Raw genomic sequence first — 41509 nt, forward strand, 5'->3', positions numbered from 1 at the left:
CGACCCGGGGCGGCGAGGCCGGTGCACGGGTGAGCGGTCGTGGGAGTCACCCGGCGGGTGCGTTCCGACGGGCGCGCAGTGCGATGGTCAGTGTGTGCGGGCCGAGTCCGCCGATGTAGACGCGGTTCCCGGTCGTCGCGTCGGTGCCGCCCACCACGGTGTAGTCCTGCCCCGGGTCGTACCGCAGTACCTCAGCCCGCTCGGGCCCGGCCAGCGGTTCGCCCGCCTCCACGTCGGCCTCGATCCGGATCTCGTCGTCACCGACGCGGTAGGTCATCGGCCCGGTCGTCAGGCACCAGCGGCCGTCGCCGAGCGGTACGGCGCCTTCCGGCACGCCGCCGGGCCGGAAGGTCAGTTCCAGGGACCAGGGCACCCGTGGCCCGCTGATGTCGATCCGCAGGTCGGCGCCGTCCTCCCTGAGGTCCGCCTCCACGCGGGTCGTGTGGGAGACCTCGTCGCGAGGCCGCTCCGCGAAGGCCATCGCGGCCGAGAAACGTCCCTCATCCGCCATGCGGTAGGCGCCGTCATCCCGGCGCCTGTCCGCCGGCAGCGGCCGGTAGTAGGCGGCCGTCAGGGTTTCGGTGAGCCGGTACCGGTGGTCGGCGAGCTGTTCCACGGTGGCGGCGCGGAACGGGCCCAGGTCGAAGAAGCCCCGGGAGAGGCGGACCGCGTCCAGGACCGCGCCCCCGGCGAACAGGCGCAGGAAGGTGGGGTTGCAGGCGAGGCCCGAGCGGATGCGCCGGTGCTCGGGCACGTCGGAGCCGCCGTACACCACCGTGTGCGCGGTGGCCGAGGCGCGCGCGGCGAGGCCCGCGGTGGTGAGGTACCGGTCACGCGGAAGGATCTGCGCGGCCGGTGCCGGCAGGACGCGGCACATGGCCGGGGTGAGGAGGGTCTCGGCGAGCAGGTCGGGGTCGTCGATGCCGCCGGCGGCGGCCAGCGTCGCCGCCCGGCTGAAGTCGCCGCGGCCGGTGCGGATCGCGAGCAGCCTGTAGTGCGGCAGGTAGGGCGCCAGCGGGAACGGGTGGTTCTGGTCCTGCCGGCGCGAGAGGAGGGTCTCCACCGTGCCGTCCGGCCTGATGAGGTCCAGGGTGGTGGTGAGGTTGCGTTCGACGGCGTCCAGCAGGTCGGTACGGCCGAGGACACCGGCCAGCAGCAACAGGGAAGGGTTGGACACGTGGGCCGCGTAGTTGGCGCTGCGTTCCGAGTACAGCCCCTCCGCGTCGATGTCGACACCTTCGGAGAGCCACTCCTCGATGCGGTCGAGCAGCCGGTCGTCGGGGAACGACCGGTGCAGCCGGGCCAGCGCCGCGCACAGCTCCCAGCGGTGGTTCGGGGTGTGCACCCCACCGGTCAGGAGGCTGCCGGAGGCGGCGCCGGCGATCTCGGCGAGCGCGGCAGTGACGTCACGCAGTTCCGGCCCCCCGTCGGCGGCGAGGACGTGCGCGTCGCATACGTCGTTGACGGTGAACGCGGAGTCCGGAGGTGACTGCACGTTGTCGCCGCCGGCGAAGAGGCCGGTGGCTGTCTGCACGGCCTGCAGGGCTCGCAGGTGGATCGTCGCGGCGGCGACGGCCCGCCCGCTGCCGTGCAGGGCCGAGTCCGGCGACCGGTACGCCGCGACCAGGGTCTTCACCCGGCGCGCCAGAGTGCGGTGGTCCGCACCGGCGGGTTCCTCGTCGGGGGCGGCCGCCAGCGGGGCGGCCAGCCGGTCTGCGGCGGCCGCCGCCGCACGGACGAATGCGTGGTCGAACGAGGTGGGCAAGGTCAGTCCTTCAGTCCGGCGTTGATGTCGGCGCCCATGACGTAGCGCTGGAAGACCAGGAAGATGGCGATCAGCGGGATCATGGAGATGACCGACGCGCCGAGCAGCACCGACCAGTTGATGTTCTGCGCGCCGACGATGCTCTGGATGCCGATCTGCACGGTGAACTTGTTGGGGTCGTTGAGCATCAGGAGCGGCCAGATGTAGTCGTTCCACCGCCACTGGAAGGACAGGATGGCGAGGGTCAGCATGATGGGACGGGAGAGCGGCACCATGATCCGCGCGAAGATGGCCAGTTCGCGGGCGCCGTCGATGCGCGCGGCCTCGACGAGTTCGTCGGGAACCGTCAGGAAGAACTGGCGGAACATGAAGCATCCGGTCGCGGTGAGCACGGCCGGGAGGATGACGCCGCCGAACGAGTTGTAGAGGCCCAGGTCGCGGACGACCAGGAACTCCGGGGCGAGCATGACCTCGGACGGCAGCATCGTGGTGGCGAGGATGCCGATGAAGAAGACCTTGAGCCACTTGTTGTCGTACTTGGCCAGCGCGTACCCGGTGCAGCAGCTGGCTCCCACCGTGAGGATCGTCGTGATCACGCACACGATGGCCGTGTTGATGAAGTACTGGGAGAAGTTGGCGCTGCGCCACGCCGTCAGGTAACCCGACAGGGTGGGGTCGTGCGGAAACAGCGTCAGCGGAGTGGAGAACAGCTCACCGGCCGGCTTGAGGGAGCTGAGGACGAACCACAGCACCGGCAACCCGTAGAGGCATGCCAGGATCCACAGCAGAGTCGTCGCGGGCACCGCCCGCCGGAGCCCACCGCCGGCACTGCGCGGCCGCTTCTTGGAAACGGCCCGTCCGGGACCGGCGTCGACCGGGCGTGGCATGTCTGTGGTTGTCATCGGTTCTCCACCCGCCGGTTGACGATCAGCTGGATGATCGCGACGGCCATCAGGATGAGCATGAGCACGAACGACGCGGCGCTCGCGTAGCCGATCTGGCCCCGTTTGAAGCCGGTCTCATAGATGTACTGGACCATGAGGTTGTTCGACGATCCGGGTCCGCCGTTGTTGAGGGAGACGAACAGCGGGTATTCCTTCATCGCGTTGATCGTGTTGAGCAGGATGACGATGAACGAGGTGGGCGCGATGCTCGGCAGCGTGATGTTGAAGAACTGGCGCCACGGGCCGGCGCCGTCCAGCGAGGCCGCCTCGTAGTACGACACCGGCACGTTCTTGATCGCCGCGATGAACAGCAGCATGGAGAAGCCCGTCCAGGCCCAGGACGCCGCCATCACCACCACCAGCAGCGACAGGTCCGCGTTCGACTGCCACGGTACGGCGGCCCCGCCGAGCTTCTCGATGACGTAGTTGACCAGTCCGAAGTTCTCACCAAACAGCCACCGCCACAGGACACCCACGACGATGGGCGACAGCAGCCATGGGATGAAGAAGAAGACGCGGGCGACCGACGCGCCCTTGGCGTGCCTGCTCACCACCGTGTTGGCGATCAGCAGCGAGAGTGCGAAGTTCAGCGGAACGAAGAGCACGGTGTACAGCAGCGCCCGGGTCAGCGCGGCGTAGAACGTGGAGTCACCGAACAGGTTCTGGTAATTGTCCAGTCCGACCCACTGGAACGCCCCCACGCCCGTGTAGTTCGTGAAGGAGTAGACGAGCCCGATCACCGCAGGCCAGACGAAGAACAGCGAGAAGAGTACGACATTGCCCGCGATGAGAACGAGCGGCGCAAGAGTGTACTTACTGCGTCTCCTGGGCGGGCTCGTGGACACGTCCGAGGCGCGTTTGGTCATCTTCCTGACTCCGTGCTGGTGGAATGGATTCCTGTGGGCTCACGCCATGAGCCCGGCATCACGTGGGCACTCGGGTCCGGGCGGCGGCGTCTCGACCCCGCCGCCCGGCCTTCCGGCTTACGATCAGCCGCCGACCTGCTGGTTGTAGATGTCCACGATGTTCTTCAGGGCCTTGTCGACCGACTGCTGGCCGTTGATCGCCTTGCCGAGCTCCGCCTTGGTCGGGTCCTCGGGGAGGCTCTTGCCCTTCAGCACCCACTTCGTCTGCGCGGAGTTGAAGTACCCCGAGATCGGCGCGTAGAGCGGGATCTCCTCGTTGTAGAGCTTGAACGCCGCCTGTGCCGCCTCGGAGGTGAAGGGGTACTTCGGGTTCAGGCCGCTCTCGACGGGCAGGAACCCGGAGGCCTCGCACAGCGTGCGGTAGTTGTCCGGCTTGTACAGCCAGGTCATGAACTTCTTGGCGGCGGTGGCCGCGGCCTCGTTGTTGTTGAAGCCCACCATCATGCCGCCGCTGTTGACATCGCTGGCCTGCACCGGCTCGGCGGGGGTCGGGACGCTGGCCCAGTCGAACTTCTTGATGCTCTCGGCGAAGGCGGGAACCTGCCACACGCCGGACCAGTAGGCGACCACGTCACCGCTCTGGAACATGGCCGACGGGTCGGCGCCGCTGGTCCACACCGACTTCGGCATGGTCTTGTCGTCGTTCATCCCGACGAAGCGCTTCACGGCCTTCTTGGTCGCGGCGTCCACCGAGAACTTGCCGGAGGAGTCCGCGTGGACGTACTTCCCGCCGAGCTCGTACACCATGGCGCGGAGCCGGGACGGCGACTGGTCGAACGTCAGGGAGTACTTGGCGCCGGTCTTCTCCCGGACCTTGTCCGCCGCCTTGATGAAGTCGGTCCAGGTCCAGGTCTTCTGGGGCGAGGTCGGGAAGGAGACGCCGGCCTTCTTGAACAGCGACTTGTTGATGAACAGACCGGACGCGGTGATGTCCGAGGGGATGGACAGCACCTTCCCGGACGAGTCCTTGGCGACGAAGTTGTTGTTGATCTTGTAGCTCTTGTTGCCGGCGATGGAGCTGAGGTCGATCAGCTTGTTCGACCAGATCGGGTCCAGCGCCGGCACGGCGGCGACGTCGGGCAGGGAGTTCGCCTGCGCGGCGTTGTGCAGCTTCGTCGGGTACCCGTCGTAGGGGATGTTGACGATGTTGACGGTGACGCCGGCTTCCTTCTTGTACTGCGCCACCAGCTTCTTCCAGCCCGCGTCCTGCCCCGGAACCGTGGAGATCCAGAAGGTCAGCGACTTGGCGTTCCCGCCCGAGTCGGACCCGGACCCGCAGGCGGAGAGCAGGAGGGCACCTGCCGTGGCCACGGCAGCGAGGGGAACCACGCGGCGTATACCGCCGCGGCCGAGTCGGCGGGAGCGCCGCACACCCACACTGATCATCTTCGATCCCTTTTCTTCGTAGCGGAAGAAGCACGGCGCCAGCCGAGGCGGCACGGGTGCATATTGCAGGAAATTTCGCTTTCCGGGGGCACGGCCTCGCCCGGCCGCGTCGCCTTGACGGGTGGGGTCCCCGGCCATGACGGCCGGCGTCGCACAAGCACGCCCTCGTGCGGCTGCCGTACTTCGCGTACGGGCGGGAGGCTCACCCGGAGTCGGCGTCCCGGCCGACTCAGAAAGCGCTTGTCCGGACATTGGCAGATCGATTCGAAGCCGTCAATCCTTCGCCCCCACGACCTGGGTCACGGTTTGGACTCCTCGGGAGACCGCGAGCCGGGCGGCACCCACGACGGTGCCGAGATCGCCCAGCGTGCTGCTGACGACTTCGGTGGGCCAGCTCAGCCGGGCGAGCTCGGCCCGCACGCCGTGCAGGAGCTGCGGGTACGCGCCGGTGCTGCCCCCCAGCACGACCAGCCCCGGGTCCAGCACCGCGGTCACGGCGGCGGCCAGCCGGCCCACGTCCACGGCATGGCGGTCGACGACGGCGCGGGCGGCGGCACGGCCCTGCCCGGCGAGGGCGAAGAGCTGCTCGGCGGTGCCGGGGCACGGCCCGTCGGAGTCCGGCCAGGCCTCGGCCGCCCGCCGCAGCAAGGAGCGTGCGCCGATGTACTCCTCCAGGGCCTCGTGGCGGGGTTCACGGCCCTCGTCCCACGGGTAGGGCAGCCGGGCCAGCTCACCGGCGGCGCCGTTCGCTCCGGGCAGCACCTGGCCGCCGACGACGATGCCGAGGCCGATACCGACGCCGATGCGCAGGTAGCCGAAGGTGTCCCGGCCCCGGGCGGCACCTTCGTGCAGCTCGGCGAGGGCTGCGCAGTTGACGTTGTTCTCGAGGTGGACGGGGACGCCCGGCGGCAGGGCGACGGCCACGGCGTCGTAGACGGGGCCGGCCTTGGCGGTCGCCGGACGCATACCGGCGCCCTCCTTGCGCGGCGCGGTGACGTCACCGACGGCGACGACGATGGTCCGCAGCGGGGCGTCGGCGGGCAGCGCGTCGAGCGCCTCGCGCACGACCTCGGCGGCGCCCTCCCGGGACCCGGTGGCCTCGGCGAGCAGCGTGCCGTCGAGGGCGCAGCCGCGGACCCGGGTGACCGCGGGGCCGAGATCGACGGCGAGCACGGCCCCCGCGGTCGGCCCGAGACGGTAGACGGCGGCGTTGCGTCCCGTGCCGCTGGAGGCCGTCCCGGAGTGGGCGGCGAGCCCGACCCCCTCCAGTTCGGCGACGGCGGACGAGACTGTCGGCTTGGACAGGCCCGCCAGGCTCGCGAGCTGCGGCCGGGTCGCCCGGCCGGCGCCGGCCAGCACGGCGAACACCGCTCCCGCGCTCTCGGTCAGGCGGGGGGCTCTTGCCACGTCAGGTTCCAACAGTTCCCCCACACGGGTAAAGGGCCGCGCTCCCGGGGCGACCGTCTCGGACCGTCTCGGGTCGTCTCGGACCGTCTCGGGTCCTCTCGGGTCGTCTCCACGGGACGCGGCGAAGGGATTGCTCTTGACGCACTGTACTTCGTTAGTTAACTTCCTAACGAAGTTCACGGTACTCGCCTGCCGTGCTCCGCCAGAAGCCCGTCCCGGGGCTTCCCTAGTCATTCAACTGCCCGCCCATCAGGCACGGTTCGCCCGCCGTCGCAGCACATCGCAACGACGAAAGAGGTTCCGTGCAGGACTTCGCGCCCCTTGTGGTCGGTATCGACGTGGGCGGCACCAAGACGCATCTCCGCGCGCTCGCGGGCGACGCCCTGGTGGCCGACCACGTCCGTGCGAGCAGCGGCTGGCGGCCGCACGACCCGGTGGCCGCCGCCCGGTGGCTGGCCGCGCTGGCCGCCGACGTGCTTCCGGCGGGCGTTCGCCCGTCCGGCGTGGCCGTGGGCGGGCATGCCTGCGAGACGCCCCGCCAGTGCGCGCAGATACGCGACGCGCTCCAGCTGCACTTCGGCGCGCCGGCGCTGGTGGTGGGCGACGCTCAGCTCCTCGTCCCCGCAGCCGGACTGGACAAAGGTGTCGGCCTGGTCGCCGGCACCGGTTCGGTGGCGGTGGGGCGGCTGCCCGACGGCACCGCCGTCCAGGTGGGCGGCTGGGGCGCGGTCCTCGGCGACGAGGGCGGGGCCGCCGGTCTCGTCCGGGAGGCGGCGCGGGCCGTGTGGGCGGCCCACGACCGCGGGGAGCGGCCCGACGCGCTCGCGCTCGGGCTCGTCGCCGCGCTCGAAGTGCCCGAGGTACCCGCGCTCGGCGCGGCCTTGGAGAAGGCCACGGACGTCTCCGCCGAGTGGGGCCGGCATGCCCCCGTCGTCTTCGCGGCGGCCGCCGACGGCTCCGTGCTCGCCCGCACCGTGATCGACGAGGCGGGTGGGGCGCTCGCCGCGCTGGTCACCCGGCTCGCCGCCCGCGGGGTCGCGGTCGACGACGTGGTCGTGGCCGGCGGCACGGTGCTGTCCCAGCCCGGGCTGTACGACGCCTTCACCGTCGCCCTGGCCGAGACGGTGCCCACGGCCCGCGCGAGGCCCCTGCGGGTGCCACCGGTGGAGGGCGCGGTGGCGCTGGCGCAGTCGCTCCTGTGAGCCGGGGTCGCGCGTTCACCCACGGGACACGTCCCGGCCGCCGAACCCCGGTCGACGGGACACCGCTCGGCCTTCGAATCAGGCAAGATCGCACGACCTCACCGGGCCGCACGGCCGCAGAACTGAAGAGAGGCACACCCATGCCGTCATCCGCCGGGCAGCACTCCCTCACCCTGAACCGGAGGGGGTTCCTCAGAACCTCCCTCGGCGGCTCGGCCGCGCTGGTCGCCGCGCCGGCCTTCGTCGGGTGGCTGGGCGCCGCGGACGCCAAGGCCGCCACCGCTCCCGCCGCGTTCGTCGACGACTACAGGACCAACGTCCTGCCGAACCTCACGCCCGAGACCAACGCGGTGGTACGGATCCTCGGCGGCATGGCCGAGGTGTGGAAGACGGGCGCCGACTGGAACACCGGCACGCCGCTGCGCCCCGAGGTGCTGCGCGCCAACATGCGCTACTGCGCCCGGGTCACCTCCTCACGGACCGAGGCTCAGGCGAGGGAGGCGTTCGTCTACGACCGGCAGCACCAGAGCTACGCCATGATCGCCGGACTGGGCCCGCTGGCCGACCTGTACAAGGCGGGCGCCAAGGCGGTCACGTCGATCACCTCCGCTCCGGACACCACGCCCCCGACCACGATCAGCGACTCCGTACCGGCCGACGCACCCGCCGGTTCCGCGCTGGGCGCCGGCTCGTACACCTCGGACCTGGGCCAGGTGGCCAAGCTCGTCGACACCGTGCGCGGCCCGTTCGCCTCGGGCAACCCCGGCAAGTACGCCTTCCAGTACCCGCGTCCGTGGCGCATGAACGAGGACAGCGAGGTCGTCGACACCGGCCGCACGGACGAGCTCGGTTACCCGGTGTACGACTCGGACGTGGTCGTGGTCAAGCAGCTGCTGCGTCAGCGCAGCACCTCCCCCGTCGACGACGGCGGCTTCCCCAGCGGCCACACCAACGCCTTCCATCTGGCCGGTCTGGCCTTCGCGTACGCGGTGCCCGAGCGGTTCCAGGAGCTGGTGACGCGGGCGTTCGAGCTCAGCCACACCCGGATCATGTCGGGCATGCACTCCACCGTCGACGTCATCGGCGGCCGGATCATGGCCACCGCCCTGGCGGCGGCGACCCTGGCCGACCCGGCGAACGCGGAGCTCAAGGCGGCTGCACGCGCCCAGGCACTCGCGTACTTCACGCGGCAGACGGGGACGACGGCGAACACGCTGTACGACTTCGCGCACGCGGACGCCGGTGACGCGTACGCCGACCGTGCGGCCAACGCCCGCGCCGTCGCGCCCAAGCTGACGTACGTGCTGGCCCGCCGCGGCCGCAAGGACCCGCTCACCGTGCCCAAGGGCGCGGAGGTGCTGCTGGAGACGCGGCTGCCGTACCTGAGCGCGGCCCAGCGCCGCGAGGTGCTGCGCACGACCGCGCTGCCTTCCGGATACGTCCTGCTGGACGGCTTCGAGCAGTGGGGCCGGCTGAACCTGTTCGCCGCGGCGGACGGGTACGGCGCCTTCGACGAGGACGTCACCGTGACGCTGGACGCGACGGCCGGGGGCTTCCACGCGGCCGACACCTGGCGCAACGACATCGAGGGCGACGGCGGACTCGCCAAGCGCGGCACCGGCACGCTCACCCTGACGGGCCACAACCGCTACCACGGCGGGACGGTCGTCGCGGAGGGCACGCTGGTCGCCGCCTCGCCCAGCGCTCTGGGCGAGGGCGACGTCCGGGTCTCGGGCGGCACGCTCCGCGCGGACAAGGTCCTGCGGGTGCGCGGCTCGTACGTACAGCAGGGCGAGTCGACGCTGGAGCTGACGTTGCGCGGCGACCACTTCCCGGCGCTGACGGTGCGCCGACGGGTCCTGCTGGAGCGGGGCAGTGTGCTGTCGCTGCGGCTCGACGCCGAGCGGCCGCCGGCCGCGGGGACGATACTCCCCGTCCTGTCGGCTCCGGCTCTGCGCGGCCGGTTCGACCACGTCGAGCTGGACTCCCCGACGCTGCGGGCCGTGCCCGTCCACACCCCTGACGGTCTGTCGGTGCGACTCGTGCGGCGGTGATGCCGTGAGCGGCGGGGGCTGATGCAGAGTGGGTCCATGAGGGACCTCTGGATCGCTCCCGCCCTCCCGCGGCCGGCCTCGCTCCCGCCCCCGTCACCGGCGGGGGCGATGGGTGCCGTCGTTCTACGGCATCGAGGCGAGCGATCCTCGTCGGGTGCCGGCCGGTGAGGTGCGGGGGTTGCTGGTGGTCTCGGATTCGGCTGCCGCGAAAGCGACGGGGCGGCTGGCCGAGTTGATCGGCGGCAGCCGCCCCGTCGACGACATCGGGCATTCGATCACGATCTATCGCCGTTGAGTGTCCGGCCATGTGTCGACTGCGGCGTGCGTCGTGGTTGTTCGCGCAGTTCCCCCGCCCCTGCGGGGCGCTTCAATGTGCCGCGTGGAAGAACCCGTCCACGCTCACGTGCTCCATGACGCGGCTGGCCACGCGGTAGCGGCCGTTGGGCACGTCGGGGCACCTAGCGACGTGCACGGCGAGCGGGCCCGCGAATTCGTAGCCCTTGCGTTCCGCGTGGCTGGACAGGCTGTCGGTCAGGGCCTGTCCCACGTCCGTGCCCTGGCGCGACAGTTGCTCGTGCACCTCGTCGGCGAGTTCCACGTCGTAGGCGTTGGGCACCATCACCCGGCCGGCCCGGCACACCACGGCGTTGTCGTCGCACTCGTGCCGCAGGGCGTCGAGGACCTCGACCGGCTCCTTGTCGAGGACCCGCGCCCAGAGGGCCTCCCATCGGTTCTCCAGGGTCTGTTCCAGCGCACTCAGTGCGCCCATGCTGTCTCACCTGCCGGAAGCGTCGTCGGTTCGGTCGGGACGGAGTGTGCTACTGCTCGTCGTAGTCGTCGGGCCGCACCTCGGCCTCCTCCAGGGCCTCGCGCATCGTGCGGCCGGTGGCGCCCGGCGGCCGGGGCTGGTTCTCGTCGTGCTGCTCCAGGACCTCGTCCGTGGTCTGCGTCTTCGGCCGGTTCTCCTCGGGGACGGTCATGACGGTGGCTCCTCGTCGGTGGTGTCGGGATCTTCTGCCGCGGCGGGTTCCCGCCCGGCGCTCGGGTATCCACCGGTCGGGGATCTCATGTGCCGTGCACAGAAGCCCTGGTCACCACGGTGCGTGAGCTATGTTGAACATCCGTGGGAGACGAAGGAGGCGCACCGGTGCCATCGCCGCAGCAGGCACGCGCACAGGCATCCGCGATCACCTCGGGGAAGGCCGCCCCGGAAGCGGAGGTCTCCCCGTCCGCCCAGCTCAGGACGCTCTTCGACCGGCCCCGGCTGTCCCCGGGGCAGCGTCGTATCGCCCAGTACCTGATCGAGAACATCACCGAGGCGGCCTTCCTGTCGATCACGGATCTCGCGGACCGGGTCGGCGTGAGTCAGCCCTCGGTGACGCGTTTCGCCTCGGCGGTCGGCTTCAGCGGCTATCCGGCCCTGCGGGAGAAACTCCAGTCGATCGCGCTGGGCACCCTCGCGGGCGGCCCCGCGGAGGAGATCGAGGGCAACGAGTTGCAGGCGGCGGTCGACGCCGAGATCGAGAACCTGGAGAACCTGCGGCGGGACTTCGCCGACCCGAACCGGGTGATCGACATAGGTCGCAAGCTGTCCTCGTCGACGCCTCTCACGGTCCTGGGCCTGCGTATCTCCGTCTCGCTGGCCGAGTACTTCGCCTACGCCTCCCGCCGGATCCACCCGGACGTGCGGCTGGTGACGCGGGGCGGCAGCGTCGCCTACGACGCGCTGCTCCAGTCGCGTGAGGCGGGAGGCACCTGGGTGCTGGCGTTCTCGATGCCCCGGCACGCCCAGGAGACCCTGACGGCGGTCCGGGTCGCACGGGGCGCCGGCCTCAAGGTCGCCCTGATCACCGACCTGGCGCTCGGGCCCCTCGCTGACGAGGCCGACGTCGTCTTCGCCACCGGCACCGGGTCGCGCCTGGTCTTCGACTCCTACGCCGCGCCGGGCGTGGTGTGCGCGGCGCTGCTCCAGGCCATGACGGACGCGGACCCGGAGCGCACACAGGCGCGGCTGGAAGAGTACGAACAGGTCGCCGACCAGCACCATTTCTTCCTCAGGGACTGAGCGGCCCGGACAACGGCCCCAGACCGGCGCCATCCACAACAAAGCGCGCATGAATGTTTTCATGCGCCTTGAAAACCGGATGGCATATATAAATACTGCTCACGGATCGCGACCCGGTCGTTCCGGATCCGTTCCGCACCCGAGGAGGCCGGGCCCTACCCGCTCCGGCGTCCCGGGTGTCCGTGGCGGCCCCGGTCATCCCCTAGGCCGGGGCCGCCCCGACCCGTCGTCCACCCTCACGACGCCGCACACCCGGAAGCGATGATCATGCCCCTGACGTCCACGCGCATCAGCCCGGACTGGCCCTGCCAGGTCAAGACTCCCGGGAGCTACGACTGGGAGCGCTCCGCGGCCAAGTGGCTGCGCGAGCTGGTGCCCGCGCGCTATGCCGGCTACCCGGTGTTCGTCCGTCACCCGGTCCTGCTCGCCCGGCACGCCCAGGTCCAGGTCCAGCACGAGATCCGGGTGGCCCGCACCGCCCTGCAGACCGCCCGCGCCGACCTGCCCGGGCTCGGCCTCCACGAGGGGGTCATCGAGCACACGATCAAGCTGTACGCGGCCGAGGTCATGCAGTTGCAGCACATCGCGCGCAGCGTCCGGGCCGTCACCCGGGCCCTGGTCGAGGCGAACCGCCCGTGACGGTCCGGGGAGGGCATGAGCCGCGCCAGGCGTGGCACACGTGAGGGAATGAGCACCACCGAAGTCCGCCGCGGCGAGCCGGTGACCACCGTCCTCACCTGGCAGGTGCGCCCTGGCCGGGAGCAGCAGTTCGAGGAGTGGACGCGCGGCATCAGCCGCTGCGCCAGACAGTTCCCCGGCAACGAGGGCGTCTCCTGGCTGACGCCCGAGGACGGCCACCGTTACCACGCGGTGCTGCGCTGGTCCGACCAGCACCGGCTGGCCGCCTGGCTTGAGTCGGAGGAGCGCGCGCACTGGCACCGGCGGATCGAGGACATCGCCACCGAGGTCAGCAGCGAACGCCAGTCCACGACCGGCATGGAGACGTGGTTCAGCCTGCCCGGCACCGCGGTGCAGGCACCGCCGCGGTGGAAGATGGTCCTCACCACCTTCCTCGGCGCCTACCCCTTCGTCCTGCTCATCCAGTGGCTGGTGACCCCGCAGACCACCGGCTGGCCGCTGCCGTTGCGGGCCGCCGTGTTTCCGCTGGTACTGCTGCCGGTGCTGACGTACCTGGTGATGCCGCGGCTCAGTCGGCTGTTTCGGCAGTGGCTGTATCCGCGTGACGGCCACTGACGATTTCCGCGATACGGATGTGACCGGTGGGGCTCGGGTGATGCGGCTGTGATCCGGGCGCACAAGGCGCTCTTCGAATCGGCGCGGGTGTGCAATGCTCGATGCGTGACGAGCGAGCCCGTGACACCGGCGGCGGAGCCCGGCGCCGCACCCGATCTGGTCGAACTGGCCAAGATCGTCGGGCGGCAGCGCGCCGAGCTGGACCGGCTTCGTGTCCAGGCGGCGACATCGGCTGTCGTCGAGCGTGCCAAGGGCGCGGTGATGGCGCTGACCGGGTGTCCCGCGGACGCGGCGGGAGAGCAACTGCTCCAGCGGGCCAAGGCGGCGCGGCGCACCCTGCTGGAGGAGTGCTGGATCACTCTCGGCGCGCTGGCCCCCACGGCGCCCGCCCCGGGCGAGGTTGCCGAGGGCGCCGGAACCGGCACACCGGGCTCCGGAACCGACGCTCCGGCGGAGACGACCGCGCCGGACGACGTCGCCGCCGCCCTCGCCCGTCTCGGCCAGGCCCTCGTTCGGGTGATGACACCGCAGGACCTCGCCCGGTGCCTGCTGGAGCATCTCGCCCCGGACCTGGCGGCGGACGCGGTCATGATCTACGCCCGCAGGCCCGACGGCGGCCTCGAACTGACCGGGCACGCCGGCATCGACGACAAGCTGGCCGCGCAGTGGAGTCAGGTGCCGCCGCTGAGCGGGATCGCGGCGCTGGACGCGCTGCGGTCGGGCGAGCCCCGCTGGCTGGAGGACTTCCCCGCGGACGAGGGGCGGTACCTGCTGATCGGGGATCCGCCCGAACGGTGGCGGTCGCGCGCCTGGCTGCCCGTGCTCGTCGCGGGCTCGGCCGAGGTCTGCATCGGCGTGCTGCGCGGCTGTGCCGAGCCGTTCACGCCACGCGACCGCGCTCACCTGCGGGGCGTGACCAGGCTGTGCGCCGGCCGGCTGCGCGCCTTCGACGCCCCCGCCGAGCGGCCCGCCGACGCCGGCACGGACGCGGTGCAGGCCTTGTTCGAGGCGCTGCCGGTGGCAGCGATGCTGCTCACGCCGCTGCGCTCCGCATCGGGCGCGGCAGAGGACTTCCGGGTGGAGGCCGCGACCGCACAGGTGGGTGACCTGCTGGGCCGGGCCGGCGAGGAACCGGCCGGACGGCGCCTGCTGGAGTTCCGGCCCGCGCTGGTGGCCGAGCCGCTGTGGCGCGGCTGTCTGCACGTGCTGGCCACCGGGGAGCAGTACGAGGGCGAGCCGTTCGCGCACGAGGAGGTCGTGGCGGGCGTCGCGGAGCTGTTCACGTACACGGCGCGGGTGGCGCCGCTGGGTGACTCCCTCGTCGTCTCCTGGATCCGGCACGGTTCCTCCGACCGGCAGGAGCAGCGGCTGGCGGACATCCAGCGGCTGGGCAACCTCGGCTGGGCGAACTGGAACCTGGCCACGCGGGAGGCCTCCTGGTCGACCCAGGTGTTCACCATCGTCGGCCGGGACTCCGCGCATGGGCCGGTGCCGCTCGACGAGATGCCGGAGCTCGCGCTGCCCGAGGACACCCCGGCGTTGACCCGCGCGGTCAACGAACTCGCCGAGGAGGGGCGGCCGTTCGACGTGCCGTTCCGGATCAGGACGAGTGGGGTGATCCGGCATCTGCGGCTCGTGGCCGAGGCGGTGTCCGACCGGCACGGCACGCCCGTCGAGGTGCACGGCTTCGTGCAGGACATGACCGCCCGGCGGCGGGCGGAGCTGGCCCTGGTGGAGAGCGAACGGGCGATCCTCACCCAGCACGACGTCCTCCAGGCCGAGCGGACCCTGGCCTCCCTGCTCCAGCACGCACTGCTCCCGCTGGCCAACCGGCCGGTGCACCTGGCCGGGCTGCGCGTGGAAGTCGCCTATCTGCCGGCCCAGGCGGGTGTGCATGTCGGCGGTGACTGGTTCAGTGCCATCGAACTGCCCGACGGGGACGCGCTGCTGGTGGTCGGTGACGTCGCCGGGCACGGTGTCGACGCCGTCGCCACGATGGCGCAGCTCCGGTTCACCGCGAAGGGCATGGTCATCACGGGCTCGTCGCTGACCGGCGCGCTCGCCCGGCTGAACACGCTGCTGCTGCACTCGCGCGACTCGCACACGACCGCCACCATGGTGCTGGCCCGCTACAGCCCCCGGCGGCGCCGTCTGGTGTGGGCCCAGGCGGGGCATCCTCCGCTCCTGTTGCTGCGGGACGGCGAGGCGCGGTATCTGGGCCGCCCCCGCGGGGTGCTGCTCGGGGCGACCACCACGCCGGTCTACGAGGAGGCGGAGTGCCGCCTCGAGCCGGGCGACCGGCTCATCCTCTTCACCGACGGCCTGGTGGAGCACCCTCCGGAGAGCATCGACCGGGGGCTGGAGCGTCTCGCCGAGGCGGTGGCGGCCCCGCCCAACGACGGGCCCCGGTCGCTGGGACCGCTGCTCACGCAGATGCTGCCGGAGGTGCGGCGGGACGACGTGTGTGTGGTGGACGTCCGGGTTCCCGGAGTCGAGGAGCGGTAGGGGCCGGCCGTCGCCGTTCACGAATCACCGCAGGTGCCACCCGTACCGCCACGGGCCCACGACCAGGGCCGCCACCGCCTCGGCCCAGGGTGACGCCGCGCGGTCCCGCCTTCTCCCGCTTTTTCCCAGCCGTTGCCCGGCGTTCGAGACGCGGAGCGCGGAAGTCAGTCGACCGGGTGGCCGGGCGTGATGTCGACGGCGTCGGACAGTCGCAGCAGGGGCCCGTCGTGCGACTTCCGTCCACCCCACTGGACCGGGTCGAGGACGAAGCCGACGTGATCGCCGCCGCCGGCGCGCGTCACGATCCGGCCGACGAACCAGGCGGGCGCGTCCTCCAGGACGAGGGCCCCGCCGTACGCCTCACGCAGCCGCACGCCCCGGAACTTGTCCGTGTCGTCGCCCGTGCGCCCGCCGAACAACTCGGCGAGGTGGTGCTGTTCGCGGCCGAGCAGGTGCACGGCGAGAACACCGGCGTTCCGGGCCACCCGGTAGGTGTGGTTGAGCTCGGACAGCCACACCACGAACCGCACGGGCCGGAGCGAGCACTGCGAGGCGAACCCGACCAGACAGCCCGCCCGTTCACCTGCCGCGACGGCCGTGACGAGGCACATGTCGGGGTTCAGCCGGTCGATGAACTCGTCCATACCCGCCATGTTCGCATCACTGCCGCATGCGCGCGGCCGGCGCGCACCGCGAGGGCGGCGCCGGGTGCGGCGCCGGTCAGCCGGCTACCGGTGCCGTGCGGGACTCCAGTGCGGCACGTGTGTCGTTGCCGTAGACGCCGGTCTCGTCGCCGCGGATGCCGTACCAGAGCTGGAAGCGGGCGACCGCCGCGGTCAGCGTGGGGTCGTAGCTGCCGCTGGTGGCGCCGTCGCGGTAGACGTCCGGGATGCGCAGAAGGCGTTCCTGGAGCTCGGTCACCTCGGGGCCGGTGGCTCCCTCGCGGAGCGTGCCGGCGCCGTCGGGGTCCACCGGCGCCGTCGCCGGCGGGGTGGGCGTGGGGGTCGGTGTCGGCGTGGGTGTGGTTGCCGGGGTGGGGGCGGACCGGGTCGGCCGGGGTGCCGGTGCGGCTTCGTCGCCCGTGTTGTCGCCGCGCAGCAGCAGCGCGCCGCCGAAGCCGATCACCGCAGCCGCGAGAACGGCCACCGCGACGGCGGTGCGGCGAAGTCCGGATCCGGCGCGTCCGACACGGCCGTCTCCGTATCGGCGCCTCTCGCGGGCGACGGGCGGGAGTTCCTGCGTCCGTTCCTCGGAGTCGGCCGGTGGTCCCGGCAGCTCGACGGGCTCGTAGCCGCCGGGCTCCCGGCCGGTCTCCCGCTGGGTCTGCTGTTGGGTCTGCTGCTGGAACTCCCGCATCAGCTCCGCGAGGGCGTCGGTGCGGCGTGGGCGCAGGACGCGGATGGGTTCGAGGGCCGGGCCGTCGTGCGGCTGCCCGGGCTCGGACGGTGTCGACACGCTGCTCTCCTTCCGTCCGGGCTCGGGGGGTGCCCGTCGTCGGGGATCGTCCTGTCGCTAGATACGCGGCTGCCGCGCCAGGTATTCAGAGGGAACTCGGTTCCTCTCCGAGAGAGCACTCAGTGCCATCGAGTGCCCTTCGGGTGCTACGTTCCAGACCATGAGCTCCGAGAAGGCGGACGCAGGCAACGGGAAGCCGCCCATGCGGGACGCTTTGGTGGCGGCGGCCTTCCATCTGTTCCTGGAGCGGGGGTACGAGCAGACCACCGTGGACGACATCGTGGCGCTCGCCGGGGTGGGACGGCGCTCGTTCTTCCGCTACTTCCCCTCCAAGGAGGACGTGGTCTTCCCGGACCACGAACGGTGTCTGGCCGACATGACGGCCTTCCTCGCGGCGGGCACCGGCGAGGAGGAGCCGGTGCGGCGGGTCTGCGACGCGGCCCGGCTCGTGCTGCGGATGTACGCCGAGAACCCGACGTTCTCCGTGCAGCGCTACCGCCTCACCAAGCAGGTCCCCGGGCTGCGCTCCTACGAGCTGTCGGTGGTGTGGCGCTACGAGCGGGCCCTCGCCGACTACCTGCGGCGGCGTTTCGCGGCCCGCCGGGACGGGACCCTGCAGGCCGACGTGATCGCGGCCGCGGTGGTCGCGGCCCACAACAACGCGCTGCGCTCCTGGCTGCGTTCGGACGGGCAGGGCGAGGCGAGCGCCGCGATGGACCACGCGCTGGCCTACGTGCAGTCCGCGTTCGGCGGGGCTCCGGCGCCTGTGGCCCAGGAGCAGCCGGACGACGTGGTGGTCGTCGTCTCACGGCGCGGAGCACCCCTGTGGCGGGTCGTCCAGGAGATCGAGTCGACGCTGGGGCGGGCCTGACCGGTCCGTACATTGAGGGTACGGAGTGCCTTTACGAGTGGCACTGAGTGCCATACTGTGTGGTGCGTGCACGGTGGCACGGCGAACCGGGCACGCGTGTGCGCGGGTCGCCGCGCACACGGGATTCCGGCCGAGTGCAGGGAGTTGACCAGCGTGTACCACCACTCAGGAAGCGTCGCTCAGCAGGCAGCCGGCTCCGCGACGGGGCTCCTCCCCCCGAAGGGACCCGACTCGGACGCCATCCTCTTCCAGCGCTGCACCTGGTGCGGCACCGCCATGTTCCACCGGCTGTTGTGTCCGGTCTGCCGGGGCAGCGAACTGCGCACGGAGCGCAGCGAGGGCACGGGCACGGTGCGCCATTCGACGGTGGTGCACCGCAACACGCCCGCGGCCCGAAACGTGTCCCTGATCGAGATGTCCGAGGGGTTCGTCGTGCGCGGCCGGGTGATGGGCCCGCCGATCGGCATCCACAGCGGGGACCGGGTGCGGCTGTCCACGGCCAAGGACCCGGTACGGGGCGAGCCGGTGTTCCAGCTGCTGGACGAGCCGTACCGGGCCTGGAGCTGACTTCCTCTCAGGTGGCCTGCCCACCCGCGATCAGTTCGTCGGTACGCACCGGCCGTCCCGTCTCGAAGCTCCGGTTGGCCGCGAGACCTACCGCCAGAGCCAGCGCTCCGTCGCGTTCGGTGGCTGTCGGATGGGCCGCGGCGGCGGTGTCCGCCGGGCGGGTGGGATCAGCGGGTCCGAACAGCGCGTCGAGCATGCGCGGGTCGCCGCCGCCGTGGGCCTCGCGGGCGACCGTGAGCGGTACGTCCACCGGGGGCCGCCACAGCGGGCGCAGGGTGAGGCGGGCGCCGCCCGCGTGCTCGGCGGCCGTGTCCCCGTGCAGGGCGCCGACGGTCGAGGTGACCCGGGTCAGGGGCGGCTGCCAGCGGCTCTCCTCCACCTCCAGTTCCAGCCGGCCCGCGCTGCCGTTGAACATCACCCGGTAGCCCTCCCAGGGGGAGTAGGCGGTCAGGTGGTACGTCATGGTGGCGCCGCGCGCATAGCGCACGAGGACGGACATGTCGTCCTCGATGGTGATCGGTCCGTCGAAGACGTTCCGGTCGCGCAGGTAGCCGTCGTCGTGCTCGGCGTCCAGGTAGAGGGCCCGCAGGGTGTCGTTGGCCGCGAGCTCCAGGGCGAAGGGGTCGTCCGCGGCCGGTTCGGCGCCGTGGGCGCGGTCGTACTCCCGGCGCAGTCCGTGCCGCTCCCCCGCCGCACGGCCGTAGAAGCCGAGCCGTCCGTAGCCGAACGCCTCCCGGGGCTCGTCGCCGAGCCACCAGTTCACCAGGTCGAAGTGGTGCGAGGACTTGTGCACCATCAGGCCGCCGCTGTGGTGCTTCTCGCGGTGCCAGCGGCGGAAGTAGTCGGCGCCGTGCCGTACGTCGAGCAGCCACTCGAAGTGGACCGACAGCACCTCACCGATCGCGCCGTCGGCGAGCAGGGCGCGGACCTTCTCGTGCACGGGGTTGAAGCGGTAGTTGAAGGCGACGGTCAGGGAGTTGCCGGTCTCGCGGACGGTGTCGAGGATGCGCGCGCAGCGTTCCCCGTCGACGGTCATCGGTTTCTCGGTGACGACCCGGCAGCCCGCCTTCAGGGCCGGGACGATGTAACGGTCGTGCTCGGCGTCGACGGTGGTGACGACGACCTCGTCGATGTTCTCCTTCGCCAGCAGGTCGGTGAAGCGGTCGGGCTCCCACGCGGTGGCGGCGGGCTGGCCGGCCTCGGCAAGCAGCCGGTTGTGGAAGGCCATCCGGGTCGGGCTGGGGTCGCACAGCGCGGCCACGAGGTGGCCGGGGCGTTCGGCGAGGCCGCGGGTGAACAGCTGGGCCCGGTGGCCGGTGCCGACGACGGCTGCGCGCAGGGCTGGAGTACGGGTCATGACGGGTGGTCTTTCCCGGGGACGGACCCTCCACTCCCAGGAGGGGAGGGCACTGGCAGAGGGCTGCCGACATCTCTCCCCTTGCGCGAAGCGGCATTTCGTGCCCTCTTCCACAGGCCCATACGGTCCGATTCATGGACTGGAATTTTCCGGCGGCCGAAGAACTCGCGGCTGCCTTGCGTGCCGGTGCGTCGAGTACCCGTACTTCGACCAGCTCGTCCGGGCCGGCCTGGCGACCATGCCCGGCCGGCCCGGCTGTCACGGCGTGGAGAAAAGGTCGGGCCCCGGAGGCGGAGGGCCGCCGACGCGGCCGCCGTTCGTGGCCCGCAGGAACTCCAGCTTTTCCGCATCGGCGGAACCCGCGGCCACCGTGTAGACGATGACGCGGATGTCGCACCCCGGGACGGTGAGCACGTCGCAGTCGCACGTCACCTCGCCGACCTGGGGGTGCACGACGGTCTTTCGGGCAGAGACGTGCGGACCGACCGCACCCTCGTCCCACAGCCGGGTGAACTCCGCACTGGTGGTACGCAGTTCCTCGACGAGGTCGGCGAGGCCACGGTCACGGGGGTGGTCGACGAGAGCCGTGCGCAGATCGGCGACGAGAGCGGGCTTCAAGGCGTCGCCTTCCTGGAGCACCGGCCAGGCGGCGAGCCCTGAGGACCCCGCGGCGAAGACCGCCCGCACCAGGTTCCGCTCGCGGGGTGTCCGTGCGCTGGGGTCGCCCAGCAGCACGGCCCATGCGGGACTCCAGGACAGCAGGGTCCAGTCGGCACTGAACACGCCTACCGGGAAATCCCCCAGGCGAGCCAGCATCCGCTGGACCCCCGCCGGCACATGCGTGGAGATCGTCCCCTCCTGGGGAGGGAGGAGACCGGCCAGCCGGTAGGCGTAGTCGCGCTCCATGGGCTGCAACTGCAGTGCTCTGGCCAGGCTCGCGACGACCTGCGCCGAAGGGCTCGTGGCGCGCCCCTGCTCCAGCCGCACCACATAGTCGACCGACAGCCCGGCGAGCTCGGCCAGCTCCTCGCGTCGCAACCCCACCGCACGTCGTCCGGGCCGCGAAGTCCGCCCGACGTCGACGGGGGAAAGCCGGTCGCGCCAGCGGCGCAGTGCCGTGCCGAGGGTCTCTTCCACTCGACCATTGTGTCCGCCGGACGATGGTTGTGCCTGGTACTGGCAGTCCTACCGTCGCGGGGGGCACTGGTTGTCCCCGCGTCGCAGGCCGAGAGTGAGGGCATGACGACAACATTCATCACAGGAGCCAACAAGTCCCTCGGGTACGAGACCGCCCGCCGCCTGATCGAGGCCGGACACACCGTCCTCGTCGGTGCTCGTGATCCGGAGCGCGGTCGGGCGGCCGCCGACGCACTCGGTGCCCGTTTCGTTCAGATCGACGTGACGGACGACGCGTCGGTGGCCGCGGCCGCCGCCGACATCGGGGACCGCGAGGGCGGCATCGACGTCCTGATCAACAACGCGGGTGTCCTCGGGACGCACAGCCCCGCCGACCAGATCACGGCTGCTGACGCCGGCGAGGTGTTCGAGGTCAACGTCATAGGGGTGGTCCGGGTGACGCACGCGTTCCTGCCTCTGCTGCGCAAGTCCGCGAGCCCGGTCATCGTCAATGTGTCGAGCGGCATGGGGTCGTTCGCGGCCACGCACGATGCCGGGCGCGTCGAGTCGAGGAACCTCGCGCCGCTCTACACGGCGTCGAAGGCTGCCGTGACCATGCTGACCACGCAGTACGCGAAGTCCTTGCCGGACGTGAAAGTGAACGCGGCCGACCCGGGATACACCGCCACCGACTTCAACGGACACAGCGGCCCGCAGACGGTGACCGAGGGTACCGATGCCATCGTCGCACTCGCCACCATCGGGGCGGACGGACCGACCGGAACCTTCCGTGACCGTCACGGTGAGATGCCCTGGTGAATCTCAGGGAGCGGGAACGATCCGTACCCCCACGGTGCCGTCCTGACCCCTGCGCAGCCGGCTGCCCAGGAGGGTGAGCCGGCCCGTGAGGCCGTACTTGCGGGCGATCAGCCGCCGGTAGCGGGCAGTGGTGGCCGGGTCGCAGATCTGCGCGGTCGCGGGAACCTGCTCGCCGGTCGGACGGCCCCGCAGGTCGCAGGGGCCGACCAGGACGTCGGCGCGGTTGCGGATCCGCTTCACCTTCCAGGATTCGGCGGCTGTCCAGACGCCGAGCGCGTCCCCGTCGTGCACCACCCAGACCGGGGTGGCGACCGGTGTGCCGTTCCTGCGGTAGCTGGTGAGCAGCAGGTACTTGCCCGCGCCCAGTTCGTTCAGCGCCCTGTCGTCCATGGCGGGCAGTGTACGAGCGTGTCCCGCGGGGCGGGCCCGGGGCTCCCGGTTCAGTCGAGCGCCGCCGCCATCCGGCGTACCGCCTCGGTGATCACCTCGGGCGAGGCCGCCAGGTTGAAGCGGGCGTGGCCCGCTCCGCCGGTGCCGAAGGGGAGGCCGGAGTTGAGGGCCACGCGACCGCGGTGCAGGAAGGCGCCCGCCGGGTCGTCGCCGAGGCCGAGGGCGCGGCAGTCGAGCCAGGCGAGGTAGGTGGCGTCGCCGGGGCGGTAGCGGACGCCGGGCAGATGCTCTGCGAGCAGGTCCACGAGCAGCCGCCGGTTGGCGTCGAGGCCGGTCAGCAGGGCGTCCAGCCAGGCGACCCCGTCGCGCAGGGCGGCGGTGTGGGCGATGATCCCGACGTGGCTCGGGCCGTGCCCGACCTCCTCGGGCATCCGGGCCAGGTCGGCGGCGGCGCCGGGCCCGGCGATCGCGAGGGCGGCCTTGAGCCCGGCCAGGTTCCAGCCCTTCGAGGCCGACATCAGCGACAGACCGCGCTCGGCGCCCGGCACGCTCAGGTACGGCACGAAGTCCGCCCCTCCGATCACCAGCGGCGCGTGGATCTCGTCGGCGACGACCCGCACGCCGTACTGTTCGGCGAGCGCGGCGACGGCGGACAGTTCCTCGGCCGTGTGCACGGTGCCGGTCGGGTTGTGCGGGCTGCACAGCAGGTGGGCTGCCCGCCGTCCGCCCGCGACGGCCTGCTGGAAGGTTTCCTCCAGGACACCGAGGTCGATGCGCCCGTCGGCGCCGAGCGGGGACTCCACCACGCGCCGGTCCATGTGCCCGACGAAGTCGTAGAAGGGCGGGTACACCGGCGGGTTCACCACCACCGCGTCCCCCGGCCCGGTGACCAGTTTCAGCATCTCGACGACGCCGAGCATCACGTCGGGCACGATCGCGGTGCGTTCCACGGCCAGTCCGTCCCAGCCCCACCGCTTCTCGGCGAAGGCGGCCAGTGCCTCCGCGTAGGCGGTGCCTGCGGGATAGCCGGTGTCGCCGAGGGCGAGTGCGTCGGTGACGGCGCGCACGACGGGCTCCGCGAGCGGTACGTCCATCTCCGCCACCCACACCGGCAACACGTCCGCGGGGTAGGTGCGCCACTTCATGCTGGTGCGGCGGCGGAGGCTGTCGAGCGTGAGGGCCTGCAGAGGATTCGGTTCACCGGACGTCTCGTGCGGGATCCTGGTCATGAGCACACGATAGGGGGCTGTGCAGTGAGCGGGAATCGTGCGGACGGGGAGCGGGGAGAGGCGGCGGGCCCGTTCCTGGAGATCGCCTGCGACGAGTCCGGGTCGGACGGCGAGAACCTCACCGGCGGGAACACGGACGTGTTCGCGCACGCCGGTGTGTCCCTGCCGGAGCCGACGGCGGCGGCGGTCGTCCGGGAGATCCGGGACCGGATCCGCTCGCCGGCCGAGGAGTACAAGGCGAACCATCTGCTGCGGGAGAAGCACCGGGCGGTGCTGGAGTGGCTGCTGTCGCCGGACGGGCCGGTCCACGGGCAGGCGCGGGTGCATCTCATGGAGAAGACGTACTTCGTGGTGGACCGGGCCATGGGTCTGCTGCTGGATGACCCGGCCGAGGCCGTCTCCCTGTTCCGCACGGGCCGCCGGACGTTCGGGGAGGACGGCTGGCGGGCGTTCCTGGCCGCGGCCAACCACCTGCTGCGGGTCCGCCACGACGGGGACCCCGTGGAGGCCTTCTACGGCACGGTCGACGCCCTGTGCCGCGCGCACCCGTCGACGGACGCGGCTCGGATCCTGGAGCGGCTGGCCGCGACCCGGCCCCGGGCGGAGTCCTACCGGGCGGGCTTCCTGGACGGTCCGCCCCTGGTCCCCGTGCTCAACCCGCTGCTCCCGGCGATCGTCCGCACGGCCGCGCTCTGGAGCGGCGACGGGCGGCCGGTCCGGCTGGTGCACGACCGGCAGAACATGCTGACGCCGGACCGCATCGCATGGATCGAGGAGACGGCCCGGCGGGCCGGAGCCCGCCTCGCCGGAGTGCGGCTCGTCGTCGCGCGGGACGACACTCGGGTGCAGGTGGCGGACTTCCTCGCCGGGATCGCCCGCAAGATCGCCTCGGAGGAGCTGAACGGCCGCGGCGATCCGGCGCTCACCGCCCTGTTGCGGCCCTACGTCGACCCGGGCTCGGTGTGGGGGGATGTGCGCAGCCGTGCCCTGCTCGCCGCCCCGGCGGCCGGCCGGTGGTGAAGAGATCACGCGCGCGCTGAACACGGCGGGGCTCCGGCCCGTATGGGAAGAGGGCACTCAACTCAAGGAGTGCCCCGTGGCGTTCACGCCACGATGTTCGGGTTCGGGAGCCATGCATGAAGCACGCACGACGACGGGTCGTCCGGCGAGTGACACGGCTGGCGGCCGTCGGCGGACTCCTCCTCGGAGGAGCGATGGTCACACAAGCGGTGGCGAGCGAGCCGCCGGACGCGACGATCGGCGTCCCGTACTCCGCCCGGTCCGCCACCAGCAAGGGCACCGACCTCGTGGCCGGCCTCGGCACCTCCCGTACGGCCGGCAACTGGGTGGACTCCGCCGGCAAGCCGGTCGTCGCCGTCACGGACGAGAAGGCCGCGGCCGAGGTCGAGCGCGCCGGCGCCCGGGCGAAGATGGTGCACCACAGCATGAGCGACCTCAAGTCCGCCACGGCGACGCTGCGTTCGGCACCCAGAGTCGCCGGAACGTCCTGGGCGCTGGACTACAAGAACAACGAGGTCGTCGTACGCGGCGACAGCACCGTGTCCGCCTCCGACTGGTCCCGGCTGACCGAAGTCGCGGAGGGCATCGGCGGTTTCGTGCGCATGGAGCGCACCGAGGGCACGTTCACCCCGCGGCTCAACGGCGCGCTGCCGATTCTGTCGACCGCGGGGCGCTGTTCGGCCGGCTTCAACGTGACCGACGGAAAGAGCGACTACATCCTCACGGCCGGGCACTGCGGACCGGACGGTTCCGTCTGGTTCGCCGACGACCGGGGCCGGGAGCAGGTCGGGACGTCGCTCAAGGGAAGCTTCCCCGGTGACGACTACTCGCTGGTGAAGTACGCCGGCGGCCGCGCGGGCAAGGGCGCGGAAGTGGTGTCGGTCGGTGACGGCGAGGGCGTGCGGATCACGGGCGTGGCCGACGCCGAGGTCGGTCAGAAGATCTTCCGCAGCGGCAGCACCAGCGGGCTGCGCGAGGGCGAGGTGACCGCGCTCAACGCGACGGTCAACTACCCGGAGGGCACGGTCACCGGCCTCATCGAGACGAACGTGTGCGCCGAACCCGGGGACAGCGGCGGCCCGATGTTCGCCGACGGCATCGCGCTGGGCGTGACGTCGGGTGGCAGCGGGGACTGCACCGCGGGCGGGACGACGTTCTTCCAGCCGGTGACGAAGGCGCTGACCGAGCTGAACGTCAAGCTGATCGTGTCCAAGCAGGCGGGTGGCGCGGGACCCGCGAGGTCGGCATCCCAGGGCACCGCGTCGCCCGGTTCGTCGGCGCCCGTGACGGGCGAGGGCGTGTCGAGTCTGCTGACCCGTCTCACCGATCCGCGCAACGTCGGCCCCGGGATGCTGGTCATCGCGGGCAGTCTCGTGGCCCTGGTGGCGACCCGGTGGATCCGAGCGGAGCAGGACCGCAAGGCGTATCGGCAGTACTACTCGGCCACTTGGGGATGATGCCCGGGGCGCACGGGGCCGGACGCCGCCGGGTGTCCCGTTCAGCCCAGCGTGAGCAGGACCGTCGCCACCGCCGCTCCCAGCAGTCCGGCCGTCTGACGGCGGCTGATCCGCTCGCGCAGCAGGGCGAGGCCGAGGACGACGGGAAGCGCCGGGTAGAGGGAGGCGATGACGACGGCGACGGCCAGCAACTGCCGCTGCACGGCGAGCAGGTACAGCACGAGTCCGAGGGCCGCCCCGGCCCCGATGAGGAGGGCCCGTACGCAGCGGCCGGGCGGCAGCTTCAGCCGGTGTGCGTGGCGTGCGGCGTCCGGCAGGAGGACGAGGACGGCCGCGACCCGGCCCGCGGCGACGGGCCACAGGCCGCTTCCGGGACCCGCCTGGCCGAGGGCGAGGTACTGCACGGCGACGCCCGCGCTGGCGAGCAGTCCGTCCGCCGTCCCCTTTCCCGCCCCGGTCCTGCCTCCGGCGACGAACCACAGAGCGGGCACCGTGACGGCGATGCCCAGCCAGGCCAGGGCGCCCGGACGGTCGCCGAGGACGAGCACCCCGCACAGCACCGACAGGGCGACGCCGGTGACGGCGCTCACGGGCACCACGACGCTCATCGCGCCGCGGCTCAACCCGCGGTTGAGGAACCGCATGGCGACACCGCTGCCGACGCCGGACAGCGCGCCCCACAACAGGTCGGTGAAGTGGACGGCGTCGGCGGGCAGCAGGAGCGCGGCGGCGCAGGCGAGCAGCAGCCCGCCGAGCTGACCGAAGAAGGTGACGGCGGTGTGGTGCACCCGCCGGGACAACAGGCCGCCGGTGAAATCGACGATGCCGTAGACGACGGCCGAGGAAAGTGCGAGGAGGGCACCCATTCGATCAGGGGTGCCCCGGGACGAGGGTCCGATGCGTCAGCGGACCTGCACGAGGCTCAGGCGGCAGGCGCCGACTGCGGCACCGCGGAGGCCCACTCCAGGACGAGCCGCTGGTACTCCTCACGCTGCTCGACGCTCAGTGTCCCGCCCGACCGGCGCCACAGGGCACGGATCTCCTCGTTGACCTCGTCAGCCGATCGCTCGGATGAGGATTCAACAGTGGTGGACATACTGTGAAGCATACGATCCCGGAAGTGAAGGCGATGTGAGTAATCACGAGCCAAAGGGGCATTCCGGACAGTGTTACTGATCACGTCCATCTCCCGGTAAACGTGAGACAGTTCACGCTTCGGCCGACCCCAGGACCAGCACCTTGATGGCCAGGACGGCCGCGCCGCGCGCCCAGTCGTGAAAATCGGACACCCTGGTCTCCATGTCGACGGGGGCGGCCAGCGGGTGCCTCTGGTCGCGGACGGTCTCCTCGACGGTCTTGCCGGCCACGTCCATCAGCCCGACCCCCTCCCCCGCGAGCAGGATCCTCTGCGGCATCACGAAGTTGCAGATCTGCCCGACGAGTATGCCCAGAGCACGAGCCGCCTCCTCGACGACTCGGACCGGCACGGGGTCTCCGGCGGCGGCCAGCGCGAGGATCTCCTCGTACGTGTGGTCACGGCCGGTGGCGGCCTGGACCTGGTAGCGGATGTTCGGGATGGTCAGCATCGAGACGGCGCTGCCACGCCGGCCGTCAGGGGTGAGCGGGCCGTTCGGATCGACGATCCAGTGGCGGCCGAAGCCGCGGTCCTCCTCCGCGAAGGGCACGCGCTTGCCACCCAGGACGAGCCCGTAGCCGAGGCCGGCGCCGATGGTGAGGACGACGAAGCGGTCCAGGCCACGCCCGGCGCCGAACCAGGTCTCGGCCTCGACCAGGGCGGCGACGTCGTTCTCGACGACCACGGGAAGCCCGGTGCGTTCCTGGACGAGTTCGGCCAGGGGCACGTCCCGCCACAGCAGAAAGGGGGACTCGCCGACGACGGCGCGGTCCTGGACGAGTCCGCCCACCCCGATGCCGATCCCGGCGAGCCGGGGGTGGTCGCGCGCCAGTTCGCCGGTCATCTCCCCCAGCAGGTCGGCGACTTCGGCGGGGTCGTGAGTGGTGAGCGGGCGGTCGTGGCGGGCGACGATGCGGCTTCTGAGCGTGGTGACGACGCCGTAGACCGTGACCCCGGTGATCTTGAAGCCGAGGAAGGACCGGGAGTCGGCGACGACGTCGAGCGGGGTCGAGGGACGGCCCTGGCGGGCCTCCGCCGGTCCTCCCGCCTCGGCCACCTCGACCAGCAGACCCGACTCGATCAGCGGCTTGGTCAGCCGGGTGAGACTGCCGGCCGACAGGCCCAGCCTGCGGGCGAGTTCGGTGCGCGACAGCGGGCCGTGGACCAGCACTTCGATGGCCACCGAGCGCTCCCCCGTGCTCAGTGGCAGCCAGCTGGCGGTGCCTGCGGTCATGTGCGTCCGACTCCCCTCGGCCTTTTTTTCGCACTGAAACCAACATGACCACTCTAAGACGGTGAAGGTTCTTGCGAAAAGATGTTTGCACCCCTCTTGACGCAGCAATTGTTTCGCGCCAAAAGTAAGTCCCGCCAGAGGACGAGCCGCCGCTTGCGAGGGAGTCTCCCGATGACCATCGCCTCCAGCAGTCCTCCGTCGCGTCTGCCCGCGGGCGGCGCAGCGGAGACACGCAGCAAACCCAGGACACGACGGACGGAGGTGGGCGAGGACCGGGGGGACGGGCGACTGGCCGCGGTCTTCATCGCACCGGCGCTGCTCGGCTTCGTGGTCTTCCTGCTCTGGCCGACGCTGCGGGGCATCTACCTGAGCTTCACCCGCTTCAACCTGCTGACGCCGGCGGAATGGGTGGGCCTGGACAACTACGTCCGCATGGTCAACGACCCCATCTTCTGGGACTCGATGAAGGTCACCGTCGAGTACGTCGTCATCAACATCGGCGTCCAGACGGTCTCCGCGCTCGCCATGGCCGTCCTCCTGCAGCGGCTGACCCAGTCGGCGACGCTGCGCGGGATCGTGCTCACGCCGTACCTGATGTCGAACGTCGTGGCCGGTCTCGTCTGGCTCTGGATCCTCGACACCCAGCTCGGCATCGGCAACGAGATCATCAGCGCCCTCGGCGCCGACCGCATCCCGTTCCTCGCCGACGAGACCTGGGCGATCCCGACGATCGCGCTCATCAACGTGTGGCGGCACGTCGGGTACACCGCGCTGCTGCTCTTCGCGGGGCTCCAGGCGATCCCCAACGACATGTACGAGGCGGCCCGGGTGGACGGCGCGAGCGAGTGGCGGATGTTCTGGCGGATCACCATGCCGCTGCTGCGGCCCGTGCTGGCGGTCGTGCTGATCATGACGGTGATCGGGTCGTTCCAGGTGTTCGACACCGTGGCCGTGACCACGGCCGGCGGTCCGGCGAACGCGACCAACGTGCTCCAGTACTACATCTACGGCTCCGCCTTCGGGCGCTTCCAGTTCGGCTACGCCTCGGCCATGTCCGTCGCCCTGCTGGTCGTGCTGAGCGCGATCACCGTCCTGCAGTACCGGCTCACCCGGGCCGGCCGGACCGACCTCGGCTGACGGAAGGGAGACACCGCCATGGCTGCCGTGACGACCACGACGACCGTACGACCGGTACGGCGCAGGTTCTCCTTCGGGCGGGCCGCCGCCTGGACCGTGATGGGACTGATCGTCCTCATCACCCTGCTGCCGTTCTACTGGATCCTGCGCACCGCGCTCTCCACCAACGCCGGTCTCAGCGCCGACCCCACCAACCCGCTGCCCGTGGACCTCACCACCAGCGGCTTCGAACGGGCCCTGGGCCTGCAGTCGGCCGAGGAGGCCGTCAAGCAGGGCGGCGCGGGAGGCGGGCTGGACTTCTGGCGCTATCTGCTCAACTCGGTGCTGGTCTCGACCCTGATCACCGGGTGCCAGCTCTTCTTCTCCGCGATGGCCGCGTACGCCTTCTCACGGTTGCGCTGGCGCGGGCGGGACAAGGTGTTCGGGCTGTTCCTGGCCGGGATGATGGTGCCGGCCATCTTCACCCTGCTGCCGAACTTCGTGCTCATCAAGCAACTGCACCTGATCGACACGCTCCTCGGTATCGCGTTGCCCACCATGTTCATGACGCCGTTCGCGGTGTTCTTCCTGCGGCAGTTCTTCATGAACGTCCCCCGCGAGGTCGAGGAGGCCGCCCTGCTGGACGGTGCCGGGAAGATCAAGATCTTCTTCCGGGTGGTACTGCCGATGGCGTCCACGCCGATCATCACCCTGGGCGTGCTGACGTACATCACCTCCTGGAACGACTACTTCTGGCCGCTGATGGTCTCCTACAGCGACAGCTCGCGCGTGCTGACCGTGGCACTGGCGGTCTTCCGGGCACAGACCCCGGCGACCGGCGTCGACTGGTCCGGGCTCATGGCGGCGACGCTGATCGCCGCGCTGCCGATGCTGGTGCTGTTCGCCTGTTTCGCCCGCCGCATCGTCAGCTCCATCGGCTTCACCGGGATCAAGTAAGGGGACTGGGATGCGAATTCGTACGCTCGTCGCGGCGACCGGAGCGCTGGCGCTGTCCCTGGTCAGCGGGTGCGCACAAGGCGGCGCGGCAGGATCCTCCGCCCACACGGTCACGTACTGGCTGTGGGACGCCAACCAGCTGCCCGCCTACCAGGCCTGCGCCAAGGGGTTCGAGAAGGAGAACCCCGGACTCGATGTCAAGATCACGCAGCTGGGCTGGAGCGACTACTGGACCAAGCTCACCGCCGGGTTCATCGCGGGCACCGCGCCGGACGTGTTCACCGATCACATCCAGAACTTCGGCCAGTTCGCCGATCTGAAGGTCCTCGAACCGCTCGACGACCTCGGTGTCGAGGACTCCGCTTACCAGCCGGGCCTCGCCGCCAACTGGATCGGCAAGGACGGCCACCGGTACGGCACTCCCAAGGACTGGGACACCGTCTCGCTGTTCTACAACTCGAAGATGACCGAGGAGGCGGGGCTCACCGCCGAACAGCTCAACAACCTGTCCTGGAACCCGAAGGACGGCGGCACCTTCGAGAAGGCCATCGCCCATCTCACGATCGACAGGAAGGGCAAGCGCGGCGACGAGCCGGGCTTCGACAAGAACAACGTCAAGGTGTACGGCATGGCCACGGGCGGCGGCGGCTTCGGCGACGGCCAGACACAGTGGAGCCCCTTCACCGGCTCCGCCGGCTGGAACTACCTCAACAAGGCGCGCTGGGGCACGAAGTACCAGTACGACAGCAAGACCTTCCAGTCGGTCGTCCAGTGGTACTTCGGCCTGGCGAAGAAGGGCTACATGCCGCCCCTGTCGGACTACAACATCCAGTCCAACCAGCAGAACACGCAGATCGCCGCGGGCAAGGCGGCCACCGCGTTCGACGGGGCCTGGATGATCTCCACCTACGCGGGCTTCAAGGGCCGGGACATGAAGACCGCCCGGACACCGGCCGGCCCGACCGGCAAACGCGCCACCATGATGAACGGCCTCGCCGACTCCGTCACCAAGGCCTCCAGGAACAAGGCGGGCGCCAAGAAGTGGGTGGCCTATCTGGCCTCCGACAAGTGCCAGACCGTCGTCGGCAGGTACGGCGTCGTCTTCCCCGCGACTCCGGCCGGGACCGAGGCCGCTGTCGCCGCGTACCGGAAGAAGGGCATCGACGTCTCGTCGTTCACGGAGCCCGTGGCCGACAAGAAGCACTTCCGGACGTTCTCGTACCCGATCGCCAGCTACTCGGCCGACATGACGGCGCTGATGCAGCCCGCGATGGAGGGCATCTACGGCAACGGCAAGCCGGTCAGCAGCCTCGACGAGACCAACGAACAGATCAACCTGATCCTCTCGCAGTGATCCAACGACCAGTGAAGGGCATGCCTTACATGACGTTCTCCATCGGCATCGTCGGCGCCGGACAGTTCTCGGGCCAGTTCGCCACGCTGTTCCAGGCCCACCCCGGCGTAGGCGACGTCTACGTCACCGACCTGCTGCCCGAGCGGGCCGAGCAACTCGCCTCCGCCCAGGGGCTGGCGGGCACCTTCCCGTCGTACCAGGCGATGCTGGAGTCGGAGGAGGTCGACGCGGTCGCGATCTTCACGCAGCGCTGGACCCACGGGCCGCTGGTGCTCCAGGGCCTCAACGCCGGCAAGCACGTGTACTCGGCGGTCCCCATGGCGATCAGCACGGAGGAGATCGCGGCGATCATCGACGCGGTCAAGGCCACCGGGCTGACCTACATGATGGGCGAGACCAGCGAGTACAACCCGGCCACCGTGCACGCCCGCAACCGGATCGCCGAGGGCGCCTTCGGGCGGCTGTTCTACGCCGAGGGCGACTACGTCCACGACATGGACTTGGGGTTCTACGAGGCGTACCAGTACAGCGGCGGCGAGAACTGGAAGGCGACCGCGAGCTATCCCCCGCTGCTGTACCCGACGCACGCGGTCGGCGGGGTGCTGGGCGCCTGGCAGACGCACGCGGTCAGTGTGTCGGCGATCGGTGTCGTCGACGACCGGGGCGACGGCGTCTTCGACAAGGACGTCAGCCAGTTCGGCAACGACGTCTCCAACGCCACCGCGCTGTTCGAGGTGGCGGGCGGCGGCTCGTTCCGTACGAACGAGTTCCGGCGCGTCGGCTACCCCTCGCACATACGGGAGTCACGTTTCCGCTTCTTCGGTACCGAGGCGAGCATGGAGCAGCTCGCCACGGTCGCCCTGTGGCAGGACAAGCAGGGCGTGAAGGACATCAGCGAACTGCTGGAGCCCAAGCCCACCATGGCTCCCGACGACCCGTCGCTGCAGCACATCGCGCCGGAGCTGCGGGCGGCCTTCACCTCGGGATCGGCGCCGGTGCATGACCGGGCACGGCTGCCGAGGGAGTTCGACCACCTGCACAACGGCCACGAGGGCAGCCACCACTTCCTGGTGGACGACTTCGTGACCGCCGTCAACACGCGCACCCTGCCGTCGGTGAACGCGTGGGTGGCCGCCCGCTACACCCTGCCGGGCATCATCGCGCACGAGTCGGCGCGGCAGGGCGGGGTGCGGCTGGAGATCCCGGACTTCGGGGACGCGCCCCAGTAGGAGGCGGTGTGCCGTCCCGCGAGCCGGGTGCCTGGGATCAGGTGCCCGGCTTGCGGCCGTACACGAAGACGTCGTCGCCCGTCTTCAGCAGCGACCAGTACTTCTTGGCGTCGGTCTTGGTCATGTTGACGCAGCCGTGCGAGCCCGGCGGGTTCCACACGCTGATGCCGACCGAGTGGAAGGCCTGGCCGCCGTCGAAGAACTGGCTGTAGGGCATCGGCACGTGGTAGATCGACGAGACGTGGTCGATGTGGCGCCAGTAGATCTTCTTCAGGCCCGTGCGGGTCTCGTGTCCGTCGCGGCCCGTGCGGACCGGGACAGGACCGTAGACGAGATTCTTGCCGTCCTGGATCCAGCTCAGCTGGAGGGTCAGGTTCACACAGGCGATCCGGCCCTTGTTCACCGGGCACTTGCCGTCCTTGTTGGGGTTCGTGCCGACGGCCTTCTGCTTCTGCATCAGGTCCATCACGCCCCAGGTGACGGGTCCGGCGTAGCCGGCGTTCGGGGAGATGCCGTGCTTGGTCTGGAAGGCGCGGATCGCCGTGCAGTCGGCGCTGGACTGCTTGCCGTCGACCGGACGGCCGAGGAACTTCTCCACCTGCTTCTGGTACGGGCCGGCCTGGGTGCTGCAGCTCGCGGCCTGCGCCGGCGTGGCGCCGAGCGCGAGGGTGAGCGGTGCCACCAGTCCGGTGATCCCGAGTGCGACGGCGCCCCGTCTGCGTACGTCCCCCATGGTGGGTCCTGCCCTTCCGCGGAAGTGGTCACATGGTCTGCGATCCCTGCCAGCTAGACGGGCGGAGGGCGTATTCGGTTGTGCGGAGTTCCCGCCTGGGACCAAACGGTGACATACCTCACCGGGCGGCCGGGGCTATGGGCGGAGGGCCTGGTGGAATCCCGTGTTGACGGAGGTGAGGCCGCCGTCGACGACCAGGGTGGTGCCGGTGATCCACGAGGCGTCCGGCGACGCGAGGAAGGCGACGGCCGCCGCGATGTCCTCCGGCTCCCCGACCCGGCCCAGGGGGTAGAGCCGGCGTACCGCTTCGAGGTCCTCGTCGCGGCCCTCCCACGCGGTGGTGCGTACGGTGCCCGGCGCCACGAGATTGACGCGGACGCCGCGGGCGGCGGCGTGGCCGGCGAGGGTGCGGGTCAGGGAGCCCAGGCCGGCCTTCGCCGCGCTGTAGGCGTGGTTGCCGAAGTCCTGGAGGCCGTTGACCGAGCCGATGGAGACGACGGCGCCGCGCCCGGAGGCCGCCAGGTGCGGCAGGGCGGCGCGGCAGCAGCGGTACGCGCCGGTCAGGGTGACGTCCAGGTCACGCGCCCACGACTCGTCCGGCTCGTCCTCGAAACGGGATGAATCGGGCGAGCAGTGGGCGGCGCCGTTGACCAGTACGTCGAGCGAGCCGAAGGTGTCCACCGCGTACGCGACGGCCGCCTCGACCGCCGCCCGGTCGGTCACGTCGCACCCGCGCCCCTCGACGGCGAGGCCCTGCTCCCGCAGAGCCTGTGCGGTCCGCGCGGCCTCGACGGGATCCCGGTCGGCGACCAGGACCCGCGCCCCCTCCTCGGCGAAGCGGCGGGCGGTCGCGGCGCCGATGCCGCGTGCCCCGCCGGTGATGAGAACCCCGTACCCCTCGAACCGCCTGGTGTCCGTCATGGCCCGACCGTACTGCCCCCGCGGTGGCTCAGCGGTAGCCGGTCGTGTCGGCCGGCCTGCCCGTGTCCTGGACCTCGACGAGGTAGCGCCAGGCGTCCGGGCGGCTGCCGTCGAGGTCGGTGAAGCCGTACTCCTGGGCGAGGCCGCCGCTGGAGAGGGACTGCCCGTTCCAGCGCGCCACGTCCGGGTCGCCGGCGAGCGCGGCCACGGCCCGGCCCACATACCGCGGGGTCTCCGAGATGGCGAAGTGCGGGACCTTCTCCAGGGCGTCGCGCCAGTTCTCCTCGCGTACGCCGAAGATCTCCAGCATCAGCTCCGAGCGGAGCCAGCCGGGGGTGAGGGCGACGGCGGTGGCGCCGCGCGGGCCGAGTTCATGGCCCAGCGCGAAGGCCATGCGCAGGACGGAGGCCTTGGCCAGGTCGTAGAAGAAGTTCACGCGGTAGTTGCGGCCGTTGTAGTCGGCGGTGCCGTCGGTGACCTCGACGACCAGTCCGCCGGGGTTGCGCAAGAGCAGGGGCAGGGCGTGGTGGCTGGTGACGGCGTGTGTCTCCACGGCGAGCCTGAGCAGGCGCAGTCCGTTGTCGAGGTCGTGCTCCCAGAGCGGAGCGTCCCAGTCGAAGAGCTTCTCGCCGCCCCAGATGTCGTTGACGAGGACGTCGAGGCGGCCCTGCTCGTCGTCGATGCGGCGCACGAGCGTACGGACCTGCGCCGGGTCGAGATGGTCGGTGGGTACGGCGATGCCCTGTCCGCCGGCCTCGGTGACCAGGTCGGCGGTGTCCTCGATGGTCTCGGGCCGGTCGTACTCCGAGCGGCGGGCGCGGGTGCTGCGTCCGGTGACGTAGACGGTGGCGCCGGCCGCGCCGAGTTCCACGGCGATCCCTCGTCCGGCGCCCCGGGTCGCCCCGGCGACCAGTGCGACCTTGCCCTTCAGTGGAGCTGACATGTCCGGCCTCCCGTTTCTCTGGCTGTTCATCGCCCCCAGGGTCGCGGGTAAGCCGGACATCTTCTGTCGCCTTTTACCGGCGACACGCGGTCAGTGGCCCCGGGTGATCCATTCCTGGAGCTGCGGCGCCTCCGCGCCGATGGTCGTGGCGTCCCCGTGGCCGGTGAGCACCTTCGTCTCGGGCGGCAGGGTGAGCAGCCGGTCGCGGATCGAGTCGATGATCGTCGGGAAGTGCGAGAAGGACCGGCCGGTGGCGCCGGGTCCGCCCTGGAAGAGGGTGTCCCCGGTGAAGACGGTCCCCAGACCGGGGTCGTAGAGGCACACCGCGCCGGGCGCGTGCCCCGGGGTGTGCAGGACCCGCAGGTCGGCGCCGCCCGCCTCGATCGTCTGGCCGTCGACCAGCCAGGCGTCGGGCTCACGGTCCGGGTGGGTCTGCTGCCACAGGGGCAGGTCGTCGTGGTGCAGCCAGATGGTGGCACCGGTGCGCTCGGCGAGGGCGGGCGCGGCGTCGATGTGGTCGTTGTGGGCGTGGGTGCACACGATGGCCGTCAGCCTGCGGTCGCCGACGGCCTGGGCGATGGCGTCGGCGTCGTGGGCGGCGTCGATGACGATCGCCTCGTGGTCGTCGCCGACGATCCAGACGTTGTTGTCGACGTCCCAGGTGCCGCCGTCGAGAGTGAACTGGCCTGCGGTGACGAGGTGTTCGATACGGGTGGCCATCAGAGCACCACCACCGAGCGCAGGACGTCACCGTGGTGCATCCGCTCGAACGCCTTCTCGACCTCGTCGAGCTGGATGGTCTCGGTGACGAACGCCCCCAGGTCCAGGCGCCCCTGCAGGTGCAGGTCGATCAGCATGGGGAAGTCGCGGGAGGGCAGACAGTCGCCGTACCAGCTCGACTTCAGGGAGCCGCCGCGGCCGAAGACGTCCAGCAGCGGCAGGTCGAGCTTCATCTCGGGGGTGGGCACGCCGACGAGGACGACGGTGCCGGCCAGGTCGCGGGCGTAGAAGGCCTGCTTGTAGGTCTCCGGGCGGCCGACGGCCTCGATGACGACATCGGCGCCGAATCCGCCGGTGAGCTCACGGATCGCCTCGACCGGGTCGGTCTCGCGCGAGTTCACGGTGTGGGTGGCGCCCATGGCCCGCGCCTTCTCGAGCTTGCGGTCGTCGATGTCGACGGCGATGATCCTCGCGGCTCCGGCCAGGTGTGACCCCGCGACGGCGGCGTCACCGACACCGCCGCAGCCGATGACGGCGACCGTGTCGCCGCGGCCGACGTTGCCGGTGTTGATCGCGGCGCCGATGCCGGCCATGACGCCGCAGCCGAGCAGCCCGGCCACCTGCGGGGCGACGGCCGGGTCCACCTTGGTGCACTGTCCGGCCGCCACCAGCGTCTTCTCGGCGAAGGCACCGATGCCGAGAGCCGGGGACAGCTCGGTGCCGTCGGTGAGGGTCATCTTCTGCTTCGCGTTGTGGGTGTCGAAGCAGTACCAGGGCCGCCCGCGCAGACAGGCGCGGCATTTCCCGCACACCGCACGCCAGTTGAGGATCACGAAGTCTCCGGGCTCGACCTCGGTGACGCCGTCGCCGACCGACTCGACCACGCCCGCGGCCTCGTGGCCGAGCAGGAAGGGGAACTCGTCGTTGATGCCACCCTGCTTGTAGTGCAGGTCCGTGTGGCACACTCCGCAGGCCTGGACGCGTACGACCGCCTCGCCCGGGCCGGGGTCGGGCACGACGATGGTCTCGATCCGCACCGCCTCGTCCTTGCCGGGTGCGATCACACCGCGTACTTCCTGGGCCATGGTGCTGACTCCTTCGTCGGCCGGGATCTCGTCCCTTCCGACCCTACGCGCGACTGATCGGCAAGGGGTGCGGATCGGCCACTCACCACTCCACGAAAGGGCAGGCCGGGCCGGTCGGCACCGACGTAGCCTGAACCGTCCGCCCGACGCCGAAGGAGCGACGTGAGCATCGCAGAGACCGAGACCGACACACCCCCCTGGCGACAGCTCCTCGGGTACGTACGACCCCACCGCGGGTCCCTGGCCGTCGGCGCCGTCCTCTCGCTGGTCACCGGGGCTACCGGGCTGCTGCTGCCGCTGGTGGCGCGCGGCCTGATCGACGATCTGTCGCACGACCGGGCGATCGCCGGAGCACTGCTGGCGATGTCGGCGCTGGTGGTGACCAACGCGGCGGTGGGCGCGCTGGGTTCGTACGTGCTGCAGCGCACCGCGGAGTCGGTGGTGCTCGGCGCGCGTCGCGCCCTGTCGTCGTATCTGCTGCGGCTGCGGATCACGGCCGTGGACCGCAGCGAACCCGGGGACCTGATGGCCCGCATCACCTCCGACACGACCCTGCTGCGGGAGGTCACCACCGACTCGCTGGTCGGCCTGGGCACGGGCGGGCTCACGCTGGTGGCGACGGTGGTGATGATGGGCCTGGTGGATCCCGTGCTGCTGGGCGTCACCCTGGCCGTGATCCTGGGCGCCGGCGTGGTCCTCGGGGTGATCGTGCCGCGGATCAACAAGGCGAGCCGGCAGGCGCAGGACGCGGTGGGTGTCATGGGTGCCTCACTGGAGCGGATCCTCGGCGCGCTGCGCACCGTGAAGGCGTCCGGTGCCGAGCACCGGGAGGAGACCACGCTGCACGAGGCGGCGCAGGAGTCGTGGCGGCAGAGCGTGCGGGCCGCCAAGTGGTCGGCGGCCGCGGGCAACACGGCGGGGCTGGCCATGCAGATCGCGTTCATCACGGTGCTCGCGGTGGGCGGCGCGCGCGTCGCCACGGGGGCCGTCGACGTGGGCACGCTGGTGGCGTTCCTGCTGTACGTCTTCTACCTGATGTCGCCGATACAGCAGGTCGTCGGCGCCATCACGCAGTACCAGACGGGTGCCGCGGCCCTCACCCGCATCCAGGAGGCGATGCGCCTGCCCGCCGAACCGGCTGCCGCGCCCGCCCCTCTTCCCTCCCCCGGCGCCCAGCCCGCCGCCGTCGCCTTCGACGACGTCCGCTTCCGCTACGCCGACGACCTGCCGTACGTCCACCACGGTGTGACGTTCGCCGTGCCGGCGCAGGGCATGACGGCGTTCGTGGGGCCGTCCGGCGCGGGCAAGACCACCGTCTTCTCGCTGATCGAGCGGTTCTACGATCCCGACTCCGGTGTGATCACGCTCGACGGGCGCGACCTGGCCGACTGGGAGCTGCCGCTGCTGCGCGCCGCGATCGGCTACGTGGAGCAGGACGCGCCGGTCCTGTCGGGCTCCCTGCGGGACAACCTGCTGCTGGGCAATCCGGAGGCGGACGAGGCCGCGGTGGAGCGCGTACTGAAGACGACCCGGCTGGACGGCCTGGTCGCCCGGCTGCCCGGCGGGATCGACACGCTGGTCGGGCATCGCGGTACCAAGCTGTCGGGCGGTGAGCGGCAGCGGGTCGCCATCGCCCGCGCCCTGCTGCGCCGGCCCCGGCTGCTGCTGCTCGACGAGGCGACCTCCCAGCTGGACGCGGTCAACGAGGCGGCGCTGCGCGACACCGTCGCGGACGTGGCCCGGACGACGACGGTCCTCGTCGTGGCGCACCGGCTGTCCACGGTGACGATGGCCGACCGGATCGTGGTGATGGACGCCGGCCGCGTCCGGGCGGTCGGCACCCATCGTGAGCTCGTGACCGGCGACCCGCTCTACGCGGAGCTGGCGGCGACCCAGTTCCTGGCCGCGGCGGACTGAGTTACGGGTGCGGCCCCGCGCCCCGGCTGCGCTTGCCGTGACCGCCGGGCGGGAGGAGGCTCGGGAGTGAGGCCCTCGCGGCCCGCTGCCGAGCGGGTCGCGGCCCTTCGAAGGAGGTCCATCATGGGAACCGCGGCAGACCCCGCCTTCGACGGAGAGACACTGCGCCGGGGCGTGGAAGGACAGCCGGACATCCTGCTCTCGCTCTACGCGGACGACGCGGAGTTCCGCATCGTCGACCACACCACCCAGCCCAGCCACCCCAAGGTCCTGCACGGCCGGGACGAGATCGGCCGGATGCTGGAGGACGTCTACAGCCGGGACATGACGCACAAGATGGAGCGGTGCATCGTCCAGGGTGACGAGGCCGCCTACAGCGAGAGCTGCCAGTACGCGGACGGCGTGCGCGTCCTGTCCGAGTCCATGATCACTCTGCGCGGCGGCAAGATCACCGAACAGACCCTGATCCAGGCCTGGGACGAGTAGGAGGCGCGACACCGTCGAGGCGGGGCCGGGGTGTGATCAGCGCGTCCACGCGCTGTACGACATGACGTCGCCCTTCTTGACGCCGTACTCGGGCTCGGCGGTGGTGAAGGTGGTCTCCAGGCCGAGGACGGCGCCGGTGACCGGGTCCAGGATCAGCATGTGGCGGACTCCGGAGCCGTCGTGCACGTACGCCTGGCCGCGCCGGCCGAGCCGGTCGGTCACCTGGCCGGCCGGCCGCAGCCCCTCGGCGCCGGCCAGGAGGCGGGCCAGTGTCGCCGTCTCCCGGGCACCGAGGGTCCAGTGGTCGAGCAGCACCGCGACGGCGTCCAGCAACTCGGACGTGGTCAGCGGCGCGTCGGTGTACTGAGCCTCCGTCAGGTAGGCCCGCAGGCGTGCGGGGTCGTCCGGCGGCGGGGACTGGGGTGGGGCGTCGCTCCAACTCGGCGGGTAGGTGCGGTCGCTGAGGACGTGCCCGTCGTCGACGAGGCGCGGCTCGCCGCCCTCGTCGGAGAGGACCGGGCGGCCCGGATGCCTCGGGTCGGTGGCCACGACGAGTTCCGTGTGGCTGCCGTCGGCCCGCCAGCGGACGATGCGTTCCTCGGGCAGAGTGACCGGCGGCTTGTCGTCGGACATGCCCATGCTCCAGGACAGCACGTGCGTGCCCTTGCGCAGGCGGGGCGAGCCGTCGGCCGCGGCCTGTTCGGCGCGGTCGGCCAGCCGGTCCAGGGGCACGGGAGTGGAGCCGGTCTGCACCACCAGCGGACGCGGAGCGGCGACCGCCGGGGTGGTGCTCGGGCCGCTCAGGACGAGTGTCACGGCCAGGGCCGCGACGACGGCCGTGGCGGCGAGCCCCCAGGCCAGCCGGGACCGGCCCGGAACGGGCAGCCGGGGCCGGCCCGGAACGGGCAGCATCCGGCGCGTGGGACGGCCGGAGGGCCGTTCCCGCAGCAGTCGTTCGAGTCGCCGCTCGGCTTCGCGGTCGAGCGGGCCGTCGCCGAAGCGGGAGCCGTGGGGCGGCACCGGGTCGGCGCCGCGCAGCAGTTCGAGTTCGTCAGCCATGGCCGACCCCTTTCGCGCAGTCAGTGTCCGCCGTGGCCTCGGGACACATGCGGTCGATCTCGGCCCTGAGACGGCGTCGGGCCCGGTGCAGTCGCATGGCGGCGGCCTGTCTGCCGCAGCCGAGGGCGACGGCGACCTCGTCGACGGCGAGTTCCTCCCAGGCCGTCAGACGCAGTACCTCCTGGTCGGCCGCGGAGAGCCGGGAGAGTGCCTCGTGCACCCAGGCGCCGGGGGTCTCGGCCTCCGGGCCCGCCGCGATGTGCCGTCCGTGGGCGGTGTCGTCATTGCCGAGCCGGTCGACGAGCCGGCGGCGGCGTCCGTGGCCGCGCACCGTGTTGGCCAGGCAGTTGCGTGCCACGCCGTACAGCCAGGGCAGTGGGGAGGGCGGCAGGTCGGCCCGGCGCCGCCAGGCGACCGTGAACACCTCCGCCACCACTTCCTCCACCTCGCCGGTCCGCCCGTCCAGTCGCCGCGCGACATAGCGGCTGACCGCCCAGTAGTGCTCGCGATAGGCAGCGGCGAAGATCTCGTCGTTGCTCATGTCCCGTTCGTGTCCGGCACCTTCTCGATCGTCACACCCGTTTTCGTGATGCTCGTCGCGTGGGTGAAGTGTGACGCCCCGGCGGGGCGCGGACACAGGCGGGGCATGAGGCACCTCAAGTGGCTGACGACCACGGATCACAAGACGATCGGCACGCTGTACCTGGTCACGTCGTTCGCGTTCTTCGTCATCGGTGGCGTGATGGCGCTGCTCATGCGCGCCGAGCTCGCCCGGCCCGGTCTGCAGATCATGTCGAACGAGCAGTTCAACCAGGCGTTCACGATGCACGG

The 41509-nt window shown here is 71.2% G+C and carries 41 protein-coding genes and 2 pseudogenes; 20 read left to right on the forward strand and 23 right to left on the reverse strand.

Going from position 1 to position 41509, the window contains the following annotated elements; translation table 11 throughout:
* Positions 1–46: 46 nt before the first annotated feature.
* The 5 genes from ABZ016_RS39700 to ABZ016_RS39720 form a co-directional block, all read right to left on the reverse strand.
* On the reverse strand, positions 47–1765 hold the full coding sequence (locus ABZ016_RS39700) for a hypothetical protein (RefSeq protein WP_356921630.1): 1719 nt from the start codon (positions 1763–1765) through the stop codon (positions 47–49).
* Positions 1766–1767: 2 nt separating this feature from the next.
* Positions 1768–2667, reverse strand: a complete 900-nt coding sequence (locus tag ABZ016_RS39705; protein WP_356921631.1) for a carbohydrate ABC transporter permease — start codon at positions 2665–2667, stop codon at positions 1768–1770.
* A complete protein-coding gene (locus ABZ016_RS39710; protein WP_356921632.1) occupies positions 2664–3575 on the reverse strand; it encodes a sugar ABC transporter permease in 912 nt (303 codons plus the stop codon). Before ABZ016_RS39710 ends, ABZ016_RS39705 begins: the two co-directional genes overlap by 4 nt.
* Positions 3576–3698: 123 nt before the next feature.
* A complete protein-coding gene (locus tag ABZ016_RS39715; RefSeq protein WP_356921633.1) occupies positions 3699–5021 on the reverse strand; it encodes an extracellular solute-binding protein in 1323 nt (440 codons plus the stop codon).
* 273 nt (positions 5022–5294) lie between these two features.
* Positions 5295–6428 (reverse strand): ROK family protein, encoded by a 1134-nt coding sequence (locus tag ABZ016_RS39720; RefSeq protein ID WP_356921634.1) that lies wholly within the window; start codon positions 6426–6428, stop codon positions 5295–5297.
* Positions 6429–6730: 302 nt separating this feature from the next.
* On the opposite strand from ABZ016_RS39720, the gene ABZ016_RS39725 reads away from it, so the two are divergent.
* The 3 genes and pseudogenes from ABZ016_RS39725 to ABZ016_RS39735 form a co-directional block, all read left to right on the forward strand.
* Positions 6731–7630 (forward strand): BadF/BadG/BcrA/BcrD ATPase family protein, encoded by a 900-nt coding sequence (locus tag ABZ016_RS39725; RefSeq protein ID WP_356921635.1) that lies wholly within the window; start codon positions 6731–6733, stop codon positions 7628–7630.
* 140 nt (positions 7631–7770) lie between these two features.
* On the forward strand, positions 7771–9684 hold the full coding sequence (locus ABZ016_RS39730; protein WP_356921636.1) for a phosphatase PAP2 family protein: 1914 nt from the start codon (positions 7771–7773) through the stop codon (positions 9682–9684).
* A 100-nt stretch (positions 9685–9784) separates the two neighbouring features.
* Positions 9785–9979, forward strand: a pseudogene (locus ABZ016_RS39735) (phospholipid carrier-dependent glycosyltransferase); the annotation flags it as partial.
* Between the two features lie 72 nt (positions 9980–10051).
* On the opposite strand, the gene ABZ016_RS39740 reads toward ABZ016_RS39735, so the two are convergent.
* On the reverse strand, positions 10052–10453 hold the full coding sequence (locus ABZ016_RS39740) for a DUF3662 domain-containing protein (RefSeq protein ID WP_356921637.1): 402 nt from the start codon (positions 10451–10453) through the stop codon (positions 10052–10054).
* Positions 10454–10502: 49 nt separating this feature from the next.
* Positions 10503–10664 carry a hypothetical protein gene (locus ABZ016_RS39745; RefSeq protein ID WP_356921638.1) on the reverse strand — a complete coding sequence of 54 codons (162 nt, stop codon included), beginning with the start codon at positions 10662–10664 and terminating at the stop codon, positions 10503–10505.
* Between the two features lie 167 nt (positions 10665–10831).
* Here ABZ016_RS39745 and ABZ016_RS39750 point away from each other — a divergent pair, with 167 nt between their 5' ends.
* The 4 genes from ABZ016_RS39750 to ABZ016_RS39765 all read left to right on the forward strand — a co-directional run bounded on the left by ABZ016_RS39750 (position 10832) and on the right by ABZ016_RS39765 (position 15508).
* On the forward strand, positions 10832–11749 hold the full coding sequence (locus ABZ016_RS39750; RefSeq protein WP_356921639.1) for a MurR/RpiR family transcriptional regulator: 918 nt from the start codon (positions 10832–10834) through the stop codon (positions 11747–11749).
* 267 nt (positions 11750–12016) lie between these two features.
* A complete protein-coding gene (locus tag ABZ016_RS39755) occupies positions 12017–12388 on the forward strand; it encodes a hypothetical protein (RefSeq protein ID WP_356921640.1) in 372 nt (123 codons plus the stop codon).
* 48 nt (positions 12389–12436) lie between these two features.
* A complete protein-coding gene (locus ABZ016_RS39760; protein ID WP_356921641.1) occupies positions 12437–13003 on the forward strand; it encodes an antibiotic biosynthesis monooxygenase in 567 nt (188 codons plus the stop codon).
* 105 nt (positions 13004–13108) lie between these two features.
* The gene (locus ABZ016_RS39765) at positions 13109–15508 is read left to right on the forward strand and encodes a SpoIIE family protein phosphatase (protein WP_356921642.1); all 2400 of its coding nucleotides are present in this window, start codon (positions 13109–13111) and stop codon (positions 15506–15508) included.
* A gap of 164 nt (positions 15509–15672) precedes the next feature.
* On the opposite strand, the gene ABZ016_RS39770 is transcribed toward ABZ016_RS39765, so the two are convergent.
* On the reverse strand, positions 15673–16161 hold the full coding sequence (locus tag ABZ016_RS39770; RefSeq protein ID WP_356921644.1) for a flavin reductase family protein: 489 nt from the start codon (positions 16159–16161) through the stop codon (positions 15673–15675).
* On the opposite strand from ABZ016_RS39770, the pseudogene ABZ016_RS39775 reads away from it, so the two are divergent.
* A pseudogene (locus tag ABZ016_RS39775) lies at positions 16139–16297 on the forward strand (hypothetical protein); the annotation flags it as partial. The gene ABZ016_RS39770 and the pseudogene ABZ016_RS39775 sit on opposite strands and share 23 nt — an antisense overlap.
* Here ABZ016_RS39775 and ABZ016_RS39780 read toward each other — a convergent pair.
* Complete coding sequence (locus ABZ016_RS39780) at positions 16229–16963, reverse strand: peptidoglycan-binding domain-containing protein (protein WP_356921645.1); 735 nt, start codon at positions 16961–16963, stop codon at positions 16229–16231. The pseudogene ABZ016_RS39775 and the gene ABZ016_RS39780 sit on opposite strands and share 69 nt — an antisense overlap.
* A gap of 202 nt (positions 16964–17165) precedes the next feature.
* Here ABZ016_RS39780 and ABZ016_RS39785 point away from each other — a divergent pair, with 202 nt between their 5' ends.
* Together ABZ016_RS39785 and ABZ016_RS39790 are read left to right on the forward strand one after the other, a co-directional pair.
* A complete protein-coding gene (locus tag ABZ016_RS39785) occupies positions 17166–17834 on the forward strand; it encodes a TetR family transcriptional regulator (protein ID WP_356921670.1) in 669 nt (222 codons plus the stop codon).
* 153 nt (positions 17835–17987) lie between these two features.
* Positions 17988–18401 carry a zinc ribbon domain-containing protein gene (locus tag ABZ016_RS39790; protein ID WP_356921646.1) on the forward strand — a complete coding sequence of 138 codons (414 nt, stop codon included), beginning with the start codon at positions 17988–17990 and terminating at the stop codon, positions 18399–18401.
* Positions 18402–18408: 7 nt separating this feature from the next.
* On the opposite strand, the gene ABZ016_RS39795 is transcribed toward ABZ016_RS39790, so the two are convergent.
* Both ABZ016_RS39795 and ABZ016_RS39800 read right to left on the reverse strand, forming a co-directional pair.
* Positions 18409–19758: a Gfo/Idh/MocA family oxidoreductase gene (locus tag ABZ016_RS39795; protein WP_356921647.1), complete on the reverse strand. Its 1350-nt coding sequence runs from the start codon at positions 19756–19758 to the stop codon at positions 18409–18411.
* Positions 19759–20016: 258 nt separating this feature from the next.
* Positions 20017–20895, reverse strand: coding sequence for a helix-turn-helix transcriptional regulator (locus ABZ016_RS39800; RefSeq protein WP_356921648.1), 879 nt, complete (start codon positions 20893–20895; stop codon positions 20017–20019).
* Positions 20896–20997: 102 nt separating this feature from the next.
* Between ABZ016_RS39800 and ABZ016_RS39805 the strand changes: the two genes are divergently transcribed.
* Positions 20998–21693 (forward strand): SDR family NAD(P)-dependent oxidoreductase, encoded by a 696-nt coding sequence (locus ABZ016_RS39805; RefSeq protein ID WP_356921649.1) that lies wholly within the window; start codon positions 20998–21000, stop codon positions 21691–21693.
* A 3-nt stretch (positions 21694–21696) separates the two neighbouring features.
* On the opposite strand, the gene ABZ016_RS39810 is transcribed toward ABZ016_RS39805, so the two are convergent.
* Together ABZ016_RS39810 and ABZ016_RS39815 are read right to left on the reverse strand one after the other, a co-directional pair.
* The gene (locus ABZ016_RS39810) at positions 21697–22083 is read right to left on the reverse strand and encodes a PPOX class F420-dependent oxidoreductase (protein ID WP_356921650.1); all 387 of its coding nucleotides are present in this window, start codon (positions 22081–22083) and stop codon (positions 21697–21699) included.
* 50 nt (positions 22084–22133) lie between these two features.
* Positions 22134–23312: an aminotransferase class I/II-fold pyridoxal phosphate-dependent enzyme gene (locus ABZ016_RS39815; RefSeq protein WP_356921651.1), complete on the reverse strand. Its 1179-nt coding sequence runs from the start codon at positions 23310–23312 to the stop codon at positions 22134–22136.
* A 24-nt stretch (positions 23313–23336) separates the two neighbouring features.
* Between ABZ016_RS39815 and ABZ016_RS39820 the strand changes: the two genes are divergently transcribed.
* Positions 23337–24332 carry a hypothetical protein gene (locus tag ABZ016_RS39820; protein ID WP_356921653.1) on the forward strand — a complete coding sequence of 332 codons (996 nt, stop codon included), beginning with the start codon at positions 23337–23339 and terminating at the stop codon, positions 24330–24332.
* Between the two features lie 116 nt (positions 24333–24448).
* Positions 24449–25789, forward strand: a complete 1341-nt coding sequence (locus ABZ016_RS39825; protein WP_356921654.1) for a S1 family peptidase — start codon at positions 24449–24451, stop codon at positions 25787–25789.
* Between the two features lie 41 nt (positions 25790–25830).
* Here the strand turns inward: ABZ016_RS39825 and ABZ016_RS39830 are convergent, their stop codons facing one another.
* From ABZ016_RS39830 to ABZ016_RS39840, 3 genes are all read right to left on the reverse strand, one after another.
* Positions 25831–26655: an EamA family transporter gene (locus ABZ016_RS39830; protein WP_356921655.1), complete on the reverse strand. Its 825-nt coding sequence runs from the start codon at positions 26653–26655 to the stop codon at positions 25831–25833.
* 56 nt (positions 26656–26711) lie between these two features.
* Positions 26712–26897: a hypothetical protein gene (locus ABZ016_RS39835; RefSeq protein ID WP_356921656.1), complete on the reverse strand. Its 186-nt coding sequence runs from the start codon at positions 26895–26897 to the stop codon at positions 26712–26714.
* A gap of 100 nt (positions 26898–26997) precedes the next feature.
* Complete coding sequence (locus ABZ016_RS39840; protein ID WP_356921657.1) at positions 26998–28158, reverse strand: ROK family transcriptional regulator; 1161 nt, start codon at positions 28156–28158, stop codon at positions 26998–27000.
* Positions 28159–28329: 171 nt separating this feature from the next.
* Between ABZ016_RS39840 and ABZ016_RS39845 the strand changes: the two genes are divergently transcribed.
* Genes ABZ016_RS39845 through ABZ016_RS39860 form a run of 4 tightly spaced genes read left to right on the forward strand, consistent with a single transcriptional unit; the run spans position 28330 to position 32814 of the window.
* Positions 28330–29295: a sugar ABC transporter permease gene (locus ABZ016_RS39845; protein ID WP_356921658.1), complete on the forward strand. Its 966-nt coding sequence runs from the start codon at positions 28330–28332 to the stop codon at positions 29293–29295.
* Positions 29296–29313: 18 nt separating this feature from the next.
* On the forward strand, positions 29314–30231 hold the full coding sequence (locus ABZ016_RS39850; protein WP_356921659.1) for a carbohydrate ABC transporter permease: 918 nt from the start codon (positions 29314–29316) through the stop codon (positions 30229–30231).
* 10 nt (positions 30232–30241) lie between these two features.
* Entirely contained in the window at positions 30242–31585 is a 1344-nt protein-coding gene (locus tag ABZ016_RS39855) for a sugar ABC transporter substrate-binding protein (protein ID WP_356921660.1), read from the forward strand.
* Between the two features lie 29 nt (positions 31586–31614).
* Positions 31615–32814 carry a Gfo/Idh/MocA family oxidoreductase gene (locus ABZ016_RS39860; protein ID WP_356921671.1) on the forward strand — a complete coding sequence of 400 codons (1200 nt, stop codon included), beginning with the start codon at positions 31615–31617 and terminating at the stop codon, positions 32812–32814.
* A 37-nt stretch (positions 32815–32851) separates the two neighbouring features.
* Here the strand turns inward: ABZ016_RS39860 and ABZ016_RS39865 are convergent, their stop codons facing one another.
* From ABZ016_RS39865 to ABZ016_RS39885, 5 genes are all read right to left on the reverse strand, one after another.
* Positions 32852–33547, reverse strand: coding sequence for a L,D-transpeptidase (locus ABZ016_RS39865; protein WP_356921661.1), 696 nt, complete (start codon positions 33545–33547; stop codon positions 32852–32854).
* A 135-nt stretch (positions 33548–33682) separates the two neighbouring features.
* Complete coding sequence (locus ABZ016_RS39870) at positions 33683–34468, reverse strand: SDR family NAD(P)-dependent oxidoreductase (protein WP_356921662.1); 786 nt, start codon at positions 34466–34468, stop codon at positions 33683–33685.
* 28 nt (positions 34469–34496) lie between these two features.
* The gene (locus tag ABZ016_RS39875) at positions 34497–35411 is read right to left on the reverse strand and encodes an SDR family oxidoreductase (RefSeq protein WP_356921663.1); all 915 of its coding nucleotides are present in this window, start codon (positions 35409–35411) and stop codon (positions 34497–34499) included.
* A gap of 90 nt (positions 35412–35501) precedes the next feature.
* Positions 35502–36131, reverse strand: coding sequence for an MBL fold metallo-hydrolase (locus ABZ016_RS39880; protein ID WP_356921664.1), 630 nt, complete (start codon positions 36129–36131; stop codon positions 35502–35504).
* Positions 36131–37216 carry an S-(hydroxymethyl)mycothiol dehydrogenase gene (locus ABZ016_RS39885; protein ID WP_356921665.1) on the reverse strand — a complete coding sequence of 362 codons (1086 nt, stop codon included), beginning with the start codon at positions 37214–37216 and terminating at the stop codon, positions 36131–36133. Before ABZ016_RS39885 ends, ABZ016_RS39880 begins: the two co-directional genes overlap by 1 nt.
* Before the next feature lie 162 nt (positions 37217–37378).
* Between ABZ016_RS39885 and ABZ016_RS39890 the strand changes: the two genes are divergently transcribed.
* Together ABZ016_RS39890 and ABZ016_RS39895 are read left to right on the forward strand one after the other, a co-directional pair.
* Entirely contained in the window at positions 37379–39133 is a 1755-nt protein-coding gene (locus ABZ016_RS39890; RefSeq protein ID WP_356921666.1) for an ABC transporter ATP-binding protein, read from the forward strand.
* Between the two features lie 123 nt (positions 39134–39256).
* On the forward strand, positions 39257–39619 hold the full coding sequence (locus tag ABZ016_RS39895) for a nuclear transport factor 2 family protein (RefSeq protein ID WP_356921667.1): 363 nt from the start codon (positions 39257–39259) through the stop codon (positions 39617–39619).
* 36 nt (positions 39620–39655) lie between these two features.
* Here ABZ016_RS39895 and ABZ016_RS39900 read toward each other — a convergent pair whose 3' ends face one another.
* Entirely contained in the window at positions 39656–40678 is a 1023-nt protein-coding gene (locus tag ABZ016_RS39900) for a CU044_5270 family protein (RefSeq protein ID WP_356921668.1), read from the reverse strand.
* Positions 40671–41219: a sigma-70 family RNA polymerase sigma factor gene (locus tag ABZ016_RS39905; protein ID WP_356921669.1), complete on the reverse strand. Its 549-nt coding sequence runs from the start codon at positions 41217–41219 to the stop codon at positions 40671–40673. The genes ABZ016_RS39900 and ABZ016_RS39905 overlap by 8 nt, the downstream gene beginning before the upstream one ends.
* Before the next feature lie 48 nt (positions 41220–41267).
* On the opposite strand from ABZ016_RS39905, the gene ABZ016_RS39910 reads away from it, so the two are divergent.
* The coding region (locus ABZ016_RS39910; RefSeq protein ID WP_356921672.1) for a cbb3-type cytochrome c oxidase subunit I at positions 41268–41509 on the forward strand (242 nt) is incomplete at its 3' end.

Source organism: Streptomyces sp. NPDC006372 (assembly GCF_040612515.1).
GTDB lineage: Bacteria > Actinomycetota > Actinomycetes > Streptomycetales > Streptomycetaceae > Streptomyces.

What these genes read in the sequence shown, in the direction of transcription:
- ABZ016_RS39705 (WP_356921631.1), bottom strand. Translation starts at nt 2,667, where the DNA reads ATGACAACCACAGACATGCCACGCCCGGTCGACGCCGGTCCCGGACGG.
- ABZ016_RS39710 (WP_356921632.1), bottom strand. Translation starts at nt 3,575, where the DNA reads ATGACCAAACGCGCCTCGGACGTGTCCACGAGCCCGCCCAGGAGACGC.
- ABZ016_RS39715 (WP_356921633.1), bottom strand. Translation starts at nt 5,021, where the DNA reads ATGATCAGTGTGGGTGTGCGGCGCTCCCGCCGACTCGGCCGCGGCGGT.
- ABZ016_RS39730 (WP_356921636.1), top strand. Translation starts at nt 7,771, where the DNA reads ATGCCGTCATCCGCCGGGCAGCACTCCCTCACCCTGAACCGGAGGGGG.
- ABZ016_RS39740 (WP_356921637.1), bottom strand. Translation starts at nt 10,453, where the DNA reads ATGGGCGCACTGAGTGCGCTGGAACAGACCCTGGAGAACCGATGGGAG.
- ABZ016_RS39745 (WP_356921638.1), bottom strand. Translation starts at nt 10,664, where the DNA reads ATGACCGTCCCCGAGGAGAACCGGCCGAAGACGCAGACCACGGACGAG.
- ABZ016_RS39755 (WP_356921640.1), top strand. Translation starts at nt 12,017, where the DNA reads ATGCCCCTGACGTCCACGCGCATCAGCCCGGACTGGCCCTGCCAGGTC.
- ABZ016_RS39760 (WP_356921641.1), top strand. Translation starts at nt 12,437, where the DNA reads ATGAGCACCACCGAAGTCCGCCGCGGCGAGCCGGTGACCACCGTCCTC.
- ABZ016_RS39770 (WP_356921644.1), bottom strand. Translation starts at nt 16,161, where the DNA reads ATGGCGGGTATGGACGAGTTCATCGACCGGCTGAACCCCGACATGTGC.
- ABZ016_RS39785 (WP_356921670.1), top strand. Translation starts at nt 17,166, where the DNA reads ATGCGGGACGCTTTGGTGGCGGCGGCCTTCCATCTGTTCCTGGAGCGG.
- ABZ016_RS39795 (WP_356921647.1), bottom strand. Translation starts at nt 19,758, where the DNA reads ATGACCCGTACTCCAGCCCTGCGCGCAGCCGTCGTCGGCACCGGCCAC.
- ABZ016_RS39805 (WP_356921649.1), top strand. Translation starts at nt 20,998, where the DNA reads ATGACGACAACATTCATCACAGGAGCCAACAAGTCCCTCGGGTACGAG.
- ABZ016_RS39810 (WP_356921650.1), bottom strand. Translation starts at nt 22,083, where the DNA reads ATGGACGACAGGGCGCTGAACGAACTGGGCGCGGGCAAGTACCTGCTG.
- ABZ016_RS39815 (WP_356921651.1), bottom strand. Translation starts at nt 23,312, where the DNA reads ATGACCAGGATCCCGCACGAGACGTCCGGTGAACCGAATCCTCTGCAG.
- ABZ016_RS39825 (WP_356921654.1), top strand. Translation starts at nt 24,449, where the DNA reads ATGAAGCACGCACGACGACGGGTCGTCCGGCGAGTGACACGGCTGGCG.
- ABZ016_RS39830 (WP_356921655.1), bottom strand. Translation starts at nt 26,655, where the DNA reads ATGGGTGCCCTCCTCGCACTTTCCTCGGCCGTCGTCTACGGCATCGTC.
- ABZ016_RS39835 (WP_356921656.1), bottom strand. Translation starts at nt 26,897, where the DNA reads ATGCTTCACAGTATGTCCACCACTGTTGAATCCTCATCCGAGCGATCG.
- ABZ016_RS39840 (WP_356921657.1), bottom strand. Translation starts at nt 28,158, where the DNA reads ATGACCGCAGGCACCGCCAGCTGGCTGCCACTGAGCACGGGGGAGCGC.
- ABZ016_RS39845 (WP_356921658.1), top strand. Translation starts at nt 28,330, where the DNA reads ATGACCATCGCCTCCAGCAGTCCTCCGTCGCGTCTGCCCGCGGGCGGC.
- ABZ016_RS39850 (WP_356921659.1), top strand. Translation starts at nt 29,314, where the DNA reads ATGGCTGCCGTGACGACCACGACGACCGTACGACCGGTACGGCGCAGG.
- ABZ016_RS39855 (WP_356921660.1), top strand. Translation starts at nt 30,242, where the DNA reads ATGCGAATTCGTACGCTCGTCGCGGCGACCGGAGCGCTGGCGCTGTCC.
- ABZ016_RS39860 (WP_356921671.1), top strand. Translation starts at nt 31,615, where the DNA reads ATGACGTTCTCCATCGGCATCGTCGGCGCCGGACAGTTCTCGGGCCAG.
- ABZ016_RS39865 (WP_356921661.1), bottom strand. Translation starts at nt 33,547, where the DNA reads ATGGGGGACGTACGCAGACGGGGCGCCGTCGCACTCGGGATCACCGGA.
- ABZ016_RS39870 (WP_356921662.1), bottom strand. Translation starts at nt 34,468, where the DNA reads ATGACGGACACCAGGCGGTTCGAGGGGTACGGGGTTCTCATCACCGGC.
- ABZ016_RS39875 (WP_356921663.1), bottom strand. Translation starts at nt 35,411, where the DNA reads ATGTCAGCTCCACTGAAGGGCAAGGTCGCACTGGTCGCCGGGGCGACC.
- ABZ016_RS39880 (WP_356921664.1), bottom strand. Translation starts at nt 36,131, where the DNA reads ATGGCCACCCGTATCGAACACCTCGTCACCGCAGGCCAGTTCACTCTC.
- ABZ016_RS39885 (WP_356921665.1), bottom strand. Translation starts at nt 37,216, where the DNA reads ATGGCCCAGGAAGTACGCGGTGTGATCGCACCCGGCAAGGACGAGGCG.
- ABZ016_RS39895 (WP_356921667.1), top strand. Translation starts at nt 39,257, where the DNA reads ATGGGAACCGCGGCAGACCCCGCCTTCGACGGAGAGACACTGCGCCGG.
- ABZ016_RS39900 (WP_356921668.1), bottom strand. Translation starts at nt 40,678, where the DNA reads ATGGCTGACGAACTCGAACTGCTGCGCGGCGCCGACCCGGTGCCGCCC.
- ABZ016_RS39905 (WP_356921669.1), bottom strand. Translation starts at nt 41,219, where the DNA reads ATGAGCAACGACGAGATCTTCGCCGCTGCCTATCGCGAGCACTACTGG.